At 71.2% G+C, this 47,081-nt stretch carries 33 protein-coding genes; 20 read left to right on the top strand and 13 right to left on the bottom strand.

Annotated features, from left to right (window positions below):
- From BDW27_RS26675 to BDW27_RS26700, 6 genes are all read right to left on the bottom strand, one after another.
- The coding region (locus tag BDW27_RS26675; protein WP_146223311.1) for a non-ribosomal peptide synthetase at nucleotides 1-4,639 on the bottom strand (4,639 nt) is incomplete at its 3' end.
- 98 nt (nucleotides 4,640-4,737) lie between these two features.
- On the bottom strand, nucleotides 4,738-6,009 hold the full coding sequence (locus BDW27_RS26680) for a glutamate synthase-related protein (RefSeq protein ID WP_110052454.1): 1,272 nt from the start codon (nucleotides 6,007-6,009) through the stop codon (nucleotides 4,738-4,740).
- Entirely contained in the window at nucleotides 6,006-7,001 is a 996-nt protein-coding gene (locus BDW27_RS26685) for an asparagine synthetase A (protein WP_110052455.1), read from the bottom strand. Before BDW27_RS26685 ends, BDW27_RS26680 begins: the two co-directional genes overlap by 4 nt.
- A gap of 59 nt (nucleotides 7,002-7,060) precedes the next feature.
- Nucleotides 7,061-8,323: a methylaspartate mutase gene (locus BDW27_RS26690; RefSeq protein ID WP_110052457.1), complete on the bottom strand. Its 1,263-nt coding sequence runs from the start codon at nucleotides 8,321-8,323 to the stop codon at nucleotides 7,061-7,063.
- Nucleotides 8,320-8,760, bottom strand: coding sequence for a cobalamin B12-binding domain-containing protein (locus BDW27_RS26695; RefSeq protein WP_049566782.1), 441 nt, complete (start codon nucleotides 8,758-8,760; stop codon nucleotides 8,320-8,322). The genes BDW27_RS26690 and BDW27_RS26695 overlap by 4 nt, the downstream gene beginning before the upstream one ends.
- 122 nt (nucleotides 8,761-8,882) lie before the next feature.
- A complete protein-coding gene (locus BDW27_RS26700; protein WP_158543613.1) occupies nucleotides 8,883-10,181 on the bottom strand; it encodes a helix-turn-helix domain-containing protein in 1,299 nt (432 codons plus the stop codon).
- 307 nt (nucleotides 10,182-10,488) lie between these two features.
- Between BDW27_RS26700 and BDW27_RS27335 the strand changes: the two genes are divergently transcribed.
- Nucleotides 10,489-10,647: a hypothetical protein gene (locus tag BDW27_RS27335; RefSeq protein WP_158543614.1), complete on the top strand. Its 159-nt coding sequence runs from the start codon at nucleotides 10,489-10,491 to the stop codon at nucleotides 10,645-10,647.
- A gap of 31 nt (nucleotides 10,648-10,678) precedes the next feature.
- Here the strand turns inward: BDW27_RS27335 and BDW27_RS26705 are convergent, their stop codons facing one another.
- The gene (locus BDW27_RS26705; RefSeq protein WP_110052460.1) at nucleotides 10,679-13,639 is read right to left on the bottom strand and encodes an AfsR/SARP family transcriptional regulator; all 2,961 of its coding nucleotides are present in this window, start codon (nucleotides 13,637-13,639) and stop codon (nucleotides 10,679-10,681) included.
- Between the two features lie 320 nt (nucleotides 13,640-13,959).
- On the opposite strand from BDW27_RS26705, the gene BDW27_RS26710 reads away from it, so the two are divergent.
- The 3 genes from BDW27_RS26710 to BDW27_RS26720 all read left to right on the top strand — a co-directional run bounded on the left by BDW27_RS26710 (nucleotide 13,960) and on the right by BDW27_RS26720 (nucleotide 21,733).
- The gene (locus BDW27_RS26710; RefSeq protein WP_110052462.1) at nucleotides 13,960-14,448 is read left to right on the top strand and encodes a nuclear transport factor 2 family protein; all 489 of its coding nucleotides are present in this window, start codon (nucleotides 13,960-13,962) and stop codon (nucleotides 14,446-14,448) included.
- 176 nt (nucleotides 14,449-14,624) lie between these two features.
- Complete coding sequence (locus BDW27_RS26715) at nucleotides 14,625-16,673, top strand: flotillin family protein (protein ID WP_017544305.1); 2,049 nt, start codon at nucleotides 14,625-14,627, stop codon at nucleotides 16,671-16,673.
- Between the two features lie 11 nt (nucleotides 16,674-16,684).
- Nucleotides 16,685-21,733: a DNA repair ATPase gene (locus BDW27_RS26720; protein ID WP_110052464.1), complete on the top strand. Its 5,049-nt coding sequence runs from the start codon at nucleotides 16,685-16,687 to the stop codon at nucleotides 21,731-21,733.
- 53 nt (nucleotides 21,734-21,786) lie between these two features.
- Here BDW27_RS26720 and BDW27_RS26725 read toward each other — a convergent pair whose 3' ends face one another.
- The 5 genes from BDW27_RS26725 to BDW27_RS26745 all read right to left on the bottom strand — a co-directional run bounded on the left by BDW27_RS26725 (nucleotide 21,787) and on the right by BDW27_RS26745 (nucleotide 25,906).
- On the bottom strand, nucleotides 21,787-22,089 hold the full coding sequence (locus BDW27_RS26725) for a helix-turn-helix domain-containing protein (protein ID WP_110052466.1): 303 nt from the start codon (nucleotides 22,087-22,089) through the stop codon (nucleotides 21,787-21,789).
- Nucleotides 22,086-22,442: a type II toxin-antitoxin system RelE/ParE family toxin gene (locus tag BDW27_RS26730; RefSeq protein WP_370446554.1), complete on the bottom strand. Its 357-nt coding sequence runs from the start codon at nucleotides 22,440-22,442 to the stop codon at nucleotides 22,086-22,088. Before BDW27_RS26730 ends, BDW27_RS26725 begins: the two co-directional genes overlap by 4 nt.
- A 64-nt stretch (nucleotides 22,443-22,506) precedes the next feature.
- Nucleotides 22,507-24,513, bottom strand: a complete 2,007-nt coding sequence (locus BDW27_RS26735; protein WP_110052468.1) for an acyltransferase family protein — start codon at nucleotides 24,511-24,513, stop codon at nucleotides 22,507-22,509.
- Nucleotides 24,514-24,579: 66 nt separating this feature from the next.
- Nucleotides 24,580-25,182, bottom strand: a complete 603-nt coding sequence (locus BDW27_RS26740; RefSeq protein WP_017544310.1) for a suppressor of fused domain protein — start codon at nucleotides 25,180-25,182, stop codon at nucleotides 24,580-24,582.
- A gap of 91 nt (nucleotides 25,183-25,273) precedes the next feature.
- Nucleotides 25,274-25,906: an FMN-dependent NADH-azoreductase gene (locus BDW27_RS26745; protein ID WP_110052470.1), complete on the bottom strand. Its 633-nt coding sequence runs from the start codon at nucleotides 25,904-25,906 to the stop codon at nucleotides 25,274-25,276.
- 120 nt (nucleotides 25,907-26,026) lie between these two features.
- On the opposite strand from BDW27_RS26745, the gene BDW27_RS26750 reads away from it, so the two are divergent.
- From BDW27_RS26750 to BDW27_RS26820, 15 genes are all read left to right on the top strand, one after another.
- Nucleotides 26,027-26,638 carry a TetR/AcrR family transcriptional regulator gene (locus BDW27_RS26750; RefSeq protein ID WP_233515954.1) on the top strand — a complete coding sequence of 204 codons (612 nt, stop codon included), beginning with the start codon at nucleotides 26,027-26,029 and terminating at the stop codon, nucleotides 26,636-26,638.
- Nucleotides 26,639-26,849: 211 nt separating this feature from the next.
- Nucleotides 26,850-27,530 (top strand): DedA family protein, encoded by a 681-nt coding sequence (locus tag BDW27_RS26755; RefSeq protein WP_233515955.1) that lies wholly within the window; start codon nucleotides 26,850-26,852, stop codon nucleotides 27,528-27,530.
- A gap of 166 nt (nucleotides 27,531-27,696) precedes the next feature.
- Entirely contained in the window at nucleotides 27,697-28,530 is an 834-nt protein-coding gene (locus BDW27_RS26760) for an aldo/keto reductase (protein ID WP_110052474.1), read from the top strand.
- Between the two features lie 388 nt (nucleotides 28,531-28,918).
- The gene (locus BDW27_RS26765) at nucleotides 28,919-29,962 is read left to right on the top strand and encodes a hypothetical protein (RefSeq protein WP_017544315.1); all 1,044 of its coding nucleotides are present in this window, start codon (nucleotides 28,919-28,921) and stop codon (nucleotides 29,960-29,962) included.
- A gap of 209 nt (nucleotides 29,963-30,171) precedes the next feature.
- On the top strand, nucleotides 30,172-30,354 hold the full coding sequence (locus BDW27_RS26770; protein ID WP_017590578.1) for a thiazolylpeptide-type bacteriocin: 183 nt from the start codon (nucleotides 30,172-30,174) through the stop codon (nucleotides 30,352-30,354).
- Nucleotides 30,355-30,481: 127 nt separating this feature from the next.
- Complete coding sequence (locus BDW27_RS26775) at nucleotides 30,482-30,664, top strand: thiazolylpeptide-type bacteriocin (RefSeq protein WP_049566824.1); 183 nt, start codon at nucleotides 30,482-30,484, stop codon at nucleotides 30,662-30,664.
- 83 nt (nucleotides 30,665-30,747) lie between these two features.
- Nucleotides 30,748-31,665, top strand: coding sequence for an ABC transporter ATP-binding protein (locus BDW27_RS26780; protein WP_110052475.1), 918 nt, complete (start codon nucleotides 30,748-30,750; stop codon nucleotides 31,663-31,665).
- Nucleotides 31,662-32,546, top strand: coding sequence for an ABC transporter permease (locus BDW27_RS26785; protein WP_017544318.1), 885 nt, complete (start codon nucleotides 31,662-31,664; stop codon nucleotides 32,544-32,546). Before BDW27_RS26780 ends, BDW27_RS26785 begins: the two co-directional genes overlap by 4 nt.
- Nucleotides 32,543-35,191 (top strand): lantibiotic dehydratase, encoded by a 2,649-nt coding sequence (locus tag BDW27_RS26790; RefSeq protein WP_110052477.1) that lies wholly within the window; start codon nucleotides 32,543-32,545, stop codon nucleotides 35,189-35,191. The genes BDW27_RS26785 and BDW27_RS26790 overlap by 4 nt, the downstream gene beginning before the upstream one ends.
- Nucleotides 35,188-36,336, top strand: coding sequence for a lantibiotic dehydratase C-terminal domain-containing protein (locus BDW27_RS26795; protein WP_110052479.1), 1,149 nt, complete (start codon nucleotides 35,188-35,190; stop codon nucleotides 36,334-36,336). The genes BDW27_RS26790 and BDW27_RS26795 overlap by 4 nt, the downstream gene beginning before the upstream one ends.
- Nucleotides 36,329-38,185, top strand: coding sequence for a hypothetical protein (locus BDW27_RS27625; RefSeq protein ID WP_199560779.1), 1,857 nt, complete (start codon nucleotides 36,329-36,331; stop codon nucleotides 38,183-38,185). Before BDW27_RS26795 ends, BDW27_RS27625 begins: the two co-directional genes overlap by 8 nt.
- The gene (locus BDW27_RS26805) at nucleotides 38,176-39,978 is read left to right on the top strand and encodes a TOMM precursor leader peptide-binding protein (protein ID WP_110052480.1); all 1,803 of its coding nucleotides are present in this window, start codon (nucleotides 38,176-38,178) and stop codon (nucleotides 39,976-39,978) included. Before BDW27_RS27625 ends, BDW27_RS26805 begins: the two co-directional genes overlap by 10 nt.
- Entirely contained in the window at nucleotides 39,930-41,327 is a 1,398-nt protein-coding gene (locus BDW27_RS26810; RefSeq protein WP_110052482.1) for a hypothetical protein, read from the top strand. Before BDW27_RS26805 ends, BDW27_RS26810 begins: the two co-directional genes overlap by 49 nt.
- Nucleotides 41,324-43,012 (top strand): thiopeptide-type bacteriocin biosynthesis protein, encoded by a 1,689-nt coding sequence (locus tag BDW27_RS26815; RefSeq protein WP_110052484.1) that lies wholly within the window; start codon nucleotides 41,324-41,326, stop codon nucleotides 43,010-43,012. The genes BDW27_RS26810 and BDW27_RS26815 overlap by 4 nt, the downstream gene beginning before the upstream one ends.
- Before the next feature lie 162 nt (nucleotides 43,013-43,174).
- Nucleotides 43,175-44,992 carry an acyl-CoA dehydrogenase gene (locus BDW27_RS26820; RefSeq protein WP_110052485.1) on the top strand — a complete coding sequence of 606 codons (1,818 nt, stop codon included), beginning with the start codon at nucleotides 43,175-43,177 and terminating at the stop codon, nucleotides 44,990-44,992.
- Between the two features lie 187 nt (nucleotides 44,993-45,179).
- Here BDW27_RS26820 and BDW27_RS26825 read toward each other — a convergent pair whose 3' ends face one another.
- The gene (locus tag BDW27_RS26825; RefSeq protein WP_110052489.1) at nucleotides 45,180-45,779 is read right to left on the bottom strand and encodes a TetR/AcrR family transcriptional regulator; all 600 of its coding nucleotides are present in this window, start codon (nucleotides 45,777-45,779) and stop codon (nucleotides 45,180-45,182) included.
- A 103-nt stretch (nucleotides 45,780-45,882) separates the two neighbouring features.
- Here BDW27_RS26825 and BDW27_RS26830 point away from each other — a divergent pair, with 103 nt between their 5' ends.
- Nucleotides 45,883-46,629, top strand: a complete 747-nt coding sequence (locus tag BDW27_RS26830) for an SDR family NAD(P)-dependent oxidoreductase (protein WP_110052491.1) — start codon at nucleotides 45,883-45,885, stop codon at nucleotides 46,627-46,629.
- Nucleotides 46,630-47,081 lie beyond the last annotated feature (452 nt).

Raw genomic sequence — 47,081 nt, forward strand, 5'->3', positions numbered from 1 at the left:
CGTTCAACTCCCCATAGGAGACCCGCTCATCCCCGAACACCAACGCCACAGCGTCCGGAACCGACGCCGCACACTCCTCGAACACCCGGTGCAGGGTGCGATCCGCGACGAGGTCGGTGCCCGCGCCGCCGAAGTCCACCAGGACTCGCTGCCGCTCCCGCGCGGAGAGGACGTCGATCCGTCCCGCCCGTACCCGAGGCTCCGCCACCACGGCGGCCAGCACCCGCTCCAAGCGGGCCACCAGCGCCTCCGCCGTGCCACGGTCGAACAGGTCGATCGCGTACTCCAGGGTCCCCCGGATCCCCCCGGGCCCGCCGTCAACGTCGGAGCGCTCACCGAGGTCGAGAGTCAGGTCGAACTTGGACGTGCCCATGGAACGAAGCTCCATCGCGACGTCCAGGCCCGGTAGTTCCGGGACCGCCCCGGCATTGTTCTGGAGCACGAGCATGACCTGGAAGAGCGGGTGGTGCGCCGATGACCGTGTGGGTGCCACCGCTTCCACCACGCGGTCGAAGGGCACGTCACGGTGATCGAAGGCAGCCAGATCACCCTCACGCACCCGAGCCAGCAACTCCACGAACGTCGGATCCCCCGACACATCCGTACGCAACACCAACGTGTTCACGAAGAACCCCACCAAGGAATCCAACGCCTCATCATCACGCCCAGCCACAGGCGTACCAATCGGAACATCAACACCACCACCCGACCGCGCCAACACCACCGTCAACGCAGCCTGAAGAACCATGAAGAGGGTCACGTCGTGGTCCGCGGCCAGTTCGGCCAGCGCGGCGTGCAGGTCGGCGGGCAGGTCAACGGCGATCGTCGCGCCCTCGTTGGAGGGAACCAGGGGACGGGGACGGTCCGCGGGCAGGTCCAGCACCTCCGGGGCACCGGCGAGGGACCGCTCCCAGAAGGCCGTCTGGCTCGCGAGCAGGCTCCCCGGATCCGACTCCGAGCCCAGGACGTCCTTCTGCCAGAGCGCGTAGTCGGCGTACTGCACGGCCAGGTCGGGCCGGTCGCTCCAGTCGGGGGTCTGCCCGAGCAGCCGCGCCCCGTAGGCGGCGCCCAGGTCCTCCATGAGCGGGGCCATGGACCATCCGTCGCTGGCGATGTGGTGGACGAGCACGACCAGGACGGTGTCCTGCTCTCCCGTACCCAGCAGCCATCCCCGGATGGGGATCTCCCGCTCCAGGTCGAAGGCGTGGCGCACCGCCCGGTCGATCCCGGCGCCGATCTCCTCCTCCCCGACGTCGACGACCTCCAGCACCGGCCGGTCGGGCAGGACCCGTTGGAAGGGTTCTCCGTCAACGGAGGGGAAGACCGTGCGCAGGGTCTCGTGGCGGTCCGCCACGTCCCCCAGCGCCGCCCGGAGCGCGTCCTCGTCCACTCGACCGCGTAGCCGCAGGACCACCGGGACGTTGTAGGTGGGACTCGGTCCCTCCATGCGGTGCAGGAACCACAGACGGCGCTGGGCGAAGGAGAGCGGTACGCGTTCGGGGCGCTCCACCGCCGTGAGCGGTGCGCGCACGGGCCCGCCGGAGACCGACCTGACCAGCGCGTCCACCGCCGCGACTGTGGGAGAGCGGAACACGTCCCCCAGGGCCAGCTCCGCGCCCAGCACCGCGCGCACCCTGCTGACCAGCCGGGTGGCGAGCAGGGAGTGGCCGCCCAGGTCGAAGAAGGAGTCGTCGATCCCGACGGCCTCCACTCCGAGGAGTTCACGGAAGACTCCGCAGAGGATCTCCTCCTGAGGAGTGCGCGGGGCCCGGCCGGTCGATGTGTACCGGGGTGCGGGCAGGGCCCTCCTGTCCAGCTTGCCGTTGGCGGTCAGCGGGAGCTCGTCCAGCACCACCACCGCCGACGGGACCATGTGGTCGGGCAGTGAGGTGGCCAGAGCCGCGCGCAGAGCGGCCGGGTCAGCCTCCGCACCCGCCTCGGCCACCGCGTAGGCCACCAACCGCCGATCACCAGGACGGTCCTCACGCACCACCACGGCACCCTGGACGACACCGGACAACCCCGCCAGCACGGCCTCGACCTCACCGGGCTCGACCCGGAAACCGCGGACCTTGACCTGGTCGTCCACCCGGCCGAGGAACTCAACGGTCCCCTCATCGGTCCACCGCACCAGGTCACCGGTGCGGTACAACCGGCCCTCCGGAGCACCGAAGGGATCGGGAACGAACCGCTCGGCGGTCAGGTCCGGACGACCCACGTACCCGAGCGCGAGACCGGCGCCCCCGACGTACAGCTCGCCGGGCACACCCACGGGGACCGGGCGCGACCGGCTGTCCAGCACGTAGCAGCTGCGGTGGGCGATGGGAGCACCCACCGGGACCAGGGGGCCGTCGATCTCCGTGACCCTGTGCGAGTTGGTGAAGACCATGCTCTCGACCGGCCCGTAGCCGTGTTGCAGCCGCACGGTCGGAAGGGCCTCCAGGAAGCGGCGCATGTGCTCCGTGGACGGGGCCTCGCCGCCGGTGACGACCTGGCGCACACCTTCGAACACCTCCGGGTGTTCGTCGAGGACCAGGTTGAACAGACCGGCGGAGAGCCACATCGCTGTGACCCCGTGCTCCGCGACCAGTTGCGCCATCCGTCGCGGCTCGGGTGCCTGACCCGGTTGGAGCACGCACGTCGATCCGTGCAGCAGCGCACCCCAGAACTCCAACACGAAAGCGTCCCAGGAGACCGGAGCGGTCTGCAGCCACACCTGTTCCGGACCGAAGTCCAGGTAGTCCTGCCCGAGGAGAGTGGAGACCACGGAACGGTGCGGGGCCACCACGCCCTTGGGCACACCCGTCGATCCCGACGTGAACATCACGCACGCGGGTGCCCCCGGGGGCACCCGCACACCCAGGTCCTCCGCGCTGCGCCGGGCCACGGTCGCGGCTTCGGCGTCGACCCGGACGAGGTGCTCGGCGCCCACCCCGCGTCCGGCCAGTCCCGCCCTGGTCACGACCGGTCCGACACCGGCGGCCGCGACCATCGTGGCCAGGCGGTCGACGGGGAAGGCTGGGTCGAGGGGCACATACGCGGCTCCGGTCTTGAGCACCGCGAGCAGCGCGTCGGCGAACTCGGCGCCGCGCTCCAGCAGGACACCCACCATCGTTCCGGGGCCGACACCGAGCCCGCGCAGGTGTCGAGCGAGGCGGTTGGCACGGGCGTTCAGGTCACCGTAGGAGACCACGGTGCCGTCGGACACCACCGCCGTGGCGTCCGGCGCCATCGCGGCGCGCTCCTCGAACACCTCGTGCACGGTCCGGTCCGCCACGTCGGCCGCCGCAACGGCGTTGAACCCCGCGACCACCCGCCGGTGCTCGTCCTCGGAGAGCAGGTCCAGGTCACCGACGGCGGTCCCGGGTTCACGGCACAGCGCGTCGAGCAGGCGGACGAACGACTCCGTACGGCGCTCCAGGTCCTCCTGGGAGAAGACCGCCGGGTTGGCGTCGAAGTCGATCTGCAGGGCGCCGTCGCGACCGCGTTGGAGGACGTCGATCCGAAGTTCCTCGATGGGCCCCTGGAAGATGTTGTGCGGAACGCAGGGGAGGCCGCCGAAGTCGACGTCGTAGTCGAAGGACATGATGTTGACGAGTGGGCCGAACTCGCGCCTGGTCTGCGGGGTCTGGCCGAGCAGCCGCCGGGTGGCGGCGACCGGGTGACGCTGGTGCGGCAGGCAGGATCGCAGAGCGGCCGCCACGTCGCGGGCCACGTCCGCCGCCGGCGCCTCCGGGTCCACGGCAAGGCGCAGCGGGATGACGTTGGAGTACATCCCGGGGGTGCGGCGGCTGAGTTCCGTGGTGCGCGCGGTGACCGGAAGGCTGAGGAGGATGTCCCGCTCCCCCGTCCACCGCTGGGTGTAGGCGGCCACGGCCGCCATGAGCATCTGTTTCCACCGGGTTCCGCAGCGCTCGGCCGCCCGCTGGATCCTGGCCACGCCCTCCTCGTCGATGATCCGAGTGCAGCGCAGGTACCGGGGCCCGGGTTCCGCCCGGTTCCGGGTGAGGGCGGTGTGGTGCGGTGCACCGTCCAGGTACCCGGCCCAGTAGCGGCGGTCCTCCTCGCGCTCCGGTCCGTCCTCGTACCGGGCCGACTCCTCGACCAGCGCACCGAACGAGCCGAGGGGCGGGCCGGTGTCGGCGTCGTGGAGCAGCGCCGTGTACAACTCGGCCACGCGCCGGGCCAGCAGCATGAAGGTGTACCCGTCGACCATGAGGTGGTGCGCCCTCTGGAACCAGACGTGGCGGTCGCCGCCGAGGCGGAAGAGCACGTGGGCGTAGAGCGGGTGGCGGGTCACGTCCAGCGGCACCGCGAGTTCCTCGCGCATCATCGCCAGCGCCTCCGCGGCGGGGTCGTCGGAGTCACCGAGGTCCACGACGCGCATGGGGTAGGTCAGCGTCGCGTCGGTCCACTGGCGGGGGCCGGATTCCGTGGCGGCGAAGCGCGTGCGCAGGATCTCGCTCTCCGACACGACCCGCCCCACCGCCCGTTCCAGGACGACGGGGTCGAGCGGCCCCGTGATCTCGTAGTACTCGCCGTTGTTGAGCATCGGGCTGTCGGGGTCGGCTTCCTGGGTGAACCAGATTCCGCTCTGCGCCTCGTTGAGCGGCCGGGTTTCGTCGAATGTGCAGAGCATCGAGTTTCCCTTCTCCCTTTCCTGGACGTATCGGACTTGCGGCTGCGGCCTTCGGGGTTCGCAGGGGGCCGGCCCCGGCTGGCAGGGCCGAGGCGCCCTCACGGGACGGTGCTCGGTTCCGCCGCGACCGACGCGGCCGCGGCGGCGGCCGACGCGGGCAGCAGGACGTCCTCGCTGCCCAGCGCCTCCGGGGAGTACTTGCCGAGCGCGCTGATGAGCAGGCGTGCCTCCAGCGCCAGCGCGCTGACCAGGTTGACCAGACCGTTCTCGGGGTCCTCGTCGACGGCGACAAGCGCGGCGCGGCCCAACCCCACGGCCCGCGCGCCCAGAGCGAGGGCGACGACCGCCCTCCCGGCCTCCCACATCCGCCCGGAGGCGAGCAGGCACCCGTCCGGGGCGCCGATCCTGCGCAGGCACTCACCGAGTGGCAGGCCCACCCGGCTCAGGAAAACCGGCGGCGCCCAACCGGATCCTCCCTCGGCCCCGTCGACCGTGACGGCGTGCGCTCCCGCCGACCAGGCCACGCGGGCCGCGTGCCCGACGTCCCGCCCGGGCGGGAGCTTCACCCAGACCCGGACCCGCGGGAAGTTGTTGCGCATGAACCTGATCTGCTGGGCGAGGATCTCCTCGGTGAACGTGCCGGGGCTGGAACTGCGCAGCCGCGGGCCGCCTCGGGGGTCCAGGCTGGCGGTGACGTCATAGCGGTCCGAGAGGCGGGCGGCGTCGGCTTCGCCGACCATGGTCATGCCGCCGAGGCCGGGCTTGGCGCCCTGGCCGAGCTTCAGTTCGAAGCCCAGGCGGCCCGAGTCCAGCAGCGGTGCGACGGCCGGGTCGGTGTGGACCCGGTTCCACACCTCGGCGTCGGCGTCCTCCGTGCTCTGTTGAACGACCACTCCCCCGACGCCCTCGGGCAGTTCCGAGGCGTAGGCCTCCAGCCTGCTCAGCAAGGAGGAGTCCGCGCTGTAGCCGTGGGCGGGCGCCACGTTCTCGCCCACCACCAGGGGGATGCCCAGGCGTGCGGCCTGCCGCCCCGCGGCGAGGGCGAGTTCGGTCCCGACCTGGGTGGACCCGAAGGCCGACACGTACACCGGAAGCTCCGAGGCGAAACCGCCGATCCGGGTCCGCAGTTCGACGTCGCTGAAGAGCGGCTCGCGGGCCAGGTCGATGAGCTTCTCCATGCGGCGGGGCATGAACACCGGGGGCACGAGGCGGGCGGCGTCGAGGGGGTCCGCGGTGGCGGCGGAGGTGACGTCGGCCCCGATGACGCTCCTGCCGTAGGAGTCGTCCGGCGGGAACACGGCGGCGCGGCCCCTGCGGGCGCGGTCGCGGATCGCCTGTTCCGGGAGGCCCTCGGCGTGCAGTCGGTTCATGCCGACACCACCCCGGGAAGTTTCGGATAGGCGGTGACCTGCCACAGGGAGTCCATACCGGTCAGGTACCGCAGGACCCGTTGCAGGCCCATACCGAACCCGGCGCTGGCGGGGATGCCCTCGCGGGCCTCCTTCAGGTACCAGCCGTACTTGGCGGGGTTCTCGCCGCTCTCGCGGATACCGGTGACAATCGCCGCGTAGTCGGCCTGGCGTTCGCTGCCGCTGACCAGTTCGCCGTAGCCGCCGTGCGCCAGCAGGTCGAAGTTGCGCAGGACGCCGGGGTGCTCGGGGTCCTCCCGGTCGTAGAAGCCCCGGGAGCCCTTGGGGTAGTCGGTGACGAAGAAGGGCCGGTCCGCCTTGTGGGACAGCATCGCCTCGCCCTCCCAGTCGATCTCGGCCCCCGCGTCCTGGTCGTGGCCCATCCCGCGCAGGGTGTCGACCGCGTCGGCGTGGGTGCGGATGCCGAAGCCGCCCGCGAGCAGTTCCTTGAAGAAGACCGGGTCCCGCCCGAGGCCGGTCAGGAGTTCGGGGACCCGATCGAGCACGTGGGCGACGACGTGGGTGAGCAGTCGCTCGGCCACCCGCATCGCGTCGTCCCGGGTGGCGCCCGCGATCTCCACGTCGATCTGGTGGAACTCGAAGAGGTGGCGTCCGGTGGAGGCGGTCTCCAGGGGTTCGGCACGCACGTTCGGCGCGATGTAGAAAAGCTTGGGGAAGCCGCGCAGCGACGCCTGTTTGTAGAGGATCGCGCTGGTCATCAACTTGTAGCGGTGACCGTAGAAGTCCACGTCGAGCTGTTTGGCACCGCGGCCGCCGGGGTCGGTGACCGGGCCGGTCAGGGGTGGCAGGAGCTCGACGAAGCCCTGTCCGCGCAGGTGGTCGCGGGTCGCCGCGAGGACCTCCTGCTGGACCAGCATGATGTCGCGCGTGGTCGGGGAGGCGAGGTGCTCGCCCAGGGGCGGGATCGGCGCGGGGTTCGCGGGGTCGTTCATGGTTCCTCCGTTTCGGAGCGCCGGGGTCGGCGGTCGTGGGGGTGCGGCACCGGGTCCGCTCACGTGACCCGGTCGTAGCGCTGTTCGACGTGGTGGAGCATCATGAGCAGGGCGTCGGCGGTCAGCCGGGTGGGGACCACCGAGTCCACGGGCACGGGGATCGGCATGTTCCCGGTGCTCAGCCAGCGCAGGTATCCGTCGTCGCCGATGTAGCTGCGGGCCTGTCCGCGGTTGTCCGGGTGCAGGCAGAACGGGAGGTCGAGCCGGCCCCGTTCGAACGCGCGGGGAAGCGCCCGTCCGACGTCCGGATCGATGTCCAGGACAGCCTCGACGAGCGCGCGCGCCTCGGCGAGGACACCGCTGTCCCCCGCCTCGGCCACGCGCGGTCCCGCCGTCTCGGCGGCGCGGGCGCTTGCCTCCAGCGCCCGGATGTTCTCCTCGATGGTGGGGATCCGGTGGGCCTCCGCCTCGGTCTTAACGATGACGCGTGCGGCCCCGGCCCGTACGGCGGTGCGCGCCGCCTGTTCCATCAGGAGCACCGCGCCGCGGGAGGTACGGGGGTAGACCCCCATGTAGGCGTAGAAGACGATGTGCCACTGGGTGTCGGGGAGGTACTCGCTCGCCAGTCGGCGCAGGGCGAGCACGGCCTCCTCGTCCTGGGCGGGGTGGATCTGCTGGGCGTAGCTGAGCGAGAGGCTGCGTATGCCGTGCTGTCGGAAGAAGACTCCTTCGAGCAGGCTGATCGCGACGAGCAGGCTGGGCGGGCAGAGCTGGCCGAGCATGCATCCGCCGAAGCTCTCCACGTGGGGACGGCGCCCGTCGGCCCCGGACTCGGCGAAGAGTTCGGTGCTCTCGACCCAGCTGTCCACCGCCTCCCGTAGCGGAGTGCGGCTGTAGGGCAGGCAGTAGGAGACCGGTCCGCCCTCGGTGGCCTCCAACCCGAGTCGGGTGAGGGTGCGGAAGATGTCCTGCGGCCGGGAGGAGCCGTGGCGGACCTGCACGGGGAAGCCCGTGTCCCGGACCCCGTCGAGAAGCTCCACGGTCTCGTGGTCGGGACGTGCGACGATCGGATAGCCGTTGAGCTTGACGCCGTCGGCCAGGGCCCTGCGGGCGGCCTCGTGGTTTCCCGTCCGCGTGTAGCTGTCCAAGGTCAGGGTTCCCACACTGACCGCGTCGGCCGCCTTGGTCGCGACCAGGCCCGCGCGCATCCGTCGCAGGTCGCCGAAGCCCATCCGGGGCTGGACGACGAGGTTCCCGTTCCGTTCCGCGGCGGCGACGAAGTCACCGAAGGAGGGACGGGCGGTGTCGAGGGGCGGGGTCATGACACCGCTCTCAGCCCGCGCGCCGTCACGAACTCCCGGAACCCGCCCAGCTCGTGCTCCGCGAAGACCGCGTCGAAACCCTCGTTGAGGAGGCGGCGGGTGAAACCGACGTCGCGGACACCGTCCACACCCAGCTTCCCGCCCACGACGAGCGGGATCCGTTCGAGGCCGGGAACAGCGCGCAGGTGCCGGATCAGCCCGAGTGCGTCGTTGAATCCGTGGCCGTTGACGCTGCTCACCACGACCAGGTCGGGGCGGTGTTCCAGGCACGCGTCGGCCAGCAGCTCCTCGGGAACGCAGGCCCCGACGTTCACGACCTCGTGCCCCATCTCCTCCAGCAGGAGCTGCATGTAGATGAGATTCCAGGTGTGTGAGTCGGAAACGGTACTGGAAACGATGGACTTGGGCCGAAAACCCGTCACGCCACCACGGAACATCTATCCCACCTCGAATGGCGCTTGGCCGTTGGTTTCTTTCCTCGCGGAGAAGTTATGTCCCGTACGGACGGAGAACGGGAAGTGCTGTCGGCAGATTGGGCGGCATGTGCGCCGACCACGACTCAGGCCGCGATCGGGGCCGCGACCCGACGGGTGTGCGCCGCACGCAGGACGCGGACGAGGTTGAGCGTGTGCACACGGGCCTGGCCGGTACCGCGCTCGCAGTGCACGAGCCCGCGGGTGATCAGGCCGTTCAGCACCCGGCCGCAGTCGGCGAGCGGGAGACCGCAGATACGCGCCAGGCCGTCCGCGCGTTCGCCGTCGGCGGTGGCGCACAGCAGGTCCAGCACGGTCTCCTCGTCCGGAGAGAGGGTGGCGAACGCCCTGTTCAGTCCCCCGACGACGCCGGGCACGGCGGGGCCGGTCAACGAGCTGAGGAACGGGAGGGGGTCGTCCCGCAGGCAGGCGAGCAGGGTGGCCGGGTCGTAGAGGGTCAGCCATGTCGCCGCGCAGACCAGCGCGCCGGGGATCCGGTCGAGCAGCACGCAGATCTCGGCCAGCAGCGGGGCGTCCTCGGGGCCGGGGCTGGGTGAGAGACGGGTGTCGCCCAGGTGCCAAACGAGCACGTCCACGGCCGCGGCGGGCGCGAGAGCCGTCAACGGAAAGACCTGCTCACCGGGTAGGCCGTAGGGCAGGTCGGCCACCGCGAGCACGCGCAGGGCGGGGCATTCGTGGAGGAGGCGGGCGAGCGCCGCTCCGTTGGGTGCCCCCGGACGGGGCGCGTCCAGGACCAGCAGGGCGGGGCGGTCTCCCACGCTGTGCACCAGGTCGGCCACCCCGTCGCGGTCGCTGTCCACGGGTCCGACCACGGAGAACAGGTCCGTGACGGCCCGGCACACCAGGTCGGCCAGCTCACCGGCGGGCGCCGGGAAGTCGTGGTCGGACCCCGTGGCCCACAGGACCGGGAGCTCGCAGGAGCGGTGCAACCGCTGGGCGACCTCGATCGCCAGGCGGCTCTTGCCGACCCCCGGGGCCCCGGTCACGGTCACCAGGCGGCGGCCCGGAGCGGCCAGGGCCATGGCGAGGGCCTCCGCCTCCTCCTGCCGCCCCAGGACGGGGGTGCGGGGATCCGGGGCGGGTGCGACGACGACGTCCGGTCCGCACAAGCTGACCGTGCGGGCGCCGCGCCGACCCGCGGCGGCCAGCAGGTCGGCACGGTCACGGTCACCGAGGCGCAGGGCCTCTCCCAACAGGCGGACGGTGTCCCTGCGCGGGTGCAGGGCCCTCCCGTGTTCGAGGTCGCGGATGGCCCGGACACTGATCGTGGAGAAGTCGGCCAGCTCCTGCTGTGTGAGCCCGGACCGCGAGCGGTACCGGCGGAGCAGATCTCCGAAGCGCTGGTTCTCGGTGGGGGATGCCATCCTCTGCGCCCTCTTTCCTCTGGGTCGGTTCCGAACAGGACCCATTCTGGAAAAAGCCGCTATCTCCGGCGCATCGTCCGGCAAAACCGCCGGTCCGGAGAGGGCGAACCAGGCCGGACCATCGATCCGATGGGACCGGTGGGACGGCTGTGGCCTGTGTGGGAACGAGCAGGGGCGGGGTTGCGACGGGGGTGTCCCGCTGGGGGAAAGGGGGGATAGCGGCGTGATAGCCAAACCAGCGATTCGGCGATGCCCCCTGTTTCTAGATTCGTGTTCATCGGAAGAAACGAACACGAAAGGCACTCACTTGAAGCTCCTCAGAATCCTCGCCGCCGCGGCCATCGCCGCCACCGCCGCTCTCGGCCCGATCGTCCTCACCGGGGCCGCCGCCCACGCCGGCACGTCCCTGAGCCCCGGAGCGCCCGTCTCCCAGGAGAGCCCGAACAACGACCCCTGGGAGCCGTAGAGCGCAGGGACGTCCACCGGGGCCGCCCGTGTCAGGAACCGGGTGCTCCCGCGATCCGCACCGCCTCGGCGTGCTTGGACTCCATCCCCCTCTCCGCGAACACCCCGGCCACCCTCTCCGCGAGTTCGACGGCCTGCCCGCTCTCGCCCAGGCCCTGGAGCAGCCGCGCCAGGTCCAACCCGACCTCGGCGGCACCCGCGCCGTCCCGGATCTGTTCGCGCACGGCCAGCGAACGGCCGAGGAACCGCCGGGCCTCCCCCGACCGCCCCAGCAGCCCGCAGACCCGCCCCAGGTCGTGCAGAAGATAGCCCTCCCCGATCGGATCGCGCAGCTCGCGCACCAACTCGAAGGACTCGGTGAGGATGCCCAGCGCCTCCCTGTGGTCCCCCTTCAGTAACGAGTACTGACCGATCCTGCGCAGCACCTGCGCGCGACTGCGCGGGTCTCCCGTCGTCTCCGCGTGCTCACGGGCGCGCTGGAGCTCGACCATCCCCCGCTCCTCCTCGCCCATGGCCAGCCGGACGTGCCCGGTGAGCAGCAGGGTGCGGCCCATGCCCGCCACGTCGCCGATCGACTCGAAGACCTCGTAGGCCTGTTCCCCGAAATCCAGCGCGCGCTCTCGGTCGCCGTCCACGTTGGCCAGGTGGGCGAGTTCGCGCAGGCACTTGGCGCGACCGAGCGCGTCCTCAAGGCCGGTGAAACCCTTCAGGGCGGCCGTCATCGCCGCGCGCGCCTCGTCGTTCTTCCTCTGGTCCAGGTAGAGGCAGCCGTTGGAGAAGGTGATCGCGGCCATCCCGCGCAGGTTGCCCGCCGCGCGTACCGCCTCCATCGCCCGCTGGTTGGTGAGGGCCCACTCGTCCGGGTGGCAGCGCCGGCCGAACAGCGTGAGCAGGGACACCGCGAGATCCCAGCAGAGTTCGTCGAGCCCCGCCCGGGCCGCGGTGTCCACGGCCGCGTACAGGTTGTCCTGCTCCCGTTCCAGCCACTCCATCGGGTCCGCGAGGGCGGCCTCGGTGAGCGCGCGAGGCGGGTGCCAGCGCGTGCCCTCGCCGTGCAGGAGCAGGTAGTCGCCGCCGTGGATACGCCGGTTGGCCTCGTCCACCAGGCCGAGCCACCCTCCGACGAGTCGTCCGAGGGCGGCGTGCCGGTCGGGCCCGGGTTCCTGGTCGAGGAGGCGCTCCCGGGCGAACAGGCGGATGATGTCGTGGAAGCGGTACCTGGGGTCGCCGCCGGGGTCGATCCCGGTGACGTCCAGCATCTGGGCGTCCACGAGGGGTTCGAGCAGGTCCGACGGGTACCGGCGACGGTCGTCGAGGAGCGCGCCGGCGATCCAGCCCGGCTGGTTCGGCCCGTCGGCGAGGGCGAACAGCCGGAGGGTGCGGCGGGTGACGTCGTCCATGCCGTCGTAGGTCAGGCTGAGGCTGGCGCGGACCCCGAGTTCACCGTGGGTGAGCTCGTCCAGGCGGTGGCGTTCGTCGGAGAGCCGGTTGACCATGGAGGCCAGGGACCAATGCGGGCGCGCCGCCAGGCGCGCGGCGACGATACGCAGGGCCAGCGGGAGCCGTCCGACCGAGCGCACCAGTGAGTCGGCCGCGGCGGGTTCGGCGTCCACCCGCCCTGAGCCGACGATCCGGCGGAGGAGGTCGAACGACTGGTCCCGGTCCAGCACGTCGAGTTCGACGAGGACCGCCCCGGGGACGCCGGTGAGCCTGGCCCGGCTGGTGACGATCACGCCGCATCCCGGGCTGCCCGGAAGCAGGTCCGCCACCTGGCGCTCCGATCCGGCGTCGTCGAGCACGACCAGGACCTGTCGCTCCGACAGCAGGCTCCGGTACATCTCGGCGCGCTCGTCGCGGCCCTCGGGAATGGACTGGCCCGGAATGCCCAGCGCACGGAGGAAGCGGGCGAGCACCTCGGCGGTCTCCGTAGGGCTCTCACGGCTGCCGCGCAGGTCGCAGTAGAGCTGCCCGTCCGGGAAGCGCTCGTCCTGGAGGCGGTGGGCGACGTGGACGGCCATCGCGCTCTTGCCGACACCCGGCCGACCGATGACGACGGCGACACCGACCGCGTGGCCGCGCTCGGGGAGCGTGAGGGCGATCTCCACCGTCCTGGCGGACTCGGTGCGGCCGACGAAGTCCGCTGTGTCAGCGGGCAGTTGCCGGGGTCGGGCCTCACCGACGCCGGGGTAGGCTTCGGGCTCCTCGGGCAGGATCAGGAGCTCGGTCCCCTTGTCGTCGCTGTCGGGGACGGCGGGCGTGGCGGGCGCCGAGGGGGATCGAAGGTCGGACCGCTCCGGCCCCAGGAGCAGGGTCGGGTCACCCGAGAGGATGCTCGTCTCCAGGCCGCGCAGCTCCTCGCCCATCTCCAGGCCGAGTTCCCTCATGAAGAGGTCCCGGCCCCTGCGGTACGCCTCCAGCGCCTCGGCCTGCCGACCGGAGCGGTAGAGGGCGAGCATCAGCTGCTTCCTGAGGCGTTCGCGCAGGGGGAAGTCCTGCACGAGCGCGTTGATCTCACCGATCAGCCCGCTGTGGCGGCCGAGCCCGAGCTCAAGCTCGATGTAGGTCTCGATGAGGTTGGTGCGGGCCTCGTCCAGGCGCGCGGCCTTGGTCCCGAGGCTGCGGCTGGAGATACCGCTGAGCGTGGGACCACTCCAGAGCCCGGACGCCCTGCGCAGGAGGGACACCGCCTCCGCGTCCCGGCCCTCCCTGCTGACGACCTCGGCCTCGGCCGCGAGCCGTTGGAAGCGACGCACGTCGATCGCGTCGGGTTCGGCCTGGAACCGGTAGCCCGGAGGCCTGGTCTCCAGAGTGGCCCCGGTCGAGGCGAGGCTCTTCCTCAGCCGGGAGACGCAGATCTGCACCTGCGTACGCGCGGTCCCCGGCGGGTCCTCGTCCCAGATCGCGTCCACGAGGTAGTCGGTGGACACGACGTGCCCGGCCTCCAGCAACAGGGCGGCGAGAACGACCTGCTGCCGTCCCGGGGGGATGCGCACCTGACCTTCGACACCCTCGACCTGAAGTGGCCCGAGAATTCTAAAGGGGGGGTCCCCTCTGTCCTCGACAAGTGTTTCATAGCCGATGACGGGCCCCTTTGACGGCAGGGTCGGGGTGGGCCGACCAGAGTTATTCTCGGATCCTTGTCGGCCAAGGTAGCCACTCGAAAAGCAACCCGTCAATATGGACCCGACAACAACAAGGAAACGGATGGTAGCCATGCGATAGCGAACGAATAGGCCCGATGGGCATCCTGGTACCCAGAGCCAGAACACAAGCCGCGCCTGCGCGAGCGGGACGTGACGATCCGTGACCAACAATGGGTTCGGAGCAGGGGGCAGGGAGCGTGGCCGCAGTCGAGAATGATCACGACCACCTATCACCAAACGCCACGATAACCTCACTCGGAGTAGAACACGTTCGACTTTCGTATCACTATTTAGATAGCGGGGATATTGACGGATACGCATCGCTGCTCGCGGAAAAGGTGCAGATAAAGCGACCCGACCTTCCGCTCGCGCACGGGCGAGACGAAGCCGAAAGACTGTGCGGCGACCCGCTTCGCCCCCGCGGTTTCCACGACCTCTACCGGGTGTTCGGTCAGTCCGGGCACATCGCCGCGGTCGGCCGCTTCGTGGTTTTGCCCCACGAGCCCGACCGGGGCCCCGAGGACGTGGACTTCGTGGACATCTTCACCCTGGCTGGCGACGGTCTGATCCTCGGCCAGCGCCGCTTTCTGTCCCCGCGCTACGCCGACCGGCGGAGCGGTGGGTGGACCCCGGCCTCACGGCCGGGCGGGAGCGCGTGAGCGGACGCGACCACGGGTGAACCCTGCTCGTTCCCGGTCACACGGAACCGTTTGCCCCGTTCACGCGTCACAAAGCATGACGAACGCTTCTCTCCCCCGGTCGCCGCACCGCCAGCCCCGCGTCGCTCCCCCGGTGCCGGACCGACCACGTTCACCTCGCAGAAAGAGACACCCACGTGTTGCTGAGTGCATCCTCCACCGGCGGCCAGGAGGCGGCTGACGCGGCCTTCCTGACCTTCGGAGTGGCCCTGGCCGTCGGCCTCGTCGTCCTCATCGCCCTCCTGGTGATGGTCACGCGCCTCTTCCGGAAGGTCGAGCAGGGCAAGGCCCTGATCATCTCCAAGGTCAGGGACGTCCACGTCACCTTCACCGGCTCCATCGTCCTCCCGGTCCTGCACAAGGCCGAGATCATGGACATCTCCCTCAAGAGCCTGACCCTGGAGCGCGGCGGCCGTGACGGCCTGACCTGCAAGGACAACATCCGCGCGGACATCAAGGTGTTCTTCTACGTCCGTGTGAACGAGACCGCCGAGGACGTCAAGAAGGTCGCGAAGGCGATCGGCACCGCGCGCGCCAGCGACCAGGACACCCTCCAGGAACTCTTCAACTCGAAGTTCTCCGAGGCGCTCAAGACCGTCGGCAAGCAGTTCGACTTCGAGGAGCTGTTCACGCACCGCGAGCAGTTCCGCCACGCGATCGTGTCCCTGATCGGCACCGACCTCAACGGCTACATCCTGGAGGACGTGGCCATCGACGAGCTGGAGCAGACCCCGCTCCACCACCACGACGCGAACAACATCCTCGACGCGCAGGGCATCTCGAAGATCACGGAGCGCACCGCCAAGGAGCACAAGCGCACCAACGAGTTCGAGAACGATCGCCGCAAGGAGATCGACCGCCAGAACACGGAGACCGCCGAAACCCTCGCCGAGCTGGAGAAGCGCCGCGAGGAGGCGGCCGCCAAGGCCAAGCGCGAGATCGAGATCATCCGTGCGCAGGAGGAGGCCGAGACCGCCCGCGTCCAGGCCGAGGAGCGGCTCAAGTCCGAGACCGCCAACCTGCGCACCAACGAGCAGCTCGGCGTCCAGTCCGAGAACCAGCAGCGTGAGATCGCGGTCGCCGAGAAGAACCGCGAGCGCGTCATCGCCATCGAGACCGAGCGGATCGAGAAGGACCGCCTCCTGGAGGTCATCGGCCGCGAGCGCGAGACCGAGCTGAGCCGCATCGCCAAGGACAAGGAGGTCGAGGCCGAGAAGCGCGAGGTCGCCGACGTCGTCCGCGAGCGGATCGCCGTCGACCGCACCGTCGCCGAGCAGGAGGAGGCGATCAAGAAGCTCCGCGCCGTGGAGGAGGCCGAGCGCCAGCGCCAGTCCATCATCATCCACGCCGAGGCCGAGGCGCAGGAGAACCTGGTCAAGGACATCAAGGCCGCCGAGGCGGCCGAGGCCGCCGCCAAGCACAAGGCCCAGGAGGAGCTCACGCTCGCTGAGGCCCGCCAGCAGGCCGCAGAGCTGGACACCCGAGCCAAGATCCGCCTCGCCGAGGGCATCCAGGCCGAGGCCGCGGCCGCCGGTCTGGCCGAGGTCCAGGTCCGTGAGCAGGACGCCGAGGCCGTCGAGAAGCTCGGCCGCGCCGAGGCCGTCGTCGCCCGTGAGAAGGCCGACGTCGACGCCGAGGCCGTGGAGAAGAAGCTGCGTGCCGAGGCCGCCGGTCTGACCGACAAGGCCGCCGCCATGGCCGCCCTGGACCAGGTCAGCCGCGAGCACGAGGAGTACCGCCTGCGCCTCGACGCCGAGAAGGAGGTCCGCCTGGCCGGGATCGACGTGCAGCGTCAGGTCGCCGAGGCCCAGGCCGCGGCGATGGCCGCCGGCCTGGAGAGCGCCGACATCAGCATCGTCGGCGGCGACGGCGCCTTCTTCGACCGCATGGTCAACTCCATCGGCATGGGCAAGGCCGTCGACGGGTTCGTCGGCAGCTCCGACACGGTCCAGGCGCTGGGCAGCGGTTGGCTCAGCGGCGAGGGCAACTTCGCCGACGACGTCAAGCGGATCCTGGCCGAGGCCGACAGCGAGGACGTCAAGAACCTGACCGTCTCCGCCCTGCTGCTCAAGCTCATCGCGGCGGGCGGCCCCGAGACGGGCAAGCTGGACAACCTGCTGACGACGGCCCGTTCCCTGGGCCTCGACCAGCTTCCCGTGAACGCTCTCGCCCCCGTGAAGCAGTGAGGTAGTCCTCCGTGACCGAGGCCCACTCCCAGGAAAACCAGCCCCGGGAGACCGACGGCCCCGGGCCGGAAGCCGAGGACGCGCGGTCGCTGGACGCGGGCACCTACGAGGTGCTCCGCGCCCGGCTCCGCGAACAGACCGGTGAGCTGGCCCGGCGGACCGAGGAACTCAACAACCGCCGCCTCGAGGTGTTCGGCGGCACCGAGCTCTCCCTGCGCGGTACCGAGCGCATCCGCACCGAACACAACTGCGTGCCACGCGACATCGTCAGCGTGGGGCGCTCCGTCGGGGACGACGCCGACGGGGACATGATCCTCTTCGGCTACAACGTCTACATCGGCATGCAGAGCCAGACGCACGTCTCCGACGTGTTCTCCCTGCACCGGTACGAGCACGGCGGTGACTCCTTCGAGTTCACCGACACGGCCGAGGACGCCGTCCCCGGCCTCCTCGCCGACGAGCGGTTCCGCCAGGAGTTCGCCCAGCTCTACCGCTACTACCGCGACGCCCGGCTGCTCCAGCTGCGCCGGGTCGAGGAACGGCTGCTCGCCGTCTTCCAGACCGGCCCGCGCACCGAGGACGTACGGGTGCTGCGGTGGTCGGTCTCGCCCACCGGTGAGATCGCCTACCTCGACGACCGGGGGGAACGCGACCACGTGTTCCCGCCCTCGCACGACTTCTCGTGGACGGAGGCCACCCGCGAGGACCACGTGCAGGGTCGGCACCCGCACATCTCCATCCGCGACGAGCTGTTCGTGGAGACGGTCGGCGGCGACCTCACCATCAAGGTGGAGGACAACACCGAGGTCGGCGAGGGGATCTACAGCGAGCCCGTCGACGAGCCGTTGCAGAGCCTGGCCGACGCTTCGGTGTTCCACGCGCAGGTCGGCGCGCTCGTCCTGCTCAAGATCAGGCCGTACAACGAGACCGCGTGGCGGTACCTGGTCTTCAACACGCGCACCAAGGGCGTCGAACGCCTCGACGGTATCGGCCAGTCCTGCCAGCGCCTGCCCGACGACCAGGGGCTCATCTTCCCCGGCGGGTACTACCTGTCCACCGGCGTCGCGCGGACCTTCGACACCGACGTCACCGACCTGGAGTTCGAACGGGTGGTGCGCTCGCCCAACGGCGAGGACGTGCTGTACGTCTTCCACTCGCGGGCGGACGGCCGCAGCCTGCTGCTGTCGTACAACACCATCCGCAAGGAGGTCGCCAACCCGATCGTCTGCCACGGCTACTCGCTGTTCGACGACGGGACCATGACGGTCTTCCGCGACACCTCGGGCGAGCCCACCCGGGTGCACCCCATGCAGGTGTGGCAGACCCCGTACGTGTCCGACGTGTACGCGGCGGCGCAACCGGTGGGCACCGGGCCGCTGGAGCGGATCGGCAACGCCGAACTGGTCCAGGGCGTGTCCGAGTGCCTCTCGGTGGCGCGGATCTCCGAGGACATGCGGCCCTCCACCGAGGTGTTCGAGGCACTCATCGCCTCGTGCCGCAGGGTCCTGGACCGGTTCCACTGGCTGGGCGAGGACGAGCTGGGCGACCTCGCCGCCCCGCTCACGGAGGTGCGCTCCACGGCCGAGCGGGTGCTGGACGAGTTCGAGACCGTCCAGGAGCTCACCCGTCAGGCCGCGAAGAGCCTCTCCGAGACGGAGGAGAAGGTCACGGCGCTCATCCGCCGGTCGCGGGGCGAGACCCCGCGCTCGGCGGAGGGGTGGGTGACCCGGCTGACCGAGCTGCGCCGCGCCCAGGGGCAGGCCGCCACGCTGCGCGAGATGCGCTACGCGGACACCGCCCGGATCGACGCGGTGGAGGAGGGCCTCGGCGAGGAGATCGCCTCCGCCGGGCGCCGCACCGTCGCCTTCCTCGAACAGGACGACGCCTTCGACGGCTACCACTCCGAGGTGGAGCGGCTGGTCGAGGACGCCGAGGCGTTGGAGGCGGTCAGCGCCGCCACCGCCGTGGGCGAGCGGATCGCCGAACAGACCGAGGGCCTCCAGGTCGTCACCGAGGTGATCGGGTCCCTGGACATCGGCGACGCCCAGGTGCGCACGCGCATCCTGGAGCGGATCAGCGAGGTGATGGCCGGGGTCAACCGGGCCCGCGCCACGCTGGAGTCGCGGCGCGGGGAACTGCTCGCCCTGGAGGGCAGGGCCGAGTTCGCCGCCGAGTTCGCCCTGCTGGGACAGGCCATCACCGGGGCGATCGCCGCGGCGGACACCCCGGAGCGCTGCGACGAGCAGCTGGGCCGGATCATGCTCCAGCTGGAGAACCTGGAGTCGCGCTTCGCGGAGTTCGACGACTTCCTCCAGGAGCTGTCGGACAAGCGCGAGGACGTCTACGAGGCGTTCTCCACCCGCAAGCAGTCGTTGGTCGACGCGCGCTCGCGAAGGGCCGACCGGCTGGCATCTTCCGCCGCCCGGGTCCTGGAGGGCGTGCACCGGCGGGTCGCGGCCCTGACCACGCTGGAGGACATCAACACCTACTTCGCCTCGGACGCGATGGTGACGCGGCTGCGCCGCACCGCCGAGGAGATGCGCGAACTCGGCGACACGGTGCGCGCCGAGGAGCTGGAGGGCCAGATCCTGGCCGCCCGCCAGGAGGCCGGTCGGGCGCTCCAGGACCGCACCGACCTCTACGAGGGCGGCGCCGGAGGGGAGACCATCCGGCTGGGCAGGCACCGCTTCGCGGTCAACACCCAGCCCATCGACCTCACCCTCACCCCGCATGACGGGCAGATGTCGGTGGCGGTCACCGGTACCGACTTCCGTTCGCCCGTGAGGGACGAGGCGTTCCAGGAGACCCGGCACCTGTGGGACCGGCTGCTGGTCTCCGAGAGCCCCGAGGTGTACCGGGCGGAGTACCTGGCCACGTCGATCCTGAGCGCGGCGGAGGAGGGGGCCGAGGGGTTCAGCCTGGAGGCCCTCAACGAGGCTGTGCTCCACCCCGACAACGGGGACTCCCTGGAGTCCCTGGTGCGGACGGCGGCGGAGTCCCGGTACGACGAGGGCTACGAGCGGGGCGTGCACGACCACGACGCCACCCGCGTCCTCGCCGCTCTGCTGCGGCTGCGCGCCGGGGCCGGACTTCTGCGCTACCCCGGACAGGTCCGGGCCGCGGCCCAGCTGTTCTGGGCGTACGGAGTGGGCAAGGAGCGGCGGGGTGCCTGGAAGACGCGGGCGACCTCACTCGCACGGGCCCGGAGCGTGTTCGGGGCGCGCCGGTCCGCGGCGATCGCCGCGCTGCGCACGGAGCTGGCTGAGGGTGTGGACGCCTTCCTCACCGACACCGGTCTGTACCAGGACGCCGACCTGGAGCTGGTGGGCGACTACCTCTTCGAGGAGCTGGCCCTGGACGGGGCCGCAGAGCGCGGGTTCGTGTCCGGTGCGGGCGCCCGGCAGCTGCTGGACCGGTTCCACCGGGCCCTGGGCAGCACCCGGGAGACCACCCGCAAGGCCTTCGAGGAGGACCTGCGGGGGCTGGGCGAGGACCTGGCCGCCCGTCACCAGCTGGTGACGGCGTGGCTGGAGGCGTACGCGACCACGTTGGAGGAGCCGCCCGCCCCGGGCGACCTGCCCGAGGCGGCCGCGATCGGCCTGTCCGAGAACGCCTTGGAGCGGTACGAGTCATCGGCGGCGGTCAGCGAACGGGTCACCGGTCTCCTGGGGTCGCATCCGAGGATCAGCGAGCGTTCCCTGGAGGTGCGGCTGGACGAGATCCTGCCGCGCACCCGACGGTTCCGCACGGTGGAGGTGCCCGCCTACCGGGACTTCCAGCGCCGCCGGAACGCGCTAGTGGCGACCGAACGCGAGCGCCTGCGGCTGGAGGAGTACAAGCCGAAGGTGATGAGCGGCTTCGTGCGCAACCGTCTGCTCGACGAGTCGTACCTGCCGCTGATCGGCGACAACCTCGCCAAGCAGCTGGGCGCGGCCGGGGACGACAAGCGCACGGACCAGAGCGGCCTGCTGCTGCTCATCTCCCCTCCCGGGTACGGCAAGACCACGCTGATGGAGTACGTGGCGAGCCGTCTCGGTCTGGTGTTCGTCAAGGTCAACGGCCCCGCCCTGGGGCACGCGGTCACCTCGCTGGACCCGGCCGAGGCACCGGACGCCACCTCCCGCCAGGAGATCGAGAAGATCTCCCTGGCCCTGGAGATGGGCAGCAACACGATGCTGTACCTGGACGACATCCAGCACACCAACCCGGAGCTCCTCCAGAAGTTCATCTCGCTCTGTGACGGCCAGCGCCGCATGGAGGGAGTGTGGGAGGGGCGGACGCGCACCTACGACCTGCGCGGCAAGCGGTTCGCCGTCTGCATGGCGGGCAACCCGTACACCGAGCAGGGCAAGCGGTTCCGCATCCCGGACATGCTCGCCAACCGCGCCGACGTGTACAACCTGGGCGACGTGCTCTCGGGCAAGGAGGAGCTGTTCGCGCTCAGCTACATCGAGAACGCGCTCACCTCCAACCAGACCCTGGCGCCGCTGTCCACCCGGGACCGCGAGGACGTGTACACGTTCGTGCGGATGGCCCAGGGCGACGACTCGGTGGGCACGGACCGGCTGAAGCACCCGTACTCGGCGGCCGAGGTGGACCGGATCGTCTCCGTCCTCCGGAAGATGCTCAGGGTGCAGGAGGTGGTGCTGGCCAACAACCAGGCCTACATCGCCTCCGCGGCGCAGTCGGAGGACGCCCGTACCGAACCGCCGTTCCAGCTCCAGGGTTCGTACCGGAACATGAACCGGCTGTCGGAGAAGATCGTGCCGGTCATGAACGAGGCCGAGGTGGAGGCCGTCATCGACGACCACTACCTGGGCGAGGCGCAGACCCTCACCTCCGGCGCGGAGGCCAACCTGCTCAAGCTCGCCGAACTGCGCGGTGTGATGACCGCCGAGCAGGAGGCGCGCTGGCGCGAGGTCAAGGAGGGCTTCCGCCGAGGCCGTGCGCTGGGCGGGTCCGACGATGACCCGATGACCAGGGCCATCGGCGCGATGGGCCTGCTGGCCGACCGCGTGGGTGAGATCGGCACGGCCCTCGAACGGGGCTCCGAGAGGTAGTCACCCGAGCGGAGGGGCCGCCGTCCCGAGAGGGTCGGCGGCCCTTTTCGTGCTCAGACGATGGGGAAGCGTTCGTCCCCGATCACCATCTCGACCCGCAGGTTCCCCCCCAGGGCCTCCACGTACCTCCTCAGGGTGTCGACCTGCGTGTGGCCGATCTCCCCGCGTTCGATGCTGGAGACTCGGTTCTGACTGACGTTCAGCTGCTGGGAGAGCTGCACCTGCGTCAGGTCGGCCGCCTCCCTGAGTTCGCGCAGCCGGTAGGACCGAACCTCGTCCAACAACCGCTGCTTGTGCCGCTCCACCGCTTCCCGGTCGACAGGACGCTTGGCCAGCATGTCTCGAAGGTTCGTCATCGGTGTCCTCTCCCTAGTCCGGCGGCGTGTTCGTCGAAACGCTGGTCGGCGAGTGGAATGCTGACCCGGTACCACTTCTGCCAGTTCCCCGACTTGTCCCCGCCCACCAGCATGATCGCCCTACGCACGGGATCGAAGGCGAACAGGACCCGCAGCTCGGATCTCCCCCTGGATCCTGGGCGCAGCTCCTTCATGTTGGCGTGCCGTGACCCCCTGACCGTGTCCACCAGGGGTCGGCCGATACCGGGCCCGTGTGTGGCCAGTACTTCGAGCGCCGCGATCACTTGTTCGTACGAGCCCTGGTCCAGGGCTTCCAACCAGGGTTGGACGAGTTCCAGTTCAATGTCCCACACCAGCTTAGGTATACAACGCACGGGTTGTAAAGGAAGGTCGTTCGGGTGTTTTCCTCAGCCCAGATCAGCCTGTGCGGAGCAGAAGGCGACGTTCGAGTTCGGGGGCCAGGGTGCGCATGTAGGTGGCGGTGATGTGGCTGGCGTCCCAGTAGACGAGGACGTTGCCGACCACCGGGCGGCACAGGTCGGGTTCACAGAGCAGGTCGGTGAGGTCCAGAGCCGTCACGTTGGCGGGAAGCTCGGCACCTTCGAGAGGTGAGGCCTCGGCAAGGGAATGGCCGGGCGGCGCCGAGCACCCCTCGGGATCGGACTCGGAGAGGCAGTCGGGGGCGGCGAAGGGCAGGCGCGGGGTGTCGCGGACCGCGACGACCTCGATGCCCAAGGCCTCCAGCTCCCGCCACCGGTCCACGTAGCCGTCCACCAGGACCTCCTCCCCGAAACCCGCGCTGGTGTCCAGGCTCGTCGTGGTGCCGGTGGTGAACACCGCGTCGGGGCGCAGGGACCGGAGTTCGTCCAGGACGTTGCCGTTCCACTCGGCGCACTCGGTGTAGGGCTCCCCCTTGTGGAGCTGGGGCGCGTCGGTGAACAGGCAGGCGCCCTTGGTGATGTTGACCAGCCGCCAGTCCCGGCGCTGCGCGATCTGCTCCAGCGCGGGGAACCAGTGGGCGGCGTGCGAGCCGCCGACCAGGGCGACCGTGCGGTCCGGGTCCGAGGCCCCGTAGTCGCAGGTGATCGCCTCGGTTCCGGAGGTGGACTGGTTGCAGCCGTCGTCGTAGGTGACCGGAAGGTCCCGTGCGGCGGAGGCCGGGGGCGGGTGGACCGGGTCGGGGTACGCGCCGGGGTCGTCGTGGGGCAGCGCCACCGCGCCGGGGTAGCGGGCCGGATCCGCGAGCACCTCCTCCAGGCGGCGCTGTTCGGCGTCCATCCGGACCGTCCACGCGCCCGTGGCCAGGAGGACCGGGACCAGGAAGGCGGCGGCGACCACCGGAGGCCTCAGCCGGGTGCCAGCGCGGCCGAACGCGACAATCCGGTCGGCCAGCGGGGTCGTCACCGCCGCCAGGCCGATCGAGAGCGCGAGGACCGCAATGCCCCCGAGTGGACTGGCCAGGTCCCGTCCGGTCACCGCGAGGTGGAACACCAGGATCGGCCAGTGCCACAGGTACAGGGCGTAGGAGATCGATCCCAGGTAGAGCACGGGGCGGAGGGTGAGCCACCGGTCGGCGCCCCAGGGGGAGCCGGTGGCCCCGGCCACGATGACGGCCGCCGCCGCGAGGGTCGGCCACAGCGCCGCGTAGCCGGGGAAGACCGTGGACACCTGGAGGAGAACGCCGCACAGGGCGAGCGCGGCCAGGCCGAGCCAGCCGAGGAGGACCCGCAGCGCCCGGGGCGGACGCAGGTACGGCAGGAGGAGGGCGAGCAGGCCGCCCAGCGCGAACTCCCACAGGCGCGCCCCGGTGTCGAAGTAGGCCCACGGCTGGTCCACGCGGGTGGCGAGGACGGAGTAGGCGAGGGACAGGGCGAAGACCGTGCTGAGGACGGCGAGGAGCACCCGCTGCGCGGGTCGGCCGAGGCGGGCGGCCCACCAGAAGGCCAGGCCGACCACCACCGGCCACACCAGGTAGAACTGGCCTTGGACGGAGAGCGACCAGAAGTGCTGGAAGACGCTCGTGGCGTCGTCACGCGCCAGGTAGTCGACGGAGCCGAACGCCAGGTGCCAGTTCAGGTGGTGGAACGCGGCGGCCAGGGACTCCGCGACGGTGTCCCGCCAGCGGGCCTCGGGGAGCAGCAGCCGGGCGCCCAGTAGGGACACCGCGATCACCAGGGCCGCCGTGGGCACCAGCCGCACGGCGAGCCTCCCGAGGAAGGCGCCGTAGTGGAACCCGCCGCGTTCGGCCGCGCGCACCAGGGAGCCGGTGACGAGGAACCCGGTGAGCAGCAGGAAGACGTCCACGCCGCCGGAGACCCGGCCGAACCACACGTGGTAGACCGCCACGAGCAGGACGGCGACGGCTCGCAGACCGTCGATCTCCTGACGGTGGCTCGAGGGTGGTGGGAGGGGGTTCGTGTTCACGGGGACCCCATGATCACTCCCCCTCGTGACCACCCGGCATACGTGAGGTGACCGCCACTGATCCTGTCAGAGGCGGATGGTCTCGCGATCGGGGTCGGTGATCATCTTCGGGTCGCGGTCACGGAGCAGCGCCATGATCGGGGCGACCGTGTCGGCCTCCTGGGCGTACTCGCCCTCCTCGGTCTTGAGCCCCACGACCTGGAAGAACAGCACCAGGCCGTTGTCGGTGTCCAGGATGCGCATGTCGGCGTCGGGCACGATCGCCAGCGAGGTCATGTCCCCGTTGGCGCTCTCGCCGCCGAGCGGGGACCGGGTGACGATCCAGTGACCCACGTCCAGCTGGGCACCGGCCACGTACTGGTCGGCCAGCGCGTGCAGCACGCGCAGGATCCACGCGGGCACGGCCTCGTCGCCGTCCGCGCGCGGGATGCGGCACGTGAACTCGAATCCGGCGCCGGAGACCCGCTTCTCCTCGCTGGTCTTCTCCCCCAGCTCGGTGAGGCCGAAGGTGACCAGCAGCCAGTGCCCCTCCATGGGGTAGGCGAGGACGCCGTCAATCCCCTGCTCGGACTCGCGGGCGGGGAACTGGATGGTCAGCGGGTGCACGTCCGGGTAGTGCTGCGCCCACCCCTCGTAGATCTGGGTGAGTCCGGGCAGCAGTTCCAGCATCGTGCGCTCTCCAGGGTCGTGAACGGTGCACCCCAGAGGATATGCGCCGAGGCGGGGGCGGCGGCGTGGTGGCGCCGCCCCCTCCTCGGGTTCAGACCCCGGCGAGCACCCGACCGGTGTCGCGCGCGGCGTCCAGGGCCCGGGTGCGCTCCTGCTCGGCGAGGTCCCTCAGGCCCTCCATCCCCGGGGTGGTGGCGGCCAGGGTGAGCTCGCACTTGATCAGGGTGAGGTCGGCCTGCCAGAGGTCGCCGACGACACGCTCCAGATAGGGCGTGGAGTGGTCCCAGCCCTCGCGGGGAGTGCCGGGACCGTAACCGCCGCCCGCGGTGGTGACCAGCGCGGTGGGGACCCCCTTCAGCAGCGGGTTGGTGGGCCCGGCACCGGCGATGACCAGGTCGACCCAGGTCTTGAAGTGCTGGGAGACACCGTAGTTGTACATCGGTACGGCCAGGATCACGGCGTCGGCGCTCTCCAGTTCTCCGGCCAGCCGGGCGGCCAGGGCCAGCGCCTCGTTCTGGGCCGGGGTGCGCTCGGCCTCGGGGGTAGCGGAGCCCACGGTGGCGTGCACCCAGGCGTCGGCGGGCAGCGGGTCGGTCCCCAGGTGGCGGCGGTTCACTCCGCCGTCCGGGTGCGCCGCGGTCCACTCCGCCTCGGCGCGGTCCGCGATCTCGGCGCTGGAGGACACGGACGGGAAGATGCTGCCGTCGAGTCGGAACAGGTTCATGATTCCTACTTCTCCCATTGGTTCGGTGTACCGCTGGCCGGATGCGTGCCCGGCGTCGCGGCGTGATGACAGCATAAACGGACTATCCCCCGCTTAGTATTCCCGGGGTAGATTGAGTCCGTGGATGTGCCAGTGGTCCCCTTCGGAAAACCGCGCCCCGAGCGGGCGGACGCGGCCCGCAACCGCGAGCACCTGCTGCGGACGGTCCGCGCGATGATCGTCGAGCTGGGCCCGGAGAGCGTGACCATGGACGGCCTGGCCGAGCGCGCCGGGCTGGGCAAGGGGACCGTCTTCCGACGCTTCGGTACGCGTGCGGGGATCTTCCAGGCCGTGCTCCATGACGACGAGCTCCGGTTCCAGGAGCGGGTGCTGCACGGCCCGCCGCCGCTGGGGCCCGGCGCCGAACCGAAGGAGCGCCTGATCGCCTACGGCCTGGCCCGCTTCGACATGCTCAGGGGCAACCACGCCATCTTCCGTGCCGCACTGGGCCATTCCCCGCTTGCACCGGCCTCCGTGAGCATGACCCCTCCCCACGTCCGGATGCTGCTCCGCCAGGCCAGCCCGCCCCTCCCCCATCCGGACAGCCTCGCCCTCCAGCTCGCCGCCGCTCTGGAGGGCCCGCTGCTGTTGTACCTGGGCTCGGACGAGCTCACCGGACCGCAGGGGGAGGCCGGCTGCGACCACCTGGCCGAAAGCTGGCGGACCCTCGTCGAGCGCGTCTTCGACGGCTGAGGCCAGCCCGGCGGTCGCGTGAGCCCCGGCGCGCCCCGGATCTTCGCGCGAGCGGCGGCCGGGATCGGGGACCGGCGGTCAACCACAGCCCCGGCGGCCCCCTCTTGCCACGATTCGTCCGGAGAACGGGACCCGTCTTTACGCGGAGCGTCGCCCCCCGACCCTAACGTTCTGTTCCACCCTTCAAAGGGACCGTGAACAGGAGCAACGAGTGAACGCCAATCTCACCGTCGCGGCGGCCGAACCCGCGGACGGATTCGTCGGGTGGGTCGTCGGACTCATGGAGGTCCTCGGCGGGCCGGGGGTCGGTCTGGCCATCGCCCTGGAGAACCTCTTCCCGCCCATCCCGAGCGAGGCGATCCTGCCGACAGCCGGTTTCGCCGCCTCCCGGGGCGAGTTGGGACTGGCGGAGGTCCTGGTCTGGGCCACCGTCGGCTCCGTGGTGGGTGCGCTCGCCCTGTACGGCCTCGGCGCCTGGTTGGGGCGGGAGCGTTTCCGGGCGTTGGCGAGCCGCGTCCCGCTGGTCAAGATGGCCGACATCGACCGCACCGAGGCGTGGTTCGAACGGCACGGACCCAAGGCGGTCCTCCTCGGTCGGCTCATTCCGGTGTTCCGCAGTTTCATCTCGATCCCGGCCGGGATCGAGCGCATGTCCCTGCCGCTCTTCCTCGGCCTGACCACCTTGGGCAGCGCCGTGTGGAACACCCTGTTCGTCCTGGTCGGGTACCACCTGGGCGAGCAGTGGCACATCGTCGAGGGTTATGTCGGCGTCGTTTCCCGGGTCGTCCTGGCGGCGGTGGCGGCGGCGGTCGTCTGGTTCGTGGTGCGACGGGTGCTGGAGCGTCGTCGCGAGCGGCGGACCGCACCCGACCGCGGGCCCCGACACGGGTGAGGTCGCGGACCGGTGTGTCCGGCGGGCGCACCCCTGGAGGCGCGGACCGGCCCGCCGCCCCGAGCGGATCGGCCACCGGGCCCCGCTTCCCCAGTTTCGGGTGGACTGAAGTGGTGAGGGTTGGAGGTGAGGGGATCGAGAGGTCGACAGGAAACGGGGAACGGCCATGAGACACCTTCTACTGCCCTCCCGCGAGGAGCTGCCGGTACTCGGCCAGGGCACCTGGGGCATGGGAGAGGACCCCGACGCGCACCAGGCGGAGGTCCGTGCGCTGCGGCACGGGCTCGACCTGGGCCTCGGACTGATCGACACCGCCGAGATGTACGGATCGGGCGAGGCGGAGAAGGTGGTCGGGGAGGCCATCCACGGCCGCAGGGACGAGGTGTTCCTCGTCAGCAAGGTGCTGCCGAGCCACTCCGACCGCCGGGGTGTGATCGAGGCGTGCGAGCGCAGCCTGCGTCGACTGGGGACCGACCGCATCGACCTGTACCTGCTGCACTGGCGCGGAGGGGTACCGCTGGCCGAGACGCTGGAGGCCCTCATCGAGCTGCGTGACTCGGGGAGGATCGGGAACTTCGGAGTCAGCAACTTCGACACCGACGACATGCGCGAGCTGTGGGGCGAGGCGGGCGGCGACGACTGCGCCGCGAACCAGGTCCTCTACAACCTGTCCCGACGCGGCCCGGAGCACGACCTCCTTCCGTGGTGCCGGGACCACGAGGTGCCCGTCATGGCCTACTCCCCCATCGAACAGGGACGTCTGCTGGGCGACCCCGTCCTGGAGCGGGTCGCCCAGGGGCACGGGGTCTCGGCCGCGCAGGTGGCCATCGCCTGGGTCCTGGCGGGCGGGGGCCTGTGCGCCATCCCGAAGGCGGGCACCGTCGGGCACGTGGAGGAGAACCACGCCGCCCTTGATCTGCGCCTGACCGAGGAGGATCTGGGAGCCCTGGACGAGCGCTTCCCCGGACCGGGCGGGCCCAGCCCACTCGACGTGCTCTGACCAGGGCGAGCGGCCCCGGACGGCGAAGACCGGGAGGGGCCGGAGCCAGGCGGGCGAACGGCCGCTGTTGGAGCCGGACGGGCGGAGGCCGGGAACGGAGCCGAACGGGCCGGGAACGGAGCCGAACGGGCCGGGAACGGAGCCCGACGGGCCGGAGACGGCCCCGGGGATGGGTGCCGAAGCTGACCGGGCGGGGCAGGTAGCGGAACGGACCCGGGAGGCCACCCTGTCCCCGAGGTGAGAGTCCGAGGTACTGCGCCAGGGGACCTTGTCCCGACCCGGAGCGGGATGTAACTTTCCTCCGAGTCAGACATCCGTGTTGGAGACAACCGACAGTGCCCCGGTCGGCGACAGCCCCTCCCCTCTAACCCGCTCCTGAGGTGGACACGTGAAGACCCCCCGATCGCCGCGCTCGCGGCGTGCCCTGACCACCCTCACCGCCCTGGCCGCGGCCGTCCTGCTCTGCACCCCGCAGACGGCCCTGGCCAGCCCGGCGCCCGACGACTCCGTCGAGTTCGTCCCCACTCCGGCCGACACCCCCGCCGAACGCACCGAGGCGGACCGGGAGGCGCTGGAGGAGAAACTGGCCAACACCGCCGTCCCGCCCGGACCACTGAGTTTCGGCGCCGAACCCCTCGCGGCCGCCCGAAACGCCGCCGAGGGCGCGGCGGCCGGCGCCTCCTGCGCGATCACGGCGGAGTCCGCCACAGCCCTGGCGCTGGCCCCCGTCTGGCCCGAGGTCTCGGCCGGCTCCGCCCTGCCTCCCTCGCCGATGACCCTGTCGAGGTACGACAACCAGTCCGGCCTGTACGACCCCGCCGGACGGGACGGCCTGTTCTTCAACCCGGGTGTCGGCCTGTGGCAGATGGACTCCGCGGGACTCGGCACCAACAACACGGCGGGCGAGGCGATCGACTCCGTCTGGGTCTCCGACTTCGTCGTGCCCTACATCGTGGACAAGTACTGCTCCGCCATCAACGGGGGCTCCGCGGCGCCCGCCGCCCGGGCCACCGCGTGGGCGGACTGGAACGCCTGCTCCGACGGGGACTGTGACACCGTGTACTGGCGGGCGATGAACGACGGGATCGGGTCGGACCCGTCCGTGGGCCGCCACGGCGGCGCACAGCCGCGCACCTGTGAGTTCGAGGGCACCTCGTACGACTGCCTGTTCGTGGACGTCTCCGACGTCCAGGGCGCCGACTGGTGGACCCGACCCGAGAGCGGCCGCTCCCCGGTGCCGTCACCGTTCTACGTGCTCAGGGCCGGTTCGGGCGACGGCGTCCGCGAGGTGCGCGTGTGGCTCGCGGCGGACTCCGGGCACGGGGTGGACGTGACCGTCACCCGACCCTTCGGTGGCAACGCGCGGGACGCGCTCTCCTGGACCGACGGTCTCGGCCTGTGCGACACGACCGCCGGGCGCGGCTCCTGCTGATCACGGAAAGTACCGAATGAATTCGGGCCCTGGTCCCTTCTGGGACCAGGGCCTGTTTCCTTTCCGGTGTTCCCTCTGTGAAACACAGAAGAACCAGAGGTCACACCAGGGAAAAGGTTCAATACAACCTCTATCTACCGGCCGAATCGCATGTTACTTTCTTTCCCGCCCGGGGGACCCGCTAGGAAGATTCAAACGAAGAGGCCACAATGCCCCATTCGACGGCACCCGAGATCGACCTGCCCGAGCTGAACTTCGACGACATGGAGGTGATGAGCGTCCGCGAGGCGGTCGCCGTCCCGGAGACCGGCGCCACCAGCGGCTCCAGCTCCTGCACCTCCACCTCGTGCTGCGGCTCCAGCAGCTGCTGCTCCGGCGGCTCCTGCGGCTGACTGGTACTCCGGTCAGCCCCGCCACCGGAATGCACGCCCGCGTGCCTGATCAAAGCGTGGAATTCGGCAAGGGCAAGCTCCAACGTTTCACGCCAACATCCCCCTACCACCCAGAAGAAGGTGTCCGATGGCGTTGCAGGAAACCCCCACGATCGACCTGCCCGACCTCAACTTCGACGACATGGAGGTGATGAGCGTCCGCGAGGCGGTCGCCGTCCCGGAGACCGGCGCCACCAGCGGCTCCAGCTCCTGCACCTCCACCTCGTGCTGCGGCTCCAGCAGCTGCTGCTCCTCGGGTTCGTGCGGCTGACCCCCTGAACCGGGGCGGCCCTCTCGCCGGGGTCGCCCCCCTGCCCCCGAATCCCCCCAGTAGAAGCACGACGAGGGCCGCACGTGTACGCGATCAACGCCACGGACATCACCAAGGACTACGGGAAGGGAGAGGTGCTCCACCGCATCTCCTACCAAGTGCCCGCCGGACAGATCGCCGCGCTGCTCGGCCCCAACGGGGCGGGCAAGACGACGCTGATCGAGATCCTGGAGGGGCACCGGGGACGCACCTCGGGGCGGGTGGAGGTGCTCGGGCTCGACCCGGGCAACCGCCGCGACTTCGCCGAGCTCCGCAAGCGCATGAGCGTGGTGCTGCAACAGACCATGCTGGAACCGGGACTGTCGGTCCGCGACATCGTGCGCCGCCACGCCTCCTACTACCCGGACCCGCTCGACGTGGACGAGGCCCTCGCCCAGGTGGAGCTGACGGAGAAGCGCTCCGCCCTGGTCAAGTCGCTCTCCGACGGCCAGCGCCGCCGCCTCGACCTCGCCCTCGCACTGACCGGCCGCCCGGAACTGCTCTTCCTCGACGAACCCACCACGGGGCTGGACCCCGTCTCGCGCCGCCGCATCCGCAGCCTGGTGGCCGGACTGCGCGAGAGCGGCACGACCGTGGTCCTGACCTCCCACGACCTCACCGAGGTCCAGGAGCTCGCCGACCGCGTGGACGTCATCCGCGACGGCTCGTTCATCGCCTCCGGCAGCCCCGACGACCTCGTCCGGGGCTCGGCGGCGTACACGGTCGTGGAGTTCGCGCTCCCCGAGGGGACGGACGGCCGCCTCCCCGAGGGCGCCGCACTGGTCAACGGGAGGGCGCGCATCCTCACTGACGACCAGGACGCGGTGGTGGAGCGGGTGCAGGCGTGGGCGCGGGACGAGGGGACGCGGATCAGCGGCCTCACCATCGTGCCGCCCAGCCTGGACGACGCGTATGTGGCGATGTTGGAGAACGGCGTGCTGGAAGCGGAGAAGAGCGAATGAGCGTCACGGGAACCGAACGCGCGCGGAGCACCCGCCGCCCGTCCTCCTTCTGGCTGCACGTGGACGGCGAACTCAAGGAGTTCTGGCGCTCACCCATCACCCTCGCGTTCATCGTGCTCATGCCGGTGATGTTCTACGTGGGGTTCGGGCTGGCCTTCCGCTCCCAGGCGGACGAGATCCGGCTGGTGGGCGAACACGGGATCACCCAGGCCAACCTGAGCTTCGGCGGCATCCTGGGCTTCGCGCTGATGTCCGTGGCCTTCGCCAACGTCGCCATCGGGCTGGCGATCCGCCGCCACCACGGACTGTTCAAGCGCTTTCGCACCACACCGGTCAGTCCGGCCACGGTGATGGGCGCCTACCTGGTGAACACGCTGCTCACCGCCGTGATCGTGCTGGGCGTGGTGACCGCGATCGGTCTGCTCGGCATGGGCGTGACCATCGACCCGGCCCGCCTGCCCCAGCTTCTGACGGCTCTGCTGCTCGGCTTCGTGTGCATGGCCCCGCTGGGCGCCGCCGCCTCCCTGCTGCCGCCCAACGCCGACGCCGCCGTGCCCATGGTGAACGGCATCTTCTTCCCCGCGGCCTTCCTCGCGGGCGGGTTCATCATCCTGCCGTTGGGCGACACGGTGGGCGCCGTCGTGGACCTGCTGCCGGGCCGACCGCTGACCCTCCTCATCCAGGGCGCGCTGTCCGAGTCCGGACCCGTGTGGGACTGGTCCTCGGTGGCGCTGCTCATGGCGTGGTCGCTGCTGGGCACCGTGGCGGCGCTGCGCTGGTTCCGGTGGGCCTCCGAGCGGGAGCCACGCGGCTTCGGTTCGTCCCGGAGCAAGGACAAGGACAAGGACGAGGTCAAGGCGCCCGAGGGGACCGGGGCTTGAACACTCCCGCCGAACCCTCACGGTCCTTCGAGGTCGTGGAGGGCCCCTACCTGGTCTCCCGGGTCAACCCCCATCCCCACCGACAGCTGCGAGGAAGCGCCTCGACCGCGCCTCGGCTGCGCACCCTTGCCCGGCTGGAACGCGAACGCGAGGAGCTGCGCGAACGGCTGCTGGACGCCCTGCACCGGGCCGCGCCCGAGCTGGGCGCCCACCGGAGCGCGGCGCTGGCCGCCAAGCGCGCCGTGTTCAACCGCCGACCGCCCCGGGAGGACCTCCTCGACCACCCGGTCACCCGCGAGATCCCCCTCCTCGCCGTGTGGGCGGACAACTGGCGGGAGGCGCGTGCCACGGCCGCCTCAGTGGACGGCGAACACGAGACCGCGCTCCTGGCCGAGCGCGCGGCGCTGACCGCGTGGGCCCGCGATCCCGGCGTGGACCGTGCGACCGCGCTGTCCAGCCCGGACCTGCACCGGGCGGTGGCCGCCCGCGCCGCCACCCATCAGGCCCCCGACAAGCGGATGCGCAAGGCCGAGGCCGCCCTGGTCCGGTACTTCTCGCGTTCCACGGTGAAGGTCAGCCCGTACTCGCTGTACACCGCCGTGCACTTCACGCCCCTGGAGGCCGAGGCCCCCGAGGACGCCGACCAGCCGTTGCGCCTCACCTCGCACGCCGCGCTCCGGCGACTGCTCCCCCGGCAGGCGGCGCGGGCCCTGGCCGCCGACCCCGAGGCGCGTCTCGGCCTTGAGTGGGTGCTCACCGGCGGGGCCCGACGCGAGGCCTCCGACCAAGGAGAACGCCTGGTCGTACGCCGTCGCCGCTGGGCGCCGCCCTCCCCCGGGCTGCGCGCGGAGGCGTTCGGTGAGGAGGAGGTCCGCCTCCCCATGACCGGGAGCTGGGACCGCCTCGTCACGGTCTTGGAGAAGCGCGCGGCCGCCCCGGTGCGGTTGGCGGTACTGCGTGACGCGGTCGCCGCCGAACTCGGCTGCGGAGCCGAGCGGGCGCTCGGCGTCCTGGACAAGCTCATCGACGTGGGCGTCCTCGTGCCATGGTCGCCCGTTCCCGAGCAGTCGCCCGACTTCACGCGGCACTGGCACCGGCTGGCCAGCACCCTGCCCGGCGAGGCGGCGGCCCGGGTGGCGTCCGCGTTCGAGGAGACCGAGGCGGTACTGGCCGGGTTCTCCGAATCCGACGGCGCCGGTCGGGCGGGCGACGTGCTGCGACTGCAACACCTGTGGTCGGCGGCGGTGGGCGCGGAGGGGTCCGCCACCTCACCGGTCGTGGAGGACTGCCTGGTCTCGCGCGGCGTCCCCGTGGAACGCGACCGCACCCGCGCGTGGTCGGCCGACCTGGGTCGGCTCATGCCGCTGTTGTTCGCGCTGGACGACCAGCGCGTGCTCTCCGGTGCGCTGGAGCAGGTGTTCGTGTCCCGGTACGGCCGGGGCGGGCGCTGCTCGGACCTGGAGGGTTTCGCCCAGCACGCCCGGGCGGCCTTCCCGTTGACCCAGGAACTCATGGGCGGTGAGCCCGCCGCCCTGGCCGGGGCCGACCCGGAGCTGACCCGGGTGCTAGCAGCGCGGCGGCGCGCGGTGGACCACCTCGTGGAACTCGGCCGGTCCGGCGGGGACCGGGTGAACGTCGACCCCGCCGTGGTGGACGAGGTCGCGGCGATGCTGCCGGACCGGGAGTTCGCCGCCCGCCGCTCCTTCGCGGTGTTCGGCCAGGCCGTCCCGGACGGTCTGGTGGTCAACCACCTCTACGGCGGCCGGGCCCGCTACTTCAGCCGGTTCCTCGGCCAGCTGCCGGAGGAGTTCCGGGACCGGGTCGCCGAGCACGTGCGGCGGCTGGGCCCGGAGGAGGCCGACACCGTGCACATGCGGTCGGCGCTGGGGTTCAACGCGAACCTCTCGCCCGCCCTCGCCGACGAGGAACTGGCGCTGCGCGACGAACCCACCCTGGTCCCCGGCCCCTCCACCCTGGACCTCACCCTGGTTCACACCCCGCACGGGCTGCGGCTGGTCCGGGAGGACGGCCGCGAGATCGACCCCGTCTACACCGGGTTCCTCGTGCCGCACGCGCTGCCCTACGACGAGATGCTCGTGGCGATGGTCGCGGACTCGCCGTTCTTCTCCTTCGGCGACCTCACCATCGACCTCCACGAACGCTGGACCGAGCACGGTTTCCGGGGCGGGACACCCAGGATCGGCTTCGGTGAACTCACCCTGTTCCGCCGCAGGTGGGGCATGGATACGGCCGACCTCTCACCCCGCTCCGAGGAGTCCCCCGCCCAGCTGCACCGACGGCTGAACGTGGAACGCGAACTCCGGAGCATTCCCGAGCAGGTGTTCGTCCGCCCGCTCCAGGGGTCCCGCCTCGGTCCGCTGGAACGCGCCATGGCACCCAAACCGCAGCACGTGGACTTCCTGAGCAGGCTGCACACCGGCACCGCCGCCAAACGCCTGGCCCACCTGGGGCCGGCGCTCCTGGTGGAGGAGATGCTCCCCGGGCCGGACCACCACCGGGTGCGCAGCCCCGCCGGTGGGCACGCCAGCGAACTGTTCCTCGAACTCTCCACGGTGCCGCACGCGGCCGGCACCGACGCCACTCCCCCTTCCCATCCCCCAGGCGAAGCGAGGCTGACCCCTTGACCGTCGGACTCAGAGTCAACTACCACGACAGCGACAAGAGCACCCTGCTCGGCGACTGCCTCGTACCGGCAGCGCGCGCGGCCGCCGCGCGTAACGGCGTCACCGCGGCCTGGCTGCACCTGCACTGGCGGCTCGGACCGCACTGTGTGCTCTACGCGGACGGCGACCCGGCCGCGGTGGAGGCCGCGGTGTCCGAGGCCGAGGAGGGTGTCCGCGCGTTCCTGGCCCGTCACCCCTCTGGGCGGCAGCTGGATCCGGGACAGTACGAGGTCTTCTCCCAGCGCATGGGGCGCCTGGAGCTGGTGGAGGGCCCCTACGCGCCGATCGAGCCGGACAACAGCACGCGACGGCTGGCGGGCGACCCGGTCGACACGTTCCTGCGCGGCCCCGAGGCGGTCGCCCTCAAGGGGCGGGTCCTCACCGACGGCCTCTCCCGGGTGGCCGACCACGCGGGCGGGCGCGGCGGCGAACGGGCGGTGTCCGCGAACGTCTTCGCGGGGATGGGCGCGATCGCCACGCGCTACCCCGAGTGGGGGCTGCGCTCCGGGTACCAGGCCTTCCTCTCGCACTGGAAGGAGTACTTCCACTGGTCCGACCCCCAGGGAACCGCGCAGGAACGGCTGGCCACGGCCTACCGCACCCAGCGCGAGGGACTCGTGGCCTCCCTGCGCGCGGTGCACGAGCGCGACGGCGCGGACCCGTACGCGCTGGCCTGGGGCGAGTGGGCCGACCGCTGGCTGCCCGAGGCGGTCGCCCTGGCCCGCGAGGACCACATCCTGCCGTTCCCGCATCCGGACCGGCAGGAGCAGGCGGCGAAGTTCGGCGAGGACGTCGGGGTGCGCTGGAGCGGCTCCGACGACCGCTCCTACAGCGACTTCCACCAGGAGTTCCGCAAGCTCGACTTCACCCGGCTCGGCGACGGGTACGGGTTCGCGGCGTTCCGGTTCCTCATCAACTGCTTCTTCGACCTCCTGCCGCTGATGGGCGTCGCCCCCGTCCAGCGGTACTCGGTGGCGTACCTGTTCACCGAGGCCGCGCAGGAGGTGGTGGGCGAGGGCTGGGAGGAGACCGTCCGCCGGGTCGTCGACCACCAGAGCGAGGACCCCCAGCTGAGGCCGACCCTTCCGTGGGTGGGCGATGCCTGACTCCACCGCGCACACCCCCGCGACACGGCTCAAGAGCGCCGTCCGTGCCCGGTCACTCGCGTCGGAGGGGGTGGCGCTCAGCATGGGGTCCACCGCCGTCGTCGTCCGGGGCGCCCGGGCCGACACCGTGTGGCGGGCCCTGGAGCCCGCCCTTCGCGCCGGTTTCCACCGTTCCGACCTGCTGGGACGCTTCCCCGAGGCGGGGCGGCCGTTCCTGGCGGGCATCCTCGACCAGCTGGAGGAACACCGGTTCCTCCGTGACCTCGAACCCGAGCCCGCCTCCCTGACGGAGGCGGAGCGGGCCGCCTACCCGCACCTGGAGTCGGCGACCCACCGCCCCTACGCCGCGCTGGCCGCGCTGCGCACGAGCGTGGTCCGGGTGCGCTCCGCGTGCCCGCTGCTGGAGGCGCGGGTGCGGCGGGCGCTGGCCCGAGCGGGGTTCGGTGAGGTGCACGCGGACACCGGGCCCCCGCCCGAGTCCCCCGTCCTGTTGACCACCCGGCTCTCCCTCGAAGGGGACGCGGCCGGGCACGGGGCCGAACACGTCGTCGCCGCTGGCGACGGCCTCTGGCTGACCGGGCCGCGCGACCGTCCGGGCCCCCCGGACCTGTCGGGGCGGTTGCGCGCCTGGTTCGCCGGGAGGGAGAACGACACGGACCGCCTGGCGCCGGACGACTCAGCGCTGGAGGTGACCCGGAGCCTGGTCGCCGCCCAGCTGGCCCTGGCGTTGGTGGCGCAGGTGGCACGTGCCGTGTCGGCCCCCGTCGCGGAGGCCGCCCCGGGGCCGGGCGCCGAGTTCATGGTGACCACGGACGAGCTGGTCAGTGAACCCCACGTCCTGTGCGTCGCGGAGCCACTGGACCCGCGCTCCGTCGGGGCGCTGCGCGAGACGGCCGCCGAGGACACCGGTCCACCGGAGCCGCTGGAGGTCCCCGACCGCCTGGACGCCGTCACCCACCTGTGGGACCGCGTGTTCGGGCCGGTGGCCGAACCGGCACCCGGGAACCTGTCCCAGCTGCCCGTGGGCCTGGCCAGGTCGGGACGGCACACGGGGTACGGCCTCACCACCGCACAGGCCCGAGAGAACGCCCTGCTCAACGCCCTGCACGGGGTCGTGTGGCGTCCTCGGGGCGCTGACGGCCCGGAGGCCGGTGGAACCGATACCCGGACCGATCGTTGGACCGATCGTTGGACCGATCGTTGGACCACCGGTCAGAAGGTTGGACCGAACATTGGCGTGGCCGACCGGCGGGCGGTCGGACAGACCGCCGGAGGCGCCGTTCAAGGGGCCGTTGCAGAAGCTGGGGAAGGTCAGGAAGCGGGCGGCGCGGGGGACAGCGCCAGCGGGGTGGCACGCGCGGCGGGGCCCGGCATGGGGCTCGGTCTCGGGCTGACCTCGGCCGCCGCGATCGGCGCCGCCGTGGGCGACCTCGTCCTCCACGAACCCGACGACCGTTGGAAGGACGTGGACCCGGCGTCCCCGTCCCCTGCCGCGCGACGTCTGTGGACCGCGCTCACCCTGCGCTTCGGGGTGCCCGTCGAGCTCGCCCTCCAGGAGCTCGACGGCACCGGCGTGTGGCGCTCCCGTGTGTTCTCGGAGGGAGAGCCGCTGGCAACGAGCGCGGCGCCCGACCCCGTCACCTGTGTGGAGGAGGCCCTGCTCCAGGCGGTCGCGCGCGTGCGGCTGGCCGAGGAGGCCCCCGACGCCCTCCTGCCACCCCTCGCCACCGGCACGCGAACCCTCGCCCGGTGGGCCCGGGAGACGGGACAGGTCCGGGTGGACGCACCCGAGGGCGCCGACACCTGGCGCGACCTCGGAGTGCACTCGGCGGTGGCCGCGTGGACCTGACTCCCGACATCAACCGGCTCTCTCCCTCCGGCGCCACCCTCGACCGTCCGCACACGGTGCGCGTCGCGGGCGGGGTTCTGCACTCCGCGATGAGCGGCGGCCTGGCGATCCTCGGCCCGTGGACCCCCGACGGGGCCGCGGGCTGCGCCCGGTGCGCCGGGCTCTGGCGCGCCGACGTGGAGGGCGAGCTGGCTCCCGCCCCACCGGCGCCGGACCACCTCCTCCCTCTGTGGGGTGACGTGTTCTCCGCGCTGGCCACCGCCACGGACCCCGCCGACCTGCGCCTTCACCTGCTCGCGCTGGACTGCCGCACCGGGGAGGTGACCCGGCACGGTTTCGTCCCCCATCCCTCCTGCGGGCACTGCTTCCCCGACAGCCAGGGGCTTTCGGTCGAGGAACCGGGTGACACCCTCGAACTGACCGCCCCGCTGCCCGTCGTCGGCGACACCCTGCGCACCCGTGCCATGGACCGCGACGACCTCCGCGACCGGTTGCTGGACTTCCGGTTCGGACCCGTCGCGCACGTCTACCGCGACGAGGAGTCGCCACTGGCGCTCATGACCTGCGAGACCGTCGCCCCCGGACACGCGTCCCGGGAGGGCGGCTACGGGCGCTCCACCCGCTTCACCGCCAGTGAGGTGCCCGCCTTCCTCGAAGGGGTGGAGCGGGTGACCGGCGGACGGCGATTGACCGGCGCCGCCACCGTCCACGGCTCCTACGCGGACGTCGCCGAGGACGCGGTCGACCCCGCAGCCCTCGGCCTGCACGAACCCGAGTGGTACGGGCACCCCTCGTTCGCCCCCGTGCCCTACACCCCCCGCACCCCCACGACCTGGGTGTGGGGATGGTCCACCCGGGAGCGCCGCCGCGTCCTGGTCCCCGAACACGTCGCGTACTGGCACGCGGGCCGCGCCGAGGAGCGGTTCCTGTACGAGTCGTCCAACGGCTGCGCCGTGGGCGGGACCCTCGCGGAGGCGGTCCTGTACGGACTCTTCGAGGTGGTGGAGCGGGACGCGTTCCTGCTCGCCTGGTACTCGCGGACCCGGCTGCGGCTGATCGAGGGGGCCGACGACCCGGATCTGGCCCACCTCACGGACCTGCTCACCGAGCGCGGACTCACCCTGCGCCTGTTCGACCTCACCTCCGACCTGGGGATACCGACCGTCCTGGCGACGGTCACCGCCCCCGAGGAGGCGGTGCGCGCGGGTCGGGCACCCGCGCTCAGCCTGGCCACCGGCACCCACCTCGATCCGCGCCGCGCCCTCATGGCGGCGGTGGAGGAGACCGCGACCAACGCGCTGATGTACCCCAAGTGGGTACGGATGCGCCCGTCGGTCTCAGTGGAGCGGTGTCGGCCCATGCTCGACGACCCCACCCTGGTCCGCACCCTGGAGGACCACACGGGCCTGCACGGACTGTGGGAGGCCCGCCCGATGTGGGAGTTCCTGGAACACCCCAGCGGCGAAGTGGCCCTGGACCGGCTCACCGAAGGTCGGCCCCCCTCCTTCGCCGGAACCGACCTCGCCTCGGTGCTGCGCGCCCGGCTCGCCGCCGTGCACGGGCTGGGCCTGGACGTGGTGGTCGTCGACCAGAGCAGCGCCCCGTACACGGCCGCCACCGGCACCCGGGCGGTCAAGGTGATCGTGCCCGGGGCCCTGCCGATGACCTTCGGCCACACACACCGCCGGACCCGCTCCCTGGAGCGGCTGACCCGGGCGTCCGCGCTGTTCGAGGGAGGGGTTCCATGGGAAGCGCCCGGCAGGACGTACCCGGATCCGCACCCGTTCCCGTGAGGAGCGGATTCGAGGAGGCGCTCGCGCACTTCCACGCGCAGTCCCACGACAAGGACGTGACCCAGGTCGAGACGCTGTTCTTCGGCGCCGAACCGTCGAACGGACTGGCCCTGCCGGTCCCGGGACAGCTGCGGCCGCCGTTGCCCGCACTGGCTCCGCTGCGCGACCTGGACGCCGCCGCGCCCGCGCTCGGCGGCGGCTGGTCCCCCGCTCAGCGCCTGCTCGCGGCGTGTGTGGAGGCCGTGCGGGTACGCCGGATCTCGGCGGCCGACCGGTACCCGGTCCACCGCGCCTACCCCTCGCCGCGCGGCCTGTTCGGAGCGGACCTCTTCCTGCTCCCGCCCGAGGGGGCCGCGTGGTGTCTGCGGGTGGACCCGCAGTCGCACGCCCTCCAGCCGGTCGGAGGCCCGGGAGCCCCCGCGGACCTGGAGGGGGTCCGCCTGGTGGTGGCAGTGGACCGGCACCGGTACCCGCCCGAGTACGGAAGGCTGCGGCCCTCCCTCGCGCGTCTGGAGGCCGGGCACCTCCTGGCCACCCTCGGGCTGACCCTCACCCGCGCGGGGCTGCGCCCGCACACCCACCCCGACCCCGAGCACCCGGCCTGCGCGGAGGCGGGCCCGCTCCTCCCGGAGGGCATGACCGCCGTTGCCGCCGTCACCCTCGACACCGCGCCCCCGCACACCACCAACCCGATCCCCAGCGCCCCGAGCGGGGTGACCCTCTCCCCCGAGGCCACCGCCCGGGTGGCCACGTCCGTCACCCCGTCCGGTCGAACCCTGCGGCGCTGGCTCGACGAACGGACCAGCGGGGTCTCCACGGCCAACCTGGTGACCAGCGCGTACGTGAGCCCGGACCGGGGATCGACGATCAACTCCGGGCTGACGCGGGCACTCGCCGCCGCCCATGACGCCCTCCCCCACCCCCGCTCCCTGCGCCTGTACCAGCACACACTGGAGGGGGACCGGGTGGACGACCGGGTCGTGCGCGAGCTCCACCCAGACGGCACCGAGGGGCCCTCCCGACCCGCGCCCCGCACCGGCGAGACCAACTTCTCCGCCACCCTCGGCCACACCCTCACCGTGGACTTCCCCGCCTGGGCCCGTGCCCTCGGACCCGAACACGCCGAGACGGTCCTGCACATTCTCCTCGGGTGGATCGCCCAGTGGGGCTGCCTCGGGGCCGCCGCCACCGACCTGTGCGCCCGCCCCATGCGCAACTACTCGGAAGCCGACTGGGCCTTCGTCCTCGGCCTGGAACCCGAACAGACCCCCGTCTACCAGCTGTGGGTGCGCGCCGAACGCGGCACCTACATGGACACCCCCGTCGACGCCGCCCCGGAGACCCCATGACCCGCACCTGGTCCGCCGTGTACGTGTACCTGCACCGCAGCGGCGCCGACATCGACGCCTTCCTCCTGAACCACCTGGCCCCCGAAGCCGAGGAGATGGTCTCCACGGGGCGCGCCGCCTCCTGGTTCTTCCTCCGCTACTGGGACGGCGGGCCCCACCTGCGGGTCCGGTTCCTGGACGCCGGCCCGGACGCCGTCGCCGCGTTCGCCGACCGCATGCGCGCACTCGCCAAGGAGACCTCGGCGGCCGCACTGGACCTGGACAGCGGCGCCTACTACGCCAACCTCCCCCAGGCCGACCACGCCCGCTGGCACGCGGACGGCGACGTGGTGGAGGCGGTGTACGAGCCCGAGACGGAGCGGTACGGCGGGCCGCGCGCACTGGAGGTGTGCGAGGACTTCTTCGCCGTGAGCACGCGCATCACGCTGGCCGTCCTGAGATCGGCGCCCCACCAGCACCAGCGGCAGGTGGTGGCGGTCGACCTCACCTCCCTCGCCTTCGGAGCGCTCGGGTTCGACGACGTGACGGCGGTGCGTCAGGCGCGCGGGTACTACGCCACCTGGGACTACTCGGCCGAGGTGGCGCGCGGCGGGACCCAGGCACGGGCCGATGCCGAGCGGCTGTTCCACTCCTCGCCCGCCCGGTGGTTGCAGCGGCGCCCCCAGGTGGAGCGGCTGGTGTCCGGTGACGGTTCCTCCACCCACCACCTGTGGAACCGGGGGCTGCGGGAGACGGTGGCGCGCCTGAGGCGGATCGACGCCGAGGAGGGGCTGGCCAACGCGCTGGACCGGATCGTCTGGTCCCTGCTGCACATGACGCACAACCGGCTCGGACTGGACATCGACGACGAACGCCGGATCGCCTGGCTGCTGTCCCTGGCCTACCCCCGCTGGGAACCGCCGGGCGACTACTTCGACCCCGGCGTCGGGTCCCCGGACCGCAACTACCTGGAGGCCAGCAAATACCTCCCGGACACCATGGCTAGCGCCCACCTGCCCCGCGAGGTCCCTCCGGAAGGAGTGCGCGAGGGCGCGTCGGCGGCTCCCGAGGTGGCGCTCCCCGCACCCGCCCCGCTCACCGCGCCCCTCGGCCGCGTGCTGGCCGAGCGCAACAGCGACCACGGGGACTTCGGTTCCCACCTGGAGCTGGGTGACCTCTCCGCGCTGCTCGGCCACGGTGCCGGGATCAGCCGTGACCGCGCCGACCAGCCCGGGCGCCACCTGCCGCCGCGCACCCACCCCTCGCCGGGCGCGGCCTACGCCACGGAGGTCTGGGTGGTGGCGCGGCACGTGTCAGGCCTGGAGCCGGGGGTCTACCGCTACCAGCCCGAGGGCCACCGCCTGCTTCGGGCCGACGGGCCTCCCGAGACCGACCGCCTGACCGAGCTCTCACCGTTCCTCCGGGACCACGCCGACGGCCGCCCCGGAGTGGAGGCGTCCACGACGGGCGCGCTGGTCCTCCTCGTCGGCGATCTCGGCAGGCTCCGGCAGGGATACGGCCAGCGGGCCCTGCGGCTGCTGCTCCAGGAGTGCGGTCACGTGGCGCAGAACGTGTCCCTGTGCGCGACCGCCCTGGGCCTGCGCTCCCTGGTCGTCTCGGGGTTCGCCGACGACGCGGCCAACGCGCTGCTGCACCTGGACGGCGTGGACCGCACGGTGCTGACCCTGTTGCCCCTGGGCACCTAGGCCACCCGGAACTGGACAGACGACACCTTTACCTACCCCTGGGGACACAAGTGTCCAGCGCCACTGGCATCCTGTTCTACCGAGTAGTAACATTGGCTTGTTACTAGCCGGTAGATCCGCGTGTACAGACACCGCGGCCAGGGAGACACAGCGGAGCTGTCCATGACGCATTACAAGAGCAACCTGCGCGACATCGAGTTCAACCTCTTCGAACTGTTCCGACGCCAGGACGTCCTGGGCGACGGCCCGTTCGAGGAACTGGACGAGGAGACCGCGCGCACCATCCTGGACGAGATCAACCGTCTCGCCACCGGTGTCCTCGCGGAGTCCTTCGAGGACGCCGACCGCAACCCGCCGGTCTTCGACCCCAAGACCAACACGGTCGCCCTCCCCGAGAGCCTGAAGAAGTCCTACCAGGCCTACATGGACGCCGGCTGGTACAACCTGGACCTGCCCCAGGAGCTCGGCGGCCTCGGCGCCCCCCGGTCCCTGGTGTGGTCCGCCGCCGAGCTGATCCTGGGCTCGAACCCGTCCGTGCACATGTACTCCGCCGGTCCCGGCTTCGCGAGCATCCTGCACTCCGAGGGCAACGAGGCGCAGAAGAAGTTCGCCGAGCAGGCCATCGAGCGCGGCTGGGGCGCCACCATGGTGCTGACCGAGCCGGACGCCGGTTCGGACGTCGGTGCCGGCCGCACCAAGGCCACCGACCAGGGCGACGGCACCTGGCACATCGAGGGCGTGAAGCGCTTCATCACCTCGGCCGAGCAGGACATGACCGAGAACATCTTCCACCTGGTGCTGGCCCGCCCCGAGGGCGCCGGCCCCGGCACCAAGGGCCTCTCGCTCTACCTGGTGCCGAAGTACCTGGTGAACGAGGACGGTTCCCTCGGCGAGCGCAACGGCGCCTACGTCACCAACGTCGAGCACAAGATGGGCCTCAAGGCCTCCACCACCTGTGAGCTGACCTTCGGCGACAAGCACCCCGCCATCGGTTACCTCGTCGGCGACAAGCACGACGGCATCCGCCAGATGTTCCTCGTCATCGAGTACGCGCGCATGATGGTCGGAACCAAGGCGATCGCCACGCTGTCCACGGGTTACCTGAACGCTCTGGAGTACGCCAAGAACCGCGTGCAGGGCAACGACCTCGCCGGGTCCAAGAACTCCCCGAAGGTCACCATCACGCACCACCCGGACGTGCGTCGCAGCCTCATGACGCAGAAGGCGTACGTGGAGGCCATGCGCTCGCTGGTCATCTTCACGGCCACCCAGCAGGACGCCATCCAGATCGCCCACTCCAAGGGCGAGGACGTCACCGAGCTGGAGGCCATGAACGACCTCCTGCTGCCCATCGTCAAGGGCGTGGGCTCGGAGCGCTCCTACGCGCTGCTCGCGGAGTCCCTCCAGACCCTCGGCGGCTCCGGGTTCCTCCAGGAGTACCCGATCGAGCAGTACATCCGTGACGCGAAGATCGACACCCTCTACGAGGGCACCACGGCCATCCAGGCCCAGGACTTCTTCTTCCGCAAGATCGTGAAGAACGGTGGCCAGGCCATCGGCAAGCTGTCCGCCGAGATCAGGGCCTTCGCCGAGAGCGAGGCTGGCAACGGCCAGCTCAAGGAGGAGCGCACCCTCCTGCTGACCGCCCTGGGCCAGGTCGAGAAGCTGGTCGAGCTCATGGTCGGCCACGCGATGGGCTCCGCCGAGGACTCCCGCGAGCTCTACAAGGTCGGCCTGAACTCGGTCCGCCTGCTCTTCGCCTTCGGCGACGTGGTCTTCGCCTGGCTGCTGCTCCGTCAGGCCGAGATCGCGCTCACCAGCCTCGACGGCGCCAGCGACGACGACAGGAACTTCTACACCGGCAAGATCGCCGCCGCGCGCTTCTTCGCCGAGCAGTTCCTGCCGCGCGTGGAGTCCGAGCTGAAGGTCGCCAACGGCGTGAACCTGGGTGTCATGGAGGTTCCCGAGGAGGCCTTCTAGCCTTCCGCGGGACCACAAGCGCCTGAGGGGCGGGACGATCGATCGTCCCGCCCCTCCGCTGTTCCCAGGGTCCCGCTCGGATCGTGCTTCGTGTCGCGGCTGGTGACTGTCACCAGCGAATAGCGGCAGCGAGGCAAACGGCGCCCCCAGGCCTTGTGCCGTTCGGGCCCGTGTCGCGGCTGCCGGTTCAGTTGCCGGAGGGGTCCGGCAGGAGTTGAGCCGCGAGTGAGCGTGCTGTGGCGGTCAGTGTGGCCGCGTCCAGCCCGGTCCGGCCCATGAACAAGATCCCTTGTTGCGCGGCCAGGAGGGCCCGCGCCAGCGCGATCCGATCCGCTCCGGCCGGCAGGTCGCCCTCGCGCTGGGCGCGGGCGACGCAGTCACCGATCAGCGCGGTGGACGTCTCGTAGGTGCGGTGGGCGTGGTCGAGGACTTCCGGATCGGCGTTACCGAGTTCGCAGGTGCTGTTGGCCATCAGGCAGCCCCGCCGCGTGCCGGCGCCCGTCGGGTCGTCGATCGGCGCCTCGAGGAGCATGCGTAGTGCGTCCAGGGCCCGTGGAGCCTCGGCGAGGGCTTCCCGAAGATGGCCATGGCTGTCGTCGGTGTAGCTGCGCAGCACCCGGAGGAAGAGCTGACGCTTGTCGCCGAACGCCGCATACAGGCTGCCTTTGCCCAGCCCGCTGACCCGCATCAGGTCTTCCAGCGAGGTCGCGGCGTAACCGGCCTCCCAGAACTGATCACGGACGGCGTTCAGTACCTGCTTCTCGTCGAACGATCGCGGACGTGCCATGCGAACAGGATACGAGTTCTTGACCGTTCGGTCCACCATGCTTATGGTGGACCGAACGGTCAAGAACTCCGTGGCACGTCGTACCCAGGGAAGTGGGAAGCACATGGGAAAGCTGGACAACAAGGTGGCGATCGTGACTGGCGGGTCGCGAGGGATCGGGGCGGCCTCGGCGCTGGCGCTAGCTGACGAGGGAGCCGACGTCGCGATCAGCTACTCGTCCTCGGCGGATCAGGCCAAGGCCGTGGTCGCCGACCTGGAGGCGAAGGGAGTGCGTGCGGCGGCCTTCCAGGCAGACCAGGCGGACGCGGCGCAGGCGGCGGGCCTGATCCACAGCGTGGTCCAGCATTTCGGAAAGCTGGACATTCTGGTCAACAACGCGGGCGTCACCGTCGGTGCCCCGATCGACAGCGAGCTCGCCGACGAGTCCGCCTTCGACCGCCAGCTCGCCATCAACTACACCAGTGTGGTGGCTGCGGTCCGAGCGGCGTTCCCGCTGCTGCCCGACGGCGGGCGGATCGTCAGCATCAGCTCGGGCGTAGGAACCCGGGTGGGCTTCCCCGGAATGACCGATTACGCGGGTACCAAGTCGGCCCTCGAGGGCTACAGCCGAGGCGCCGCCCGTGATCTGGCCCACCGGGGCATCACGGTCAACGTCATCCAGTCCGGGTTCATCGACACCGAGATGAACCCCGCAGACAGCCCGGCCGCCCCCATGTTCCTTCCGACAACGGCGATGGGGCGGTACGGCAGGCCGGAGGAGATCGCCGCGGGCGTCGTCTTCCTCGCCAGCCCGCAAGCCTCATACGTCACCGGCGCAGTGCTGAGGATCGACGGCGGATACGGCGCATAGCGCGACCGCGCAGCAAACGGCGAGCGGCCACGGATCGCGGCCGACGGCAGCGCAGAAGTACGGCCCCTTTCCATGGCAGATTCCCGGGCCACTTCTGCCACCCAGCCGTCCGTGGCCGTCGTCGGCCTGCATCTGGAACCGAGCGGATCCGGACTGCGCACGGGCTCAGGGACGCATTACGGGACGCCGCGTGCACCGGGCGGCCCGCGTCGGGCACCCGGCCGCCCTCGGCCCGAGCCGCGCAGAGCTGACTCATCGCCGCACTCCAGACCCTCATGATCGCCAGCGCATGAGGAGGTCGGTAAAGACTCACCCGCCTGGGGCGTTTTACATAACACACCTAGACACCGTTTTCGAGGTTATCCACAACCCCTTTTCAAGAGAAAGAAACCTGGCATTCCAGGCCACATTCCCCCTTGTCTTTCTATTCTCTTTCCTTGTATTCGCGCATA

The organism is Nocardiopsis sp. L17-MgMaSL7, assembly GCF_003182025.1.
GTDB classification, from domain to species: Bacteria; Actinomycetota; Actinomycetes; order Streptosporangiales; family Streptosporangiaceae; genus Nocardiopsis; species Nocardiopsis prasina.

What these genes read in the sequence shown, in the direction of transcription:
- BDW27_RS26820 (WP_110052485.1), top strand. Translation starts at nt 43,175, where the DNA reads ATGACGCATTACAAGAGCAACCTGCGCGACATCGAGTTCAACCTCTTC.
- BDW27_RS26810 (WP_110052482.1), top strand. Translation starts at nt 39,930, where the DNA reads ATGGGAAGCGCCCGGCAGGACGTACCCGGATCCGCACCCGTTCCCGTG.
- BDW27_RS26685 (WP_110052455.1), bottom strand. Translation starts at nt 7,001, where the DNA reads ATGAACGACCCCGCGAACCCCGCGCCGATCCCGCCCCTGGGCGAGCAC.
- BDW27_RS26740 (WP_017544310.1), bottom strand. Translation starts at nt 25,182, where the DNA reads ATGCTGGAACTGCTGCCCGGACTCACCCAGATCTACGAGGGGTGGGCG.
- BDW27_RS26770 (WP_017590578.1), top strand. Translation starts at nt 30,172, where the DNA reads ATGCCCCATTCGACGGCACCCGAGATCGACCTGCCCGAGCTGAACTTC.
- BDW27_RS27625 (WP_199560779.1), top strand. Translation starts at nt 36,329, where the DNA reads ATGCCTGACTCCACCGCGCACACCCCCGCGACACGGCTCAAGAGCGCC.
- BDW27_RS26725 (WP_110052466.1), bottom strand. Translation starts at nt 22,089, where the DNA reads ATGACGAACCTTCGAGACATGCTGGCCAAGCGTCCTGTCGACCGGGAA.
- BDW27_RS26760 (WP_110052474.1), top strand. Translation starts at nt 27,697, where the DNA reads ATGAGACACCTTCTACTGCCCTCCCGCGAGGAGCTGCCGGTACTCGGC.
- BDW27_RS26775 (WP_049566824.1), top strand. Translation starts at nt 30,482, where the DNA reads ATGGCGTTGCAGGAAACCCCCACGATCGACCTGCCCGACCTCAACTTC.
- BDW27_RS26825 (WP_110052489.1), bottom strand. Translation starts at nt 45,779, where the DNA reads ATGGCACGTCCGCGATCGTTCGACGAGAAGCAGGTACTGAACGCCGTC.
- BDW27_RS26690 (WP_110052457.1), bottom strand. Translation starts at nt 8,323, where the DNA reads ATGACCCCGCCCCTCGACACCGCCCGTCCCTCCTTCGGTGACTTCGTC.
- BDW27_RS26710 (WP_110052462.1), top strand. Translation starts at nt 13,960, where the DNA reads ATGGGTTCGGAGCAGGGGGCAGGGAGCGTGGCCGCAGTCGAGAATGAT.
- BDW27_RS26680 (WP_110052454.1), bottom strand. Translation starts at nt 6,009, where the DNA reads ATGAACCGACTGCACGCCGAGGGCCTCCCGGAACAGGCGATCCGCGAC.
- BDW27_RS26745 (WP_110052470.1), bottom strand. Translation starts at nt 25,906, where the DNA reads ATGAACCTGTTCCGACTCGACGGCAGCATCTTCCCGTCCGTGTCCTCC.
- BDW27_RS26700 (WP_158543613.1), bottom strand. Translation starts at nt 10,181, where the DNA reads ATGGCATCCCCCACCGAGAACCAGCGCTTCGGAGATCTGCTCCGCCGG.
- BDW27_RS26695 (WP_049566782.1), bottom strand. Translation starts at nt 8,760, where the DNA reads ATGTTCCGTGGTGGCGTGACGGGTTTTCGGCCCAAGTCCATCGTTTCC.
- BDW27_RS26785 (WP_017544318.1), top strand. Translation starts at nt 31,662, where the DNA reads ATGAGCGTCACGGGAACCGAACGCGCGCGGAGCACCCGCCGCCCGTCC.
- BDW27_RS26830 (WP_110052491.1), top strand. Translation starts at nt 45,883, where the DNA reads ATGGGAAAGCTGGACAACAAGGTGGCGATCGTGACTGGCGGGTCGCGA.
- BDW27_RS26815 (WP_110052484.1), top strand. Translation starts at nt 41,324, where the DNA reads ATGACCCGCACCTGGTCCGCCGTGTACGTGTACCTGCACCGCAGCGGC.